Origin of the sequence: Gilliamella sp. CG16 (genome assembly GCF_046635785.1) — a bacterium.
GTDB classification, from domain to species: Bacteria; Pseudomonadota; Gammaproteobacteria; order Enterobacterales; family Orbaceae; genus Gilliamella; species Gilliamella apicola_I.
The window spans coordinates 346,028-403,698 of sequence record NZ_JBIDFL010000001.1; the positions used below are offsets into that span (position 1 = coordinate 346,028).

51 protein-coding genes, 1 other RNA gene and 1 pseudogene (2 of these 53 running past the window's edge) are annotated in these 57,671 nt (G+C 35.4%); 31 read left to right on the forward strand and 22 right to left on the reverse strand.

Going from position 1 to position 57,671, the window contains the following annotated elements; genetic code table 11:
- The 6 genes from nrdA to ACGH47_RS01580 all read left to right on the forward strand — a co-directional run.
- Nucleotides 1-1,523 carry the 3' portion of a class 1a ribonucleoside-diphosphate reductase subunit alpha gene (gene nrdA, locus ACGH47_RS01555; protein ID WP_411622475.1) on the forward strand. It extends 763 nt beyond the left edge of the window, so only the last 1,523 of its 2,286 coding nucleotides appear in the window; its start codon lies off the left edge, out of view; the stop codon is at nucleotides 1,521-1,523.
- Nucleotides 1,524-1,661: 138 nt separating this feature from the next.
- Entirely contained in the window at nucleotides 1,662-2,792 is a 1,131-nt protein-coding gene (gene nrdB, locus ACGH47_RS01560; RefSeq protein ID WP_065559020.1) for a class Ia ribonucleoside-diphosphate reductase subunit beta, read from the forward strand.
- A gap of 217 nt (nucleotides 2,793-3,009) precedes the next feature.
- Nucleotides 3,010-3,654: a hypothetical protein gene (locus ACGH47_RS01565; RefSeq protein ID WP_411622477.1), complete on the forward strand. Its 645-nt coding sequence runs from the start codon at nucleotides 3,010-3,012 to the stop codon at nucleotides 3,652-3,654.
- A gap of 290 nt (nucleotides 3,655-3,944) precedes the next feature.
- Nucleotides 3,945-4,385 carry a hypothetical protein gene (locus tag ACGH47_RS01570; RefSeq protein ID WP_267380838.1) on the forward strand — a complete coding sequence of 147 codons (441 nt, stop codon included), beginning with the start codon at nucleotides 3,945-3,947 and terminating at the stop codon, nucleotides 4,383-4,385.
- Nucleotides 4,386-4,454: 69 nt separating this feature from the next.
- Complete coding sequence (gene glnD / locus ACGH47_RS01575) at nucleotides 4,455-7,133, forward strand: bifunctional uridylyltransferase/uridylyl-removing protein GlnD (RefSeq protein ID WP_411622478.1); 2,679 nt, start codon at nucleotides 4,455-4,457, stop codon at nucleotides 7,131-7,133.
- A 24-nt stretch (nucleotides 7,134-7,157) separates the two neighbouring features.
- On the forward strand, nucleotides 7,158-8,081 hold the full coding sequence (locus ACGH47_RS01580) for an AEC family transporter (RefSeq protein ID WP_267349837.1): 924 nt from the start codon (nucleotides 7,158-7,160) through the stop codon (nucleotides 8,079-8,081).
- 39 nt (nucleotides 8,082-8,120) lie between these two features.
- On the opposite strand, the gene ACGH47_RS01585 is transcribed toward ACGH47_RS01580, so the two are convergent.
- From ACGH47_RS01585 to ACGH47_RS01595, 3 genes are all read right to left on the reverse strand, one after another.
- Nucleotides 8,121-8,963 carry an aldo/keto reductase gene (locus ACGH47_RS01585; RefSeq protein ID WP_411622479.1) on the reverse strand — a complete coding sequence of 281 codons (843 nt, stop codon included), beginning with the start codon at nucleotides 8,961-8,963 and terminating at the stop codon, nucleotides 8,121-8,123.
- Nucleotides 8,964-9,031: 68 nt separating this feature from the next.
- Nucleotides 9,032-9,721 (reverse strand): HD domain-containing protein, encoded by a 690-nt coding sequence (locus ACGH47_RS01590; RefSeq protein ID WP_411622481.1) that lies wholly within the window; start codon nucleotides 9,719-9,721, stop codon nucleotides 9,032-9,034.
- A 176-nt stretch (nucleotides 9,722-9,897) separates the two neighbouring features.
- Nucleotides 9,898-10,791, reverse strand: coding sequence for a DMT family transporter (locus tag ACGH47_RS01595; protein ID WP_411622482.1), 894 nt, complete (start codon nucleotides 10,789-10,791; stop codon nucleotides 9,898-9,900).
- A gap of 652 nt (nucleotides 10,792-11,443) precedes the next feature.
- Between ACGH47_RS01595 and ssrA the strand changes: the two genes are divergently transcribed.
- From ssrA to ACGH47_RS01610, 3 genes are all read left to right on the forward strand, one after another.
- Nucleotides 11,444-11,808, forward strand: a transfer-messenger RNA (tmRNA) gene (ssrA, locus tag ACGH47_RS01600).
- Between the two features lie 90 nt (nucleotides 11,809-11,898).
- Nucleotides 11,899-12,777: a helix-turn-helix transcriptional regulator gene (locus ACGH47_RS01605; RefSeq protein WP_411622483.1), complete on the forward strand. Its 879-nt coding sequence runs from the start codon at nucleotides 11,899-11,901 to the stop codon at nucleotides 12,775-12,777.
- 9 nt (nucleotides 12,778-12,786) lie between these two features.
- Complete coding sequence (locus ACGH47_RS01610; RefSeq protein ID WP_411622485.1) at nucleotides 12,787-13,650, forward strand: FRG domain-containing protein; 864 nt, start codon at nucleotides 12,787-12,789, stop codon at nucleotides 13,648-13,650.
- Between the two features lie 252 nt (nucleotides 13,651-13,902).
- Here the strand turns inward: ACGH47_RS01610 and mnmE are convergent, their stop codons facing one another.
- The 3 genes from mnmE to ACGH47_RS01625 all read right to left on the reverse strand — a co-directional run bounded on the left by mnmE (nucleotide 13,903) and on the right by ACGH47_RS01625 (nucleotide 16,552).
- Nucleotides 13,903-15,264 (reverse strand): tRNA uridine-5-carboxymethylaminomethyl(34) synthesis GTPase MnmE, encoded by a 1,362-nt coding sequence (gene mnmE, locus ACGH47_RS01615; protein ID WP_267352301.1) that lies wholly within the window; start codon nucleotides 15,262-15,264, stop codon nucleotides 13,903-13,905.
- Nucleotides 15,265-15,388: 124 nt separating this feature from the next.
- Nucleotides 15,389-15,976, reverse strand: coding sequence for a YdcF family protein (locus ACGH47_RS01620; RefSeq protein ID WP_267380845.1), 588 nt, complete (start codon nucleotides 15,974-15,976; stop codon nucleotides 15,389-15,391).
- Nucleotides 15,977-15,988: 12 nt separating this feature from the next.
- Nucleotides 15,989-16,552, reverse strand: coding sequence for a DNA-3-methyladenine glycosylase I (locus tag ACGH47_RS01625; protein WP_411589896.1), 564 nt, complete (start codon nucleotides 16,550-16,552; stop codon nucleotides 15,989-15,991).
- 234 nt (nucleotides 16,553-16,786) lie between these two features.
- Here ACGH47_RS01625 and ACGH47_RS01630 point away from each other — a divergent pair, with 234 nt between their 5' ends.
- Nucleotides 16,787-18,139, forward strand: a complete 1,353-nt coding sequence (locus ACGH47_RS01630; protein WP_267352304.1) for an MFS transporter — start codon at nucleotides 16,787-16,789, stop codon at nucleotides 18,137-18,139.
- A 68-nt stretch (nucleotides 18,140-18,207) separates the two neighbouring features.
- Here ACGH47_RS01630 and gorA read toward each other — a convergent pair whose 3' ends face one another.
- The 10 genes and pseudogenes from gorA to ribE form a co-directional block, all read right to left on the reverse strand.
- Nucleotides 18,208-19,560, reverse strand: coding sequence for a glutathione-disulfide reductase (gene gorA / locus ACGH47_RS01635; RefSeq protein ID WP_411622486.1), 1,353 nt, complete (start codon nucleotides 19,558-19,560; stop codon nucleotides 18,208-18,210).
- A 430-nt stretch (nucleotides 19,561-19,990) separates the two neighbouring features.
- Nucleotides 19,991-20,737, reverse strand: a complete 747-nt coding sequence (tatC, locus tag ACGH47_RS01640) for a twin-arginine translocase subunit TatC (protein ID WP_267352306.1) — start codon at nucleotides 20,735-20,737, stop codon at nucleotides 19,991-19,993.
- Nucleotides 20,737-21,072: pseudogene (gene tatB, locus ACGH47_RS01645) on the reverse strand (Sec-independent protein translocase protein TatB); the annotation flags it as partial. The gene tatC and the pseudogene tatB, both read right to left, overlap by 1 nt.
- A gap of 3 nt (nucleotides 21,073-21,075) precedes the next feature.
- The gene (gene tatA, locus ACGH47_RS01650; RefSeq protein ID WP_267352308.1) at nucleotides 21,076-21,297 is read right to left on the reverse strand and encodes a twin-arginine translocase TatA/TatE family subunit; all 222 of its coding nucleotides are present in this window, start codon (nucleotides 21,295-21,297) and stop codon (nucleotides 21,076-21,078) included.
- A 69-nt stretch (nucleotides 21,298-21,366) separates the two neighbouring features.
- Entirely contained in the window at nucleotides 21,367-22,908 is a 1,542-nt protein-coding gene (ubiB, locus tag ACGH47_RS01655) for a ubiquinone biosynthesis regulatory protein kinase UbiB (protein ID WP_411622487.1), read from the reverse strand.
- 13 nt (nucleotides 22,909-22,921) lie between these two features.
- Entirely contained in the window at nucleotides 22,922-23,698 is a 777-nt protein-coding gene (gene ubiE / locus ACGH47_RS01660) for a bifunctional demethylmenaquinone methyltransferase/2-methoxy-6-polyprenyl-1,4-benzoquinol methylase UbiE (protein WP_411622489.1), read from the reverse strand.
- Between the two features lie 61 nt (nucleotides 23,699-23,759).
- Complete coding sequence (gene nadR / locus ACGH47_RS01665) at nucleotides 23,760-24,695, reverse strand: multifunctional transcriptional regulator/nicotinamide-nucleotide adenylyltransferase/ribosylnicotinamide kinase NadR (RefSeq protein ID WP_411622490.1); 936 nt, start codon at nucleotides 24,693-24,695, stop codon at nucleotides 23,760-23,762.
- 161 nt (nucleotides 24,696-24,856) lie between these two features.
- Complete coding sequence (locus ACGH47_RS01670; RefSeq protein ID WP_411622492.1) at nucleotides 24,857-25,915, reverse strand: TrmH family RNA methyltransferase; 1,059 nt, start codon at nucleotides 25,913-25,915, stop codon at nucleotides 24,857-24,859.
- Nucleotides 25,916-25,936: 21 nt separating this feature from the next.
- Entirely contained in the window at nucleotides 25,937-26,356 is a 420-nt protein-coding gene (gene nusB, locus ACGH47_RS01675) for a transcription antitermination factor NusB (protein ID WP_065558858.1), read from the reverse strand.
- A 4-nt stretch (nucleotides 26,357-26,360) separates the two neighbouring features.
- Nucleotides 26,361-26,831, reverse strand: coding sequence for a 6,7-dimethyl-8-ribityllumazine synthase (gene ribE / locus ACGH47_RS01680; RefSeq protein WP_411622494.1), 471 nt, complete (start codon nucleotides 26,829-26,831; stop codon nucleotides 26,361-26,363).
- 384 nt (nucleotides 26,832-27,215) lie between these two features.
- On the opposite strand from ribE, the gene lpcA reads away from it, so the two are divergent.
- Together lpcA and ACGH47_RS01690 are read left to right on the forward strand one after the other, a co-directional pair.
- A complete protein-coding gene (gene lpcA / locus ACGH47_RS01685) occupies nucleotides 27,216-27,794 on the forward strand; it encodes a D-sedoheptulose 7-phosphate isomerase (RefSeq protein WP_411622495.1) in 579 nt (192 codons plus the stop codon).
- Nucleotides 27,795-28,574 carry a class II glutamine amidotransferase gene (locus ACGH47_RS01690; RefSeq protein ID WP_411622496.1) on the forward strand — a complete coding sequence of 260 codons (780 nt, stop codon included), beginning with the start codon at nucleotides 27,795-27,797 and terminating at the stop codon, nucleotides 28,572-28,574. It begins immediately after the preceding gene.
- A 427-nt stretch (nucleotides 28,575-29,001) separates the two neighbouring features.
- Here ACGH47_RS01690 and ACGH47_RS01695 read toward each other — a convergent pair whose 3' ends face one another.
- The 5 genes from ACGH47_RS01695 to pncB form a co-directional block, all read right to left on the reverse strand.
- A complete protein-coding gene (locus ACGH47_RS01695) occupies nucleotides 29,002-29,460 on the reverse strand; it encodes a methylglyoxal synthase (RefSeq protein WP_267352314.1) in 459 nt (152 codons plus the stop codon).
- 134 nt (nucleotides 29,461-29,594) lie between these two features.
- Complete coding sequence (locus tag ACGH47_RS01700; protein ID WP_267352315.1) at nucleotides 29,595-30,737, reverse strand: porin; 1,143 nt, start codon at nucleotides 30,735-30,737, stop codon at nucleotides 29,595-29,597.
- Nucleotides 30,738-31,030: 293 nt separating this feature from the next.
- Nucleotides 31,031-32,170, reverse strand: a complete 1,140-nt coding sequence (locus ACGH47_RS01705; protein WP_065558864.1) for a porin — start codon at nucleotides 32,168-32,170, stop codon at nucleotides 31,031-31,033.
- 287 nt (nucleotides 32,171-32,457) lie between these two features.
- Complete coding sequence (gene asnS / locus ACGH47_RS01710; protein WP_065558865.1) at nucleotides 32,458-33,861, reverse strand: asparagine--tRNA ligase; 1,404 nt, start codon at nucleotides 33,859-33,861, stop codon at nucleotides 32,458-32,460.
- Nucleotides 33,862-34,024: 163 nt separating this feature from the next.
- Entirely contained in the window at nucleotides 34,025-35,218 is a 1,194-nt protein-coding gene (pncB, locus tag ACGH47_RS01715) for a nicotinate phosphoribosyltransferase (RefSeq protein WP_411622497.1), read from the reverse strand.
- Between the two features lie 251 nt (nucleotides 35,219-35,469).
- Between pncB and pepN the strand changes: the two genes are divergently transcribed.
- Both pepN and ACGH47_RS01725 read left to right on the forward strand, forming a co-directional pair.
- On the forward strand, nucleotides 35,470-38,106 hold the full coding sequence (gene pepN / locus ACGH47_RS01720; RefSeq protein WP_411622499.1) for an aminopeptidase N: 2,637 nt from the start codon (nucleotides 35,470-35,472) through the stop codon (nucleotides 38,104-38,106).
- Between the two features lie 135 nt (nucleotides 38,107-38,241).
- A complete protein-coding gene (locus ACGH47_RS01725) occupies nucleotides 38,242-38,571 on the forward strand; it encodes a rhodanese-like domain-containing protein (RefSeq protein ID WP_411605098.1) in 330 nt (109 codons plus the stop codon).
- A 33-nt stretch (nucleotides 38,572-38,604) separates the two neighbouring features.
- Here ACGH47_RS01725 and ACGH47_RS01730 read toward each other — a convergent pair whose 3' ends face one another.
- Nucleotides 38,605-39,453, reverse strand: a complete 849-nt coding sequence (locus tag ACGH47_RS01730) for a MetQ/NlpA family ABC transporter substrate-binding protein (RefSeq protein WP_411622501.1) — start codon at nucleotides 39,451-39,453, stop codon at nucleotides 38,605-38,607.
- A 182-nt stretch (nucleotides 39,454-39,635) separates the two neighbouring features.
- Between ACGH47_RS01730 and ACGH47_RS01735 the strand changes: the two genes are divergently transcribed.
- From ACGH47_RS01735 to ACGH47_RS01815, 17 genes are all read left to right on the forward strand, one after another.
- On the forward strand, nucleotides 39,636-40,772 hold the full coding sequence (locus ACGH47_RS01735; RefSeq protein ID WP_411622503.1) for an amidohydrolase: 1,137 nt from the start codon (nucleotides 39,636-39,638) through the stop codon (nucleotides 40,770-40,772).
- A 13-nt stretch (nucleotides 40,773-40,785) separates the two neighbouring features.
- On the forward strand, nucleotides 40,786-41,829 hold the full coding sequence (locus ACGH47_RS01740; RefSeq protein WP_411589907.1) for a methionine ABC transporter ATP-binding protein: 1,044 nt from the start codon (nucleotides 40,786-40,788) through the stop codon (nucleotides 41,827-41,829).
- A complete protein-coding gene (locus ACGH47_RS01745) occupies nucleotides 41,830-42,528 on the forward strand; it encodes a methionine ABC transporter permease (RefSeq protein ID WP_267380858.1) in 699 nt (232 codons plus the stop codon).
- A 263-nt stretch (nucleotides 42,529-42,791) separates the two neighbouring features.
- The gene (mlaF, locus tag ACGH47_RS01750) at nucleotides 42,792-43,604 is read left to right on the forward strand and encodes a phospholipid ABC transporter ATP-binding protein MlaF (RefSeq protein WP_267352324.1); all 813 of its coding nucleotides are present in this window, start codon (nucleotides 42,792-42,794) and stop codon (nucleotides 43,602-43,604) included.
- A gap of 3 nt (nucleotides 43,605-43,607) precedes the next feature.
- Nucleotides 43,608-44,387: a lipid asymmetry maintenance ABC transporter permease subunit MlaE gene (gene mlaE / locus ACGH47_RS01755; RefSeq protein WP_065558871.1), complete on the forward strand. Its 780-nt coding sequence runs from the start codon at nucleotides 43,608-43,610 to the stop codon at nucleotides 44,385-44,387.
- A gap of 11 nt (nucleotides 44,388-44,398) precedes the next feature.
- On the forward strand, nucleotides 44,399-44,983 hold the full coding sequence (gene mlaD, locus ACGH47_RS01760) for an outer membrane lipid asymmetry maintenance protein MlaD (RefSeq protein WP_267352325.1): 585 nt from the start codon (nucleotides 44,399-44,401) through the stop codon (nucleotides 44,981-44,983).
- 12 nt (nucleotides 44,984-44,995) lie between these two features.
- Nucleotides 44,996-45,640 carry a phospholipid-binding protein MlaC gene (mlaC, locus tag ACGH47_RS01765; protein ID WP_267352326.1) on the forward strand — a complete coding sequence of 215 codons (645 nt, stop codon included), beginning with the start codon at nucleotides 44,996-44,998 and terminating at the stop codon, nucleotides 45,638-45,640.
- A 6-nt stretch (nucleotides 45,641-45,646) separates the two neighbouring features.
- Nucleotides 45,647-45,919, forward strand: a complete 273-nt coding sequence (locus ACGH47_RS01770) for an STAS domain-containing protein (protein WP_065558874.1) — start codon at nucleotides 45,647-45,649, stop codon at nucleotides 45,917-45,919.
- 86 nt (nucleotides 45,920-46,005) lie between these two features.
- The gene (locus ACGH47_RS01775) at nucleotides 46,006-46,263 is read left to right on the forward strand and encodes a BolA family protein (RefSeq protein WP_065558875.1); all 258 of its coding nucleotides are present in this window, start codon (nucleotides 46,006-46,008) and stop codon (nucleotides 46,261-46,263) included.
- 89 nt (nucleotides 46,264-46,352) lie between these two features.
- The gene (gene prlC, locus ACGH47_RS01780) at nucleotides 46,353-48,380 is read left to right on the forward strand and encodes an oligopeptidase A (RefSeq protein ID WP_411622505.1); all 2,028 of its coding nucleotides are present in this window, start codon (nucleotides 46,353-46,355) and stop codon (nucleotides 48,378-48,380) included.
- Nucleotides 48,367-49,104, forward strand: a complete 738-nt coding sequence (locus ACGH47_RS01785) for a class I SAM-dependent methyltransferase (RefSeq protein ID WP_411622507.1) — start codon at nucleotides 48,367-48,369, stop codon at nucleotides 49,102-49,104. The genes prlC and ACGH47_RS01785 overlap by 14 nt, the downstream gene beginning before the upstream one ends.
- Before the next feature lie 14 nt (nucleotides 49,105-49,118).
- Nucleotides 49,119-49,811: a 16S rRNA pseudouridine(516) synthase RsuA gene (gene rsuA, locus ACGH47_RS01790; protein ID WP_411622509.1), complete on the forward strand. Its 693-nt coding sequence runs from the start codon at nucleotides 49,119-49,121 to the stop codon at nucleotides 49,809-49,811.
- Nucleotides 49,812-49,934: 123 nt separating this feature from the next.
- Nucleotides 49,935-51,182, forward strand: coding sequence for a Bcr/CflA family multidrug efflux MFS transporter (locus ACGH47_RS01795; RefSeq protein ID WP_411622511.1), 1,248 nt, complete (start codon nucleotides 49,935-49,937; stop codon nucleotides 51,180-51,182).
- Nucleotides 51,179-51,700, forward strand: coding sequence for a gamma carbonic anhydrase family protein (locus tag ACGH47_RS01800; protein WP_411622512.1), 522 nt, complete (start codon nucleotides 51,179-51,181; stop codon nucleotides 51,698-51,700). The genes ACGH47_RS01795 and ACGH47_RS01800 overlap by 4 nt, the downstream gene beginning before the upstream one ends.
- 102 nt (nucleotides 51,701-51,802) lie before the next feature.
- Nucleotides 51,803-54,766 carry a DNA translocase FtsK 4TM domain-containing protein gene (locus tag ACGH47_RS01805; protein ID WP_411622514.1) on the forward strand — a complete coding sequence of 988 codons (2,964 nt, stop codon included), beginning with the start codon at nucleotides 51,803-51,805 and terminating at the stop codon, nucleotides 54,764-54,766.
- A 125-nt stretch (nucleotides 54,767-54,891) separates the two neighbouring features.
- On the forward strand, nucleotides 54,892-55,776 hold the full coding sequence (gene citG / locus ACGH47_RS01810; protein WP_411622516.1) for a triphosphoribosyl-dephospho-CoA synthase CitG: 885 nt from the start codon (nucleotides 54,892-54,894) through the stop codon (nucleotides 55,774-55,776).
- A 101-nt stretch (nucleotides 55,777-55,877) separates the two neighbouring features.
- Nucleotides 55,878-57,671, forward strand: the 5' portion of a protein-coding gene (locus ACGH47_RS01815) for an autotransporter outer membrane beta-barrel domain-containing protein (protein ID WP_411622518.1). The gene runs 651 nt beyond the window's last position; the window shows 1,794 of its 2,445 coding nt (coding positions 1-1,794); it begins with the start codon at nucleotides 55,878-55,880; the stop codon falls past the right edge of the window.

Here is a 57,671-nt window from a genome sequence, read left to right on the forward strand (position 1 = left end):
GGGTTAATGCGGGCAAAATTCGGGCGCTTGGTAGTTCAATTCGTGGTGGTGAAGCTTTCCACACCGGTTGTATCCCATTCTATAAATATTTTCAAACAGCGGTAAAATCCTGTTCACAAGGCGGTGTTCGTGGTGGTGCTGCAACGGTATTTTACCCGCTTTGGCATTTAGAAGTCGAAAGTCTATTGGTTTTACGTAACAATCGAGGTGTTGAAGAAAACCGTGTTCGACATTTGGATTATGGTGTTCAGATTAATAAATTAATGTATCAACGCTTAATCCAAAACGAAAACATTACCCTTTTTAGCCCGTCAGATGTTCCGGGTCTATACGAGGCGTTTTTTGCCGATCAAGCAAAATTCGATGCGCTGTATCATCAATATGAACAAGATGTAAACATTCGAAAACGTGTAGTAAAAGCGGTAGAACTCTTTGCCTTGTTAATGCAAGAACGTGCATCAACTGGACGTATTTATATTCAAAATGTTGACCACTGTAATACTCACAGTCCATTCAATGCTCAGCTTGCGCCTGTACATCAATCTAATTTATGTATGGAAATTGCGTTACCAACTAAACCGCTGAATAATGTCAACGATGAAAAGGGTGAAATAGCACTATGTACACTGTCCGCCTTTAATTTAGGTGAAATTCAATCGTTAGATGATTTTGAAGAGTTTGCCGATTTAACGGTTCGTGCCCTTGATTCACTGCTTGATTATCAGGATTACCCTGTTCCTGCTGCTCGCAATTCATCCATTAATCGCCGTACATTAGGCATTGGTGTCATTAACTATGCCTATTATTTAGCAAAACATGGGGTAAAATATTCAGACGGCAGCGCTAATAATTTAACCCACCGCACGTTTGAAGCGATGCAATATTATCTTTTAAAAGCATCAAATAACCTAGCGAAAGAAAAAGGTGCATGTAACTTATTTAACGAAACGACCTATTCACAAGGAATATTACCGATAGATACCTATAAAAAGGATCTTGATACCATTACAAAAGAGCCATTACATTATGATTGGGAAGCACTGCGTGAATCAATTAAAACTCATGGTCTACGTAATTCAACCTTATCGGCGTTAATGCCTTCTGAAACGTCTTCGCAAATATCTAATGCGACTAATGGTATCGAGCCACCTCGAGGGTATGTCAGCGTTAAAGCATCGAAAGATGGCATCTTAAAGCAGGTAGTACCTGACTATAAAGATTTAAAAAACTTCTATGAACTACTTTGGCAAATTCCTAATAACACGGGTTATTTACAATTAGTTGGTATTATGCAGAAATTTATCGATCAATCAGTTTCGGCTAACACCAATTATGATCCAACAAAATTCCCGAATGACAAAGTACCGATGAAACAGCTACTTGCTGATTTATTAACCGCATATAAATTTGGTGTCAAAACACTCTACTACCATAACACACGCGATGGGGCTGAAGATATTCAAGGGGATATTGCACTAACTGAAAGTGATGACGGTTGTGAAGGCGGGGCTTGTAAAATTTAATTGCCCTTTTAGACAAAAACAAAGCATCACTTTAAAAACATTCAATGGGGGATTTTGATCCCCCAATATTGCCCCTTTTCCGCTGTCGACAGGTAGTGGTAAAAGTAACTAAATTCAGTTAGGAGTACGATTATGAATATGAATTACAGTACCTTTTCGCATGTACATAACGATCAGCTTAAAGAACCCATGTTTCTTGGTCAACCAGTTAATGTGGCGCGTTATGACCAACAAAAATATGAAATGTTCGAAAAATTAATCGAAAAGCAACTTTCTTTTTTTTGGCGTCCGGAAGAAGTCGATATATCACAAGACCGCATTGACTATGCGGCACTACCCGAACATGAAAAACATATTTTCATCAGTAATTTAAAATACCAAACGTTACTGGATTCGATTCAAGGTCGTAGTCCAAACGTTGCTTTACTCCCTTTAATTTCAATTCCTGAACTTGAAACTTGGGTAGAAACGTGGTCGTTTTCAGAAACAATTCACTCTCGCTCTTACACACACATCATACGTAACATTGTCAATGATCCCTCTGTGGTATTTGATGACATTGTGACAAATAAAGAGATCCAAAAACGTGCGGGTGACATTGCGGGTTATTATGATGATCTGATTAGTTATGCAAGCTATTACAACTTATTGGGTGAAGGGAATCACACGGTTAACAATAAAACCATTACTATAAGCTTACGTGAATTGAAAAAGAAACTGTACCTTTGCTTAATGAGTGTTAATGCCCTTGAGGCCATTCGTTTTTATGTCAGCTTTGCTTGTTCATTTGCTTTCGCTGAACGAGAACTAATGGAAGGAAATGCAAAAATCATCAAACTCATTGCCCGTGATGAAGCCCTACACTTAACGGGAACTCAATTTATGATTAATACGCTTCGTAGTGGTGAAGATGATCCTGAAATGGCTGAAATCGCAAAAGAGTGTGAACAAGACTGCTATGACCTGTTTTTACAGGCAGCGAATCAAGAAAAAGAGTGGGCAGCATACTTATTTGAAGGTGGTTCAATGATTGGCTTAAATAAAGATATTTTATGTCAATATGTTGAATACATCACCAATATTCGTATGCAAGCGGTCGGATTGAAATTGCCTTACGAAGTAAAATCTAACCCGATTCCATGGATCAATAACTGGTTAGTATCCGACAATGTTCAAGTTGCTCCACAAGAAGCCGAAATGAGCTCTTATCTAGTCGGTCAAATTGATTCTGAAATCAATGAAGATGATTTGAGTGATTTTACTTTATAATTTACGCTGTCATTAAAACTTCCTATCCTGACTTGCACAGGTTTAGTACTAAAGCCTGTGCATGTTTTGTCTTTAGCGGTTAACCAAATCCAAGTAATTACAATCCAATTTCTTTTTTTAATTTATATTACATTTCTTAATGTTTGATTAATAATCTTTTTAATTGTATTATTTAACCGATATTAGTTAAATAAATCAAAAGGAAATAAGAAGTAAAATGAATAAATTCATGGTAAGTTTAATTGCTATTACGTTACTATCAGGTTGTAAAGTTGAATTAGCACCGACAGTAAACCTTAGCGACGTGCAAAGTGAAACAGCAAAAATCGTACAGTCAAAAATATTGATTGAAGTTTCATCATGTACTGACTTTAAAGATTCACGACAAGAATCATCCACGTTAATAAAAGCAAAAAATGAAATTCAAAAAATTTTTGCGGATGCAAAATATATTGAATGTTATCGAGAAAAAATGGATTCTAAAGCAGTATTTGAAATACCGATTATGGTAGGAGGAAAAACGGGTAATGGTGATATCCAAATACGCAATAACGAGTCAGGTGGTATGGTTGTTGAAATGTCAAAAAAATTAGAACAAAAGATCAGTAATCACCAAAATTCGACATTTCGCAAAATCAATACATCAATCAGTATTAACGTCAATAATGATTTGAATCAAGCACAACAAATTATTGGTTATGCTATCTATCTTGATAACAATGCGATTCCTGTATCTAAGTATGATTTAAAACCAGGTCAGCATACGATAAAATTATCTGATGTTTCGGTATCTGCAATATTAACTAAGGGTTCCGCTTTAGTTTATGAAAATGCTAATGATTCAATCGATACAAAAAATTAGCTATAACTAAAATAAAAGCCTATCAACGCTTTTATTTAGTTTATGATATTTAAAATGTAAGGTAAAAACTATCGAATTGCTATTTAGCTTGACGAAATTATGTTGTTTTTTTGGGGTATAAATCATAATAGATAACAGTAAATGTTTTCGTGTTAATTACTATCAATATTTGAAGCATAATTAAATAAAACTGTGTTATATTGTAGTTGCACTAACGTTTGAAACAGTACTATTCATCGATCTTGAAAAAACTTACTTCATTTTTACTTACATTAATTATAGGTTTTAATATGAAAAAACTTTTATTGAGTAGTCTTGTCGGTTTAGTTTTGGTTGGTTGTGGTGAAAAAAAAGTAACTGAAGAAATGCTTATTGGTGAGTGGGATTGCACATTTTCAGGGCAAGAGGCAAAATGGGAAAATGGTAAATTTTCTGACTATGCACCACTCAAACAAGATAAAGGGATGATTAGGTATTTTATGAAGGACAATACCTTATTTTTCAATTTTGGTACAGATACATCTTATCCATATAATTTAAAAGCTTATTATAATGATTCAATGGATATAAAATCCAATAATGGTGTTACATCAAAAACGCAAAAGACCATGAACTATTTATCACCAGACAAATTCAAAACAACGGAAGTAACTGAAATTCTTATCGATAATGCTCCAAACGCAAATCGAAAAATGAATGTAGAAATAAATTGTGACCGTATAAAAAATTAAAACAAAAGTTCAAGCAACAAACTAAACTGTTGCTTGACAGTCTGTGAAAATCAGGTGACGATATGATTATTGAATGGTCTTAATTTTATTCCCATGACGCAAGTGCATTTAATTTATCCTATTTCACCACTTGATTTTAGTGATGCTGAGATAAATATTAACTTTCTCAAACAACACCTTGACCAATTTCAACAATGGTCGATGAAGCAATTTAAACAAAATGCAGATATTGATGAATTAGTGCATCTACGCAGTCAATTTATCGATAAATTACTTGCACGATTATGGTGCTATTTTCAAATTCCCGATCAAACTTCATCAGCTTTAAAAAATAATCGTATTGCATTAATCGCTGTCGGGGGGTATGGGCGAGCAGAGCTGCACCCTTTGTCAGATATTGATATTTTGATATTAAGTGATTACCCGCTTAATCATGATATCGAAAAACAAATCGGCGAGTTAGTACGGCTGCTTTGGGATCTTCATTTGGATATAGGTCATAGTGTCAGAACGCTAAAAACGTGTTTGCAAGAAGCTAAAAACGATATTACTATCATGACCAATCTAATTGAATCAAGATGGGTTGCGGGTAATAATCCATTATTACAAACCCTTCGACAACACATTTTTAGTGATAAAATTTGGCCTTCTCCTGCTTTTTATCGTGCTAAAATTGCCGAACAACAAGCCCGGCATCAGCAATATCACAGTACAACTTATAATCTTGAACCTGATTTAAAAAATAGTCCGGGCGGTCTACGGGATATGCAAATTATTCAATGGATTGCGATTCGTCACTTTGGCGATGAATTTTTGCAAAAAATTGCTGATTTTCATTACCTCACTCCCGAAGAGGTAGACGAATTTAGAACTTGTCGTAAATTTTTATGGCGTATTCGTTTTGCCCTTCACAGTGTCATTACTCGCTATGACAACCGATTGCTTTTTGATCGTCAATTAAGTATCGCCAAGCTTTTAGGCTATCAAGGTCAAGGAAATGCACCTGTTGAACAAATGATGCATGATTACTACCGAATTGCACACAACGTTACTGAACTCAATCAAATGTTACTGCAATTATTTGATGAGTCTATTCTTGAAGTTAATCCAAGCAATAAACCCTATGCTATCGATGAGCACTTTCAAATCCGAGAAAAATTAATTGATGTAAAAGATGATAGTATCTTTAAAAAAGATCCAACAATGATACTGCAACTGTTTTACACCATTTTGCTCAATCCTCAAATCATCGGTCTCTATTCTAATACCATTCGTCAGTTACGCTCTGCAAGGCGAAAACTCACCACATTATTATGTGAACACCCTAAAGCCAGAACACTATTTATGTTAATCATTAAGCATCCGGATGCCATTGCAAAAGCAATTTTACCCATGCATCGTTATGGTATTTTAGCGGTCTATATACCTGGTTGGAAACATATCGCTGGTATGATGCAATTTGATCTATTTCATACCTATACAGTTGATGAACATACGGTACGATTATTAATAGAGCTTGATAGTTTAAAATCAGAACAAGGGAAACAAAAGCATCCTAATAGCTCAAACGTTTTTGCTAAATTATCCAAACCTGAACTGTTAATTATTACGGGTTTATTTCATGATATCGGTAAAGGTCGACATGGTGATCATTCTGAAATTGGTGCTAAATTAGTTGAAAAATTTTGTCAATTACATGAGCTTGAAACAAAAGATACTGATCTGATTATTTGGTTAGTACGCTATCATTTACTGATGTCAGTCACGGCACAAAATCGAGACTTACAAGATCCTGCTGTGATTCAAGAATTTGTTCAACAAGTTAAAAGTCGGCGTCGCCTTCAATATTTACTCTGCTTAACCGTTGCTGATGTGTGTGCGACGAACGAAACACTTTGGAACAGTTGGAAACAAAGCTTAATACGTCAACTGTATTTTAATGCCGAACACTTATTTGATATTGGAATACACCAAATACCGGAACAGCGGAGTATTGCTCGTCAACACAAGCAAGAAGCACTATCCATCTTAATCGCTCAAAATTATGATGAGCAACACATCAAAAACTTTTGGCTAAACTATCGGGTGGATTACTTTTTGCGCTACACTACCGAACAGATCGTGTGGCATGCTCAAAATTTGTTAAACCACGACTTAACGCAAACACTAGTTATGATCAATCCGACGCCGTATCATGGTGGTACAGAAATCGTTATTTACTCACCAGACCGACCTTATTTGTTTGCTACCGTCTGCAACAACTTAAGTATGCACAATTTAAATATACTTGAAGCGCTTATCATCACCAATAAACAAGGATTTGCGCTTGATACCTTTATTGTACTGGAACCTAACGGCAATACCGTTCAATCTGATCGCCATGAAGGTATAATAAATGCACTTGAAAAAACATTACAACAACCGACTTATAAAGGTGTTACGGTAAAACCACCTAAACAACGATTACGCTATTTTTCAGTGCCGACACAAATTAACTTTTTATCATCCTTTAACGAAAGTCAAACCTATATGGAATTGATTGCTTTAGACAGACCAGGACTTTTAGCTTGTGTTGGAGAAGTTTTTGCGAACTTAGAAATATCTTTAAGGAGTGCCAAAATTGCCACTATCGGCGAACATATCGAGGATCTGTTTATTTTGACCGACAAACATAACCATGCCCTTGATGATGATACTTGTCATAAACTAAAACAATCCATCATTGTTGCGCTCGATGCAATGAATTAATCACATAAATTAAAGATAATAACTATGCAATTTTTTACTATTTTGTTTCCTATTTTTTGTATTTTCGTGGTGGGATTTATTGCGCAGAAAAAATTACATTTTGATGTGGCAAACCTATCCAAAATGTCACTGTATGTGCTTTCACCCTTTTTGGCATTTAAAACATTTTATACACATACCTTAACAACAGAATACTTATTCTATATTTGCTATATTTTTGGTCTCTGTTTTGCTTTAGTCATCATTATTTCGATTTGGTCTATTTTGATGAAATACTCAAGCAAAGAACGCTGTGCAATGATTTTAAGCGCTTGCTTTATGAACAATGGTAATTATGGCACACCCGTATTGCTTGTCTTTTTTGGCACAATAGGATTTGATCTGGGCGTAATTATGATGGTGCTACAACAATTTGTCATGAGTACTGTTGGTATCTATTATGCGGCAAAAGGAAGTGCTCGTGATGATATCGTTACGCAAAAAGATGTCATTAACAAAGTTATTCGAATGCCTGTGGCGTATGGGGCGTTTTTAGGAATTCTTTTTCAACTTTGTAACATTCCCTTATCTAAATCGATTATGACGTCCATTGGGATGATTGGTGACGCATCCATCGTGGTTATTATGATTATATTAGGTATGCAATTAGCGAAAATAAAAATCACCCAACTGGATTATCCTAAATTATCTTTTGCACTCCTCACTCGGATGATTCTATCGCCAATTGTTGCTTGTGCCATGGTCTACTTCATGCCTATTGCACCGGTATATAAGCAAGTGCTAATAGTACTAGCTGCAATGCCAAGTGCGGCAAACACGACATTAATGTCGGTACAATTTGACACGCACCCTGAACTTGTATCAAGTGCCACTTTTTTCAGTACTTTAATCAGTTTAATTACCCTACCGATTGTTCTATCCTTAGTTGGGGCGCCCATTCCTTACTGATTCATGATCTCTCGATCAGAGAGATCTTATCTTTCACCATCAAAAACCATTTTTTTGATAAACGTTATCTGGATTCGGCCCTACGCGCAGATTTTGGTTAAGTCCATTAATGGCTTTTATTTCATCTAAAGTGAGTTCGAAATCAAAAATATTAGCATTCTGCACAATTCGATCCGGATGTGCTGATTTAGGGATCACAATGTAACCATTTTGAATATGCCAGCGTAATGTCACTTGTGATGCTGATTTCTGATATTTATTACCAATTTTAATAAGAAGCGGATCATTAATGACTTTGTTACGAGCCAACGGTGACCAAGCTTCAATAGCAATCTTTTGTTGTCGTAAATATTCCACTAATTCGATTTGAGTTAAATAAGGATGAATCTCGATTTGATTAAGCATGGGTTTAATGTTTGCTTTGGTTGAGAGTAATTCTAAATGCGAGATTTGAAAATTACAAACGCCGATTGCCCGCACACGCTTTTCTTCATACAGTTTTTCGAACGCCTTCCATGTATCAAAAAAAGTGTCACTTAATGGCCAGTGAACTAAAAAAAGATCGAGGTAATCAAGCTGTAAATCTTTTAGCGACTGATCAAAACCCGCTAATGTTTTATCATAACCTTGATTGCTATTATTGATTTTAGTGGTAATAAACAATTTATCACGTGCGACATGGCAATCTTTAAGAATTTGCCCGAGTTGCTTTTCGTTCTGGTAAAGCTGAGCGGTATCAAACGCTCGATATCCCGCATTAATAGCCGCATTTACTGCACATGATAATTCATCAAAATCAGTTAATTGATAAGTGCCAAAACCGAGTTGCTGCATTGCTACATGATGACTAAGCATTACTTTACTGTTGATCGAAATCGTCATGATAACCCCTTCTATTTTATTTAGATTATTGATCAATTATATCGATCATATCGATATTATCAATTAATTTAGAGTATTATCTCTTCTTCATCACCATCCCACTCTTTTTCGAATTGCTTCACAAACTCAACCAATATAGCGTGACGTTTTAATGCGATTTTTTTAGCAATTTGTGTATTCATCCTATCTTTGAGTAAAAAGAGTTTTTCATAAAAATGGTTTATCACTGTATTAGGTTGTTTATAGTTTTCTTCATTTAATGATGTTCTGGGTAATATAGTGGGATCATACATAATATTGTGCTTGTTACCCCCATAGTAAAACGTCCGAGCGATACCAATAGCACCAATGGCATCTAATCGATCTGCATCTTGTACAATTTGCCCTTCTAACGACAATTCTTTTTTTTGAGTAAGATTTTTTCGATATGACATATTTTCAATAATGTCAAAAATATGTTTAATTTCGCTTTGACTGATCGTTTGTTGAATTAAAAAATCGTGTAACTCACTCATGGCGTGATTCACATCTGATACCACTTTTTCATCGATAACATCATGAAGATAGGCACTTAAAATCACGATAAAGTCATTGGCTGTTGGCTCATGTTTTAAAATTTGTTTTGCCAATTTAACTACTCTTTCAATATGCGCCATATCATGACCAGAAAAATCGTCAGCAAGTTTTTGTTTAACAAAAGTTTGAACATTATTGATAATTTTTTGTTGATCGACCATTTTCTTTGATTCCTGACTCATTCGATTTATCACTTCCTTAATGTGGGACACTATTTTGAGATATGATTAACATTTAGGTCAAATTATGCTTGATGCCATTGATAAGCGAATAAACTAAGATGACCTAAAATTTTAGTTAACAAAAAAGAGGCGATTTTTTTCTACTTTTTTGATTTGATAGAATGATATAAATCAAACTATCTTTTTAATTTAACTTTTCGCTCGGATAATAACACACCACAGAGCGTAAATAATGTGCCAAACGCAGCAAGCCAAGTAAACGGCTCATTCAATATAATTACCGCACCAATAATCGTTAACACAGGGACCAGATAGAGATAAATGCTAATCTTTACAGCCCCCACTAATTTCACCGCATAATTCCAAGATGCAAAACAAATTGCAGATGCCCCTACGCCTAAAAACAGGATATTAAATAGATTGGTTGTATTGCTAAATCGGGCTAAATTTAGTTTAAAATCGAATAAATAAAGTGCTGGAAGCATGAGCAATAAACCATAAAAAAAGAATCGTCGGGTTAATAAAATCGTGTTATACCCTCGATGACTACTTTTTTTAGTTAAAATCGAATAACATGCCCAAAATAAACAGGCTAACATAGCGAGCAGATCACCAAGCGGATTCATGGCAAGCACATATTTGCCATTAAAGCAGATTAATCCAACGCCAATCGAGGCAAATAAACAACCAACGTAAAAACGCTTAGGTGGTGTTTCAGCCTTGAGAAAAAACATAGCTAATAGCGCAGTAAATATGGGGGCTAATGTTGTGATAATTCCTACATTTGAAGCAGTAGTATAGGTTAATGCAATATTTTCACATAAAAAATAACAGGTAATGCCACATAATCCAGCACATAAAAACATGAACTCTTGTTTTACTCCTTGCCAAACTAACAAACGAGGGCATAGAATCCAGAGCGTTACATAACCCAGTAAAAAACGAAAAAATAAAATCTCTATCGGTTTAAACTCAATTAATAATGTTTTGGTGGAAATAAACGTCGTTCCCCAAAAAAACACAGTCATTAATGCAATTAAATGCCCCTGTGTTCTTTTTGTTAATAACATAAAGACCTCAATCTTACAGCAATGTAGCCCTCTCTGAGTAAATTTTTACTCACTTTTCAAAGGCATTGATAAATATATTAGGAATAATACAAAAATTATGTCTAGTGCTTACTTGATTTTGTTAAAAATAATGCTATTTAAGAATATGCACTTATACTAACGCTATGCTCTTTTGTGTGCAAACAAATTAAAGTCGTTATAATGATAGGTAAATATAAAGAAGAAAGATGACAGATAAAAAAAATCCACCCGAAATTCGAGTGGAGGGCAAAAAATGAAAAAACGTAATCTGTTAATATAGACAAGCAAAAACCCAAAAAGTTCAATTTAATTTCAGATATTTTTGAGATTTTATTAAAATAATTTTTAATTATTTGATTTATTATTATTTATTTAATTAAATTTTTTTCAAAAAAGTAAAATTTTTTACTTTTTCAACATCCACTAATTAATCATGTCAGCTTTGTAACTCATCCGCTTTAACGCTATTAATAAAGTCACATTTACAAATGAAACTATTTAATGTTTCTAATAAGCGCAAAACTATCATAAAACAAACATTTGATTGCCAACCCCAAACGAAGCTAACTTGTATTCATGCTTGATTTCACCTATAATGCCCCGATATTGTACTAAGTTACTTATCACATTTGGGGCTGATTCTGGATTCGACGGGATTTGCGAAACCCAAGGTGCATGCCGAGGTGCGGTTGGCCTCGTAAATAAACCGCAAAAAAATAGTCGCAAACGACGAAAACTACGCACTAGCAGCTTAATAACCTGCATAGAGCCTTCTCTCCCTAGCCTCCGCTCGTAGGACGGGGATAAAGAGGAGTCAAACCCAAACGAGATCGTGTGGAAGCCTTGCTTGGGGCGGAAGCATTAAACTTAATCAAGCTAGTCTATCGGTAGCGTGTTTGTCCGCAGCAGGTAGGCGAAATATAAAGACAAACTACGCATGTAGTACCAAGGATGTAGAAATTTCGGACGCGGGTTCAACTCCCGCCAGCTCCACCACCGATTATAATTTCCTCCTATACTTGATGACTTGTATTTTGTATAATTTATGTTCATAATTATATATATTTAAATAATAATATTATTTTTATGGAAAAACTTAAAATATTAAGAAAACAATGTAACTTTACACAAAAAGATTTAGCTAATTTGTTGGGTGTAAAAACCAAAGATATCCAAAATTGGGAATTGAATAAAGCTCAACCTGAATTAAAAATATTACGAGATCTTGCTGATATTTTTAGTACAAGCGTTTACGATATTTTAAGTAATGAGTCAATTGCAACTACAGATTATAGTCCATGGAACTTCAACGAAACTATTGATTATTTTTGGGGGCATATAGGTATTCTTTTATATAATTCTAACATAATTAAATGGTATCCTATAACTAACTCTACATTTGATAGAGTTGAAACAATCTTAAGTAATGATAAACCAAGTAAAGAAAATGATATTTTCTCTTTAGACACATTAAATAATCGATTACTTCTAATCAATAAAAATATTGTAAAAAAAATTTCACTCCTCAGTGATGCTTCAGATTCCCCAAAAGATTGGGAGATTCCGTGGGATGGATATCAGGGGCTAGGCTCTGAAGAATTTTATAACTTGATAGATGAATACTTTTTTGACTATGAACATTTTTGTCAGAATACTTCAGAAGAGCTACAAAATAAGGTAGTAAATTTAATTGAAGAAAAAAGAATTACTGAGGATAATGTACTTGAGATTTTAAATCAGGTATATATTTATTATCATGATAATACTGTTGAAACGATTGACATAGTAAATGCTCAGGAATTATTTAATGATGTTAGGTTAATTGAATTTGAACTCAATAGATTTATTCAATTTTCTGATGACAATGGTGAAATACATTTTATTCCCTTGAATAGTGTGGGTTTAATTGATATTCCCCTGTACTTATATAAAATTGGTCGTAATGAAATATTTGAAAATAAATAAGGAAATAAAATGGATGAAACAGAAAATGTTGAAAATATTCATATAGAGAGTTTGGTTGAATTTATTGATCAAATATTGAAGATTGAAAATAAGAATCATCAAAATATATTCTATCGAGGTCACTCAAATGAAAATTATCTTTTAGAACCATCCTTATTTAGAAAAGATAATCAAAATCAGCCTAAATATTGTAGCCAAGAGCACATATTATATCGAGAACTTTATATGTCTGAATATAAAGAGTTTATCAATGATAAATATACATTAGATAAATTAGTTAGAATGCAACATTACTCTATGCCCACCAGATTACTCGATCTAACATCAAATCCATTAATAGCTCTCTATTTCGCTTGTAAATCTAGTATTGAAATAGACGAAAGAGTTGGCGAAGTAATTCTATTTTTTATAGATAACGAATATATTAAATATTATGACTCTGATACAGCAAGTTGTATTGCAAATTTAGCAAGACTATCCCATGATGAAAAAGAAACAATTAATTTTAATAGAGAAAAAGAACGTTTTAATCAGCAACCAAGTATAAAGAAACTGTTACATTTTATTAGAGAAGAAAAACCATTTTTTGAACCCAGAATTGATAAATATGATTTAGAAAACATTATTTGTATTAAAGGAATAAAAAATAATATTAGAATATCTTCTCAATCAGGTGTTTTCCTTTTATTTGGCTTAAATGCTACTTTAAATGAAAGTGGTAACGAAAATATTGAAATTCAAAGAATAAAAATTCATAATCGGAAAAAAATTTTACAAGAATTAGATTTAATCAATATTAATGAAAGTACAGTTTTTCCCGATATCGAGAGCTCTGCGAGATACATATCTCACAAAAATGGGACACCAGTCTAGACAAAGAATAAATAATCTTCTAATATGAATCACTAAAAAATTTTAGTTAACTTATTGATTTTTATATGTAGTTCTTATTGAACTTTTGTATAAATAGCCTTTAAAAATACATAATACAGGATTTGAATAAGTTTATTTTAAAAATAAATATTCTATGAATTTTGCAATAAATTTCTCAATCATATAATGATTATTATATGATTGAGAATTTAAGAAAGTCTTCTTAAGTTAATCCCCTCTAGACAATTTTTTCTACTTGCCAATACAAAACGAACTGAAGATACGACCTAATAAATCATCTGAAGTGAATTCACCAGTGATTTCGCTTAGCGCTTCTTGGGCAAGTCTGAGTTCTTCGGCAAGAAGTTCACCAGCATGGAAAGCCGTAAGTTGGTACTTACCATTGTTGAGGTGTTCTGACGCTTTTTCGAGTGCTTGCAGGTGTCGTCGACGTGCTAAAAAGCCGCCTTCAGTACTACTGGTAAAACCCATGGCTTGTTTTAAGTGATCACGAAGTAACGTTACCCCTTCCCCTGTTCGTGCAGAAAGTTGGATAAGTGAGTAACCATTGACTTGATTGTAACCTAATGCTTCACCAGTTAAATCTGCTTTGTTGCGTATGACTGTAACAGGCATATTTTTGGGTAGCCGTTCTATAAATTCTGGCCATAACTTTTCGGGATTGGTTTCGGTTGTGGTGGTGCTATCGACCATAAATAGTACCCTATCTGCTTGTTCAATTTCTTGCCAAGCTCGTTCAATACCAATGCGTTCAACTTCGTCACTGGCATCACGTAAACCCGCAGTATCAATAATATGTAGGGGCATACCATCGATATGAATATGTTCACGTAATACGTCACGCGTTGTGCCTGCAATATCGGTAACAATCGCCGCATCACGACCCGCCAGCGCATTCAGTAAGCTTGATTTACCGGCATTTGGACGACCAGCTATCACCACTTTCATCCCTTCTCGTAACAGTGAGCCTTGTTTTGCTTCTTGGCGAACTTCGTTTAAGCGAGTAATCACTTCATTAAGTTGTGCTTCTATTTTGCCATCTGATAAAAAGTCGATCTCTTCTTCAGGAAAGTCTATTGCGGCTTCGGTAAAAATGCGTAAATGAATTAATGATTCAACCAATTCATTAATTTTTTTCGAAAACACGCCTTGCAAAGATGAAATCGCTGATTTTGCAGCTTGCTCAGAACTTGCATCAATTAAATCGGCTATGGCTTCGGCTTGGGCTAAATCTAATTTATCATTCAAAAAAGCACGCTCTGAAAATTCACCCGGCTTTGCAATACGGACGTTAGCAATCTCTAATACCCGTTTTAAAAGCAAATCTAAAATGACAGGCCCACCATGCCCTTGTAATTCTAGTACATCTTCGCCCGTAAAAGAGTGAGGATTAGGAAAAAATAGCGCTATTCCTTCGTCTAAGGTTGTGCCGTCAGAAGCTAAAAAAGGAAGATACTCCGCATAGCGAGGTTTTGGTATTTTACCGAGTATCGCTTGCGCAACGGTTTGCGCCTGTGGCCCCGAAATTCGCAAAATGCCCACACCACCTCGACCGGGTGGCGTTGCTTGTGCAACAATGGTATCTGTTTTCATATATGTTTGTAGCTGATTTAAATTTGAATACCTAATAATAGCATGGACGCACGGCAAAAACAGTAGTGACTATGGGTTTTGCCGTTATTCATTGATTATTTAAGTGATAGAATCAGTCGGCTGATTATTCATCTTTCTTTGGATGATCGAATAACCAAGAATTTGCCAATGCTAGGGGTTCTCGGATTAATGCGACATATTTTTCTTCATTTCCCCACCCTAATGGTGCCGATAAACCTGATATTTCGTTAAAGCCTGAACGTTTAGCCAGCATTAGCGAACGCAGCATATGAAAATCATTAGTTACCACAACTGTCTTGCCTAACGGCAATACACGATTGGCATACACAAATTGTTGAGCTGTTCGCGTCGATTTATCTTCTTGGTATACCCGTTTTGGATCAATACCTTTATTAATTAGATATTGTGCCATCACACTTGCTTCGGTCGCCGACTCATTATTACCTTGTCCCCCACACACAACAACTTTCGTTCGTGGATTACGTTGTAAATAATCGTAGGCAACATCTAATCGTTGGGCTAAGGTGTAATGAGGAACAGCAGGATTACCTACAACAAGTGCACCTAATACAACTAAAGTGTCGGCATCTGGCGCTGGCTTTTGTTTAGAATAAAGATAAATAACGATGTTAGTGATAACAAAATAAGTCAAGATTAACGCTAAGCCATACTTAAATAATTTGGCGATCATTTCTTTTAACTCCTATTTTTTATAACAATGTTCAAAATGGTCATTGACTAATCCCATTGATTGCATAAAAGCGTAACAAATTGTTGACCCAACAAAAGAAAAGCCTCGTTTTTTTAATGCCTTTGATAGTTTATCAGATATATCGGTACTGACAGGCACTTCACTAAGGTCTTTGTAGTGGTTAATAATTGGTTTACCGTCGACAAAAGACCAAATAAATGTCGAAAAATCTTCATTATTACTTTTCATTGTTAGATAAGCTTGTGCATTTTTTATAATACTATTTAGTTTTAATCGATTTCGAATCAGTCCTTTGTTTTCGAGTAAACGTTCAACATCTTTTTGGGTTAATGTAATAATTTTTTCAGGGTTAAAATCAAAAAAACAGCGCCGATATTCTTCACGTTTTTTCAATACGGTGATCCAAGATAATCCCGCTTGTTGTCCTTCTAAGCAGATTTTTTCAAATAATTTTAGACTATCATACTGGGCAATTCCCCATTCGTTGTCGTGATAATTTATGTATAAAGGATCGTTTGAAACCCAGTCACAGCGTATTTTTGTTTTAGTCATCATCCCCAAATTCATCCTTAGTTAAAATAGTTTATTGATAGTACAACATAAAATAATTAAATGTTTTAATTATTATAAATCAAATGTTCAGTTTTACCGCATTCATTAAATTTTTTTATGATGAAATTAAATACAATTTTTTATGGCAGAATGTTATTTTTATAACAAGTTTTAGTTATAAAAGAGTCATTTTCTTTATTTTCTATTTTATATTAACCATACAATTAAGGTTTTTTCATGAGTCAATCTGAAATTAACGCAGAATGGCAGCCTGCTGCAAGGCCATTAAACAGTAAAGATTTAAAAACATTAGTTTTGTCTTCTTTGGGGGGAACGTTAGAATTTTATGATTTTGTCATCTATGCCCTGTATATCGATACGATTGTCAAACCTCTTTTTTTACCTCATACGTTATCACCTTTAACATTAGATCTTTTTGCATGGGGAATTTTTGCTGCTGGCTACTTGGTTCGCCCTGTTGGCGGTATCATTATGGCTCATTTTGGCGATAAAGTCGGTCGCAAAAAAATGTTCACACTTAGCGTGGCAATGATGGCTTTACCCACATTTATTATTGGTATTTTACCCACCTACGAAACCATTGGAATTTTTGCACCGTTGTTATTATTAGTGATGCGTATGTTGCAAGGAGCAGCCATTGGCGGTGAAATGCCGGGCGCTTGGGTTTTTATTGCTGAACACGTGCCAAAACAACGTTATGGCTTTGGTGTCGGAACCTTAACTTCGGGTATTACTGGGGGTATTTTACTTGGTTTTATTGTGACCATTATTATTGATCTTTGTTTTAGCCACCAAAATATTTTAGATTATGCTTGGCGGATCCCTTTTATTGTTGGTGGTATTTTTGGTGTCATTTCGGTTTATTTGCGTCGGTTTTTATCCGAAACCCCTATTTTCAAAGAATTAGCTGCCCGTAAGGCAATTGAAAAAAATATTCCTGTCATCTCTGTTTTAAAAAATCATAAAACGGCGTGTTTGATTGTAGCACTTTTAACTTGGTCATTATCCACTGCGATTATGGTAGGTATCTTAATAACGCCTGGTCGTATTGTTGGTGGGATGTATCATTTTGCTAATCTGGATTGGCGAATTGGTGGTTGTATTGCAGCATTAACCTTAACTATCGGTTGTGTTATTTCTGGTTGGTTAGAAGACAAACTGGGGACAACAAAAACAGTGATCATAACATGGGGTGGTTTGGCCGTGATGAGTATCTATTTTTATAGTACTTTGTCACCAACAATTTCACTTACTGAATTATATTTAACTTGGGCAATATTTGGTTTATTTATTGGCGCTGTCGCCATGACACCAATCATTGGTACAAGAACTTTTCCACCTGCGATTCGTTATTCGGGTTTATCGTTTTCTTATAATTTAGCCTACGCTTTATTTAGTGCCATTACACCGACTTTAACAATTTATCTTTTAAGCCCCGACCATTTACTGGGTCAATATAGTTATCTTGGTGCAGGTATTTATATCTCGTTTGTCGCGTTAATTGCAGTTGCGGTGGGTTTTTATCCGTTAGCAAAAAAAGGTTGGTCAAATAAACCCAATAATAAATAATTCTATCAATAAAAAAGCAGGATGTTTCCTGCTTTTTTATTCTATTTTAAATCCAGACAAATCGACATTTACCGCATGGTGACAAATTCTTCTGCAGCGGTTGGATGAATGGCTATGGTGTTATCAAAATCTTTTTTGGTTGCGCCCATTTTGAGTGCTACCGCAAAACCTTGTAATATTTCATCCATACCATAACCGATACCATGAATACCGATAATTTTTTCTTCATCACCAACACAGACTAATTTCATTCGACAAGGTTGGCGATGCTGTGTTACAGCTGTATACATCGCGGTAAAAGTTGATTTATAGACTTTAACGTTTTCTTGTCCATATTGCAAAATCGCTTCAGGTTCTGTTAATCCAACAGTACCAATTGCAGGATGCGTAAAGACAACAGTTGGAATATTGTTATAATCTAGATGTTCATCAGGTTTATTATTAAATAACCGTTCAGATAAACGACGTCCTGCAGCCACAGCAACAGGGGTTAGGGCTGTTGCGCCTGTATCATCGCCAACCGAGTAAACACCGGCAACATTAGTATTTTGGTACTTGTCTACAACAATAAATCCATTATCGTTAACCTTAATACCTGCCGCTGCTAAATTCATATTTTGTGTTGCAGGTTCACGACCAATTGCCCAAATTAGACAATCAACAGTATAACTTTCTCCATTTTCAAGGTTTAATGTTAACGAGTTATCACTATTTTTAGTCACTGATTTTGGTATCGCAAACGTGTGGAGTTGTTGACCTTCGCTGGCTATGACTTCCATTAAGGTTTCAATGATGAGTGGATCAAAACTGCGTAATGGTGTCGCTTGGCGTATAAATTGATGAGTTTGAGAACCTAATGAATGTAATACGCTGGCTATTTCACAAGCAATATACCCTGCTCCCACGACAGCTACACGTTTAGGTAAAGCTTTGAGCGCAAAAAAACCATCCGATGTAATACCATGTTCCGCACCAGGAATATTTGGTATACTCGGTTTTCCACCAACCGCTATTAATATGTGATCGGCGGTATATTGTTCGCCATTAACGTCAATAGTGTGAGAATCAACAAATTTAGCATAACCATAAATGACATCAACTTTATTATTAGTTAGTACACGGTCATAAGATTGATGTATTCGGTCGATGTAGGCGTTTCGGCTAGCCAGTAGTTTATCCCAACTAAATTGATTGATAGTCGTATCGAATCCATAATCAGGGCCATAATGATTGATTGCTTCAGCAATTTGAGCGCCATACCACATGATTTTTTTGGGCACACAACCCACGTTGACGCAAGTTCCACCTAAAGATTTTGCTTCGATGATTGCGCATTTTTTGCCATATGAGGCCGCTCGGTTTACCGATGCAATGCCACCACTACCACCACCGATTGCAATATAATCATAATGTTTTGTCATTAAATTTCCTTCGTGCTGATTACTAAAATTAGCTATTAGCTTTGCATAAAGTGAAAAATAAAAAAAGTATTTATTTTAAAATTTAACAATAGTTATTAACGATTAATAATTACAATTAGTAGATTTTTATTTAATAAATCATTTTTCTAATTGGTTAATTTTGACTAATAACTTAGGTGATTTTAACTCATTTTTTTAACAGCGTTGTTTCCAGTTATTGTGATAGGATTTTTAGTAATACATAAAAACATCAAAAATTAGGGACTATGTTAAAGCGTTCGTTTTTTGTCGGTATTGGTCGATGCTGCCCTTAGGATCGGTTTGTAGAAGGGACAAGTGTTCCCATTGTTGCCGTAATTTTATGCCAGTCTCAATATTTGTATTTTTGTGCTTTCTTTGCTTGCATCAAAGCCCGTATTTATTGTGTTTGTTATTCATTATTTTCGTCTTCATCATGTTTACGGGGTTGATAAAAACGGGCGAAAAAAGTCCCAATTTCGAAAAGTAAACAAATTGGTATCGCTAATAATATTTGTGAAAATACATCAGGTGGGGTTACAAACATAGCAACGGCAAACACAGCCACAATGATGTAAGGTCTTTTTTTCCGTAAACTTTTTGGTGTGGTCACGCCAGTCCAACAGAGTAGTATAATGGCGACAGGGACTTCAAAAGCAAATCCGAATACCACAAATAACGTCATAACAAAATCAAGATATTTGGTGATATCGGTATTGATTGCAACATCAATCGGTGCTGTGTGGATAAAAAAGTAAAATGCAAGTGGGAATACCACAAAATAAGCAAAAGCAATACCTATATAAAATAACACTGTGCTTGATATAATCAGTGGCACGACTAAACGTTTTTCATTTTGATATAACGCGGGTGCAACAAATCCCCACACTTGATAAAGTACATAGGGAATAGAAATAAATATCGCCACCACTGCCGTTAATTTAATGGGTGTAAAAAAAGGGGCTGCGATATCAGTTGCAATCATGCTACTACCTGTAGGTAATTGACTAATTAACGGATTAGCAACGATGTGATAAATATCATTAGAAAAGTAAAGTAGACAAATTAAAACCAATAAAATGCAGATAATACAACGTAAAAGTCGTGTTCTGAGTTCAACAAGGTGTCCAATTAAAGGTTGAGATGCGTCGTCTGTCATGGTTTGTCTTTATTTGGGTTTTCAATATCGGTTTGGGTTGCTGAATCAATCTCTTTTTGTAACGATTCTGTCACACGTTTTAAATCATCAATTGATTCTTGAATTTCAGGTGTTAAGTTGGTTAAACCACTTTGTTCTGCTTTTTTTAAACTATCTTGTAACTCTTGCAGTTTTAGCTCTTTGTTGAGTTCAAGTTGAACCGTTGCCGACATTCGTCGTAATACTTTAATCCAACCTGCAACGGTTTTAATTGCAATAGGCAAACGCTCTGGCCCTAATACAACCAGTCCAATAATTAAAACTAATAATAATTGACCAAAGCTGATATCGAACACAACCTACTCTTTTTTTGTCGTTTGTTCATCGTTAGAGGAGTCTACAGTTTCAACTTTATTAGGTTGTTCAGTTGATGTTTTTTTATCATCATCCTCATTCATTGCTTTTTTAAAGCCTTTAATTGATGCACCAAGATCCGAACCTAATGAGCGTAATTTTTTGGTTCCAAACAGTAATACAATAACTGCAATTAATATGAGTAATTGAGGCCAACTTGGCATCATGATAATTATCTCCGACGTCATTTGTGATTTGATTATACACTTAAATTATCAGATTCCCAAATAACTCATCTAATGAATAATTAGCATAGAGATAAATAATATAATGAGTATTCCTATTGCACTGTATAAAATTCGTTCTCGTTTTTTTCGACACGTTAGTTCGTGATTAATCTGTCTAATTTGATGATTCATCTGTTTTGTCATGCGTGCGTAATCATTAAGTTTTGCAGGCAGTTCGGGCAAGAGCGTTCGCCATTGTGGTAATGAAGCCCATGCTTGCTGAATAATTGTTTTAGCACTATATTTGTCTTCATACCATTTTTCTAAGAATGGTTTAGCGGTTTGCCATAAATCGAGTTCTGGATATAGTTGACGCCCCAAACCTTCAATATAAAATAGCGTTTTTTGCAACAAGATTAATTGTGGTTGAATTTCCATTTCAAATCGTCTGGCAACATCAAATAGTTTTAGTAAAATTTGTGAGAATGAGATTTCAGCCAACGGTTTTGCAAATGCAGGTTCACATACGTTGCGCATAGCCATTTCAAAAGCAATCGGATCGGTAGATTCAGGAACCCAACCCGATGCAATATAGGTTTCGGCTATTTTGCGATAATCTTGATTAAAAAAGGCAAGGAAATTTTCAGCAAGATAGTACTGATCATCTTCTGTTAAAATTCCAATAATAGCGCAATCAATTCCAATGTAACGGGGGTTTTGTGGCTCGGTAATGTCAACAAAAATATTGCCCGGATGCATATCAGCATGGAAAAAATTATCTTTGAAAACCTGCGTGAAAAAAGCTTGAACACCTCGTTCAGCTAGCAGCTTCATATCAATGTTGTGTTGTTTAAGTGTTTGGCTATCACCAATTGGCACACCTTTAATGCGTTCCTCAACTAAGATGTTTTCTCGACAGAGTTCTTGATAAATGTAAGGTATATATAATATGTTGCTATTAATAAAATTGTCACGTAAGCGTATGGTATTATAAGCTTCTTGTTTTAAGTCTAACTCTTTCATTAAGGTAAGTTCATAATCACGTACGATTTCAATTGCTCGTAACTTTGCACCGAACTTAATACGTTTAGTAAATTGTTTGGCAAGCCAATACATTAAGCCAATATCCGCTTTTATGACTGCTATAATGTTAGGACGCAATACTTTAATGACAATTTCAGCTTGGCTGCGTTTTAATATGGCTGTATGAACTTGTGCAATCGATGCCGATGCCAATGGTTGTTCATCAAAATCTGAAAAATAATGATCAATTGGCTGACCTAGTGCTTTTTCGATTAATTGTTTTGCCACCTTCCCGTCAAAAGGATCAACTTGGTCTTGTAATTTAGCTAAACTGTCTGCAATATCTTTAGAAAGCACATCTCGACGAGTTGATATCATTTGACCGAATTTTATCCATACTGGCCCAAGCTCTTGCAATGCTTGACGTAATCGCTCGCCAATTTCTTCATGTTTTGCTTTCGGCCTTATCCAAAATAAACATGATATTAAAATTGGTAACCACTTTGAAAATCGATTAGTTGGCAATAATTCATTTAATTGATATGCACGAAAAACGGTTAATATTTTATAGAGTCTGAAAAATGTCATTAGATTTCATCGCTTAAAATTTAAAACCAGTATGTAACGCCACAATACCACCTGTCATGTTGTGATATTTGACATCTACAAATCCTGCATCTTCCATCATTTTTTTCAATGTTTTTTGATCAGGATGCATCCGAATTGATTCGGCTAAATAACGGTAACTGTCAGCATCATTCGCAATAACTTTGCCCATTAACGGTAACATGGTAAATGAATAAAGATCATAAGCTTTATTTAAAATTGGGTATTGCGGTTTGGAAAATTCAAGAATTAATAAACGACCACCAGGTTTTAATACTCGCCACATGGATTGTAACGCTTTATTTTTGTCAGTCACATTACGTAGACCAAAAGAAATGGTAATACAGTCAAAAAAATTGTCCGCAAAAGGTAACTCTTCAGCGTTAGCTTGCACATATTCAATATTTTTGAATAATCCTTTGTCTCGAAGCTTTTCGCGTCCAACTTTTAACATGGATTCATTGATATCAGCGAGCACCACTAATCCCTCATCGCCGACTAATTGTGAGAATTTTGCAGTTAAATCTCCAGTGCCACCAGCAAGATCTAATACTTTTTGACCTTTACGCACACTGCTATATTCAATGGTAATTTTTTTCCAAATACGATGAATACCAAATGACATTAAATCATTCATTACATCATATTTGTCGGCAACGGAATGAAAGACATCCGCAACACGTTTTACTTTATCTTGTTTTAAAACTTGCGTAAAACCAAAATCTATTTTTTCTTGATTATCGTTATTTTGTTTGTCAGAAGATTGAGACATAAAATTTACCCATCACAAAGATTTAGGCTATTTTAGCATAAGCCAGAATAAAAGTGATGAACTAAATCAACAACCTTTCGACCATATTGGATACGGTTTCAAAATATTCTAATGATGCAAGATTTGGGCCAAAATCTTTTTCATGGATGACCAAATCAAAATGATAATTTTCTTTTAATGCGTTTAAAACTTGATGTTCTTTATCAAACACTTGCTGATAATAATGTGCTAACGTATCAAAATCGATTGAAGCAAACAGTAATTTATTAGCCTGTACTTCAGCACTCGATATCCGTTCAACATGTAACATTGCAATTTTAAGGTAATCAGCCTCACTCAAATAACGCTTATTATGTGAGTTTGTTAATTCCCGCTCGATATAATTAATATAGCCATTTGATACGTATTGCGTGTTATAAATATTAGCGAGCTGTATTGGAAGTTCTTTAAATATTCCTTGTCCTATAATCGCCACTTTTCTGACAAAAAAAGGCTTGGCAGCTTGTGCAATAAAAGACCAATTTTGGTAGGGGTTTTCGCGTATTTGAGTAGCACTAATATTTATAAAGTTGCGATCAGCATCAATAATAATTGCTGGGCAACCGAAATAAAGCTCATGATTTTTTATATCTTGAGGTTCACTGGTAAATATAACCGTTGGTTTGATTTTATATTCATTCAAAATAAGTTTGACACGATCACTCCAGTCTTTCCAGCCATTTGGATAAGACTGGATTCCAGCTTCATCTAAAACATGAATATGAATATTATGACGGTCTTTGAAGGTTTCTTTCAGCCATGTGAATCGATCACTGACTTTAGGTTGTTTTGATAAATGGCTTTTGTCAAACAGTTGTTGATCACGTGATGGTTCACAGCCAAGAAAAATATGTAATTCATTGACCTGACTCATCGCTTTTTCAATTAAATATATATGTCCACTATGTAGAGGATAAAACTTACCAAAAATTAAACCAACTTTATGTTTAGACTCCATACCACTTACCAATGCATTTAAAACTTGTTAACAATCTACAGAAAAAATATTCATTTTCTAACCAATTGATGCTATTTAACATATACTCTATTTTATCAAATCCCATTAACCTTTATAGGTATTAATGTTTTGAGCAAAAATAAAGTAATCATATTTTTTAATTATAATGTTGATAATAAGATACCTGTAGCAACAGAAATATTTAGTGCCGCCATATTATCATTACCGTGTAAATGTACAACTACATCTGCACATTCTACCAGTTTTCGATTAATTTGTTGAAAAATAACGATAGCGACTTTTTTATTGAATTTAATTTGGTGTAATTCACTCGATTTAATTGACTTAACCGGGCATGGTAATAAGGCAACAATCTGATAATCATGTTGTTTTAATCGTTCAAGCGAAGCAACAAAGTCATCACTCTTTATCGACTCAATCGCTTCGATTCCCCCTTCGGCAATACGCATTGCTGCGCCACTATTGAGTAAATTAGTCTGACGCAATATGACACCGTTTACACCATAAAATGCGGCACTTCGAATAATTCCACCTAAGTTATGGGGATTATTCACATCATCAATTGCTAAAACACAATCTTGGTTTTTGCCACTATTTTTTTCGAGGTAATCGACTAATGTAAGTGGTATACGTTTTTTAACAATTAAACAGATCCCACCATGATGCTCCGTTTGGGTTATTTTCGCAATTTGTTCAACCGATACGACATCGTAGCCTAAACGTTGATTGACTAACCAGCTAATTAAATCTTTAAACTGATAGGTCATATCTTGAGTAATAAATAATTTGACGATTGCTGAGCGTCGATGTTTGAAAACAGCTTTACAACTGTTTTCACTATAAACGAGGATTTCTTCTTTACGTTGTCGATATTCATCATAACCATAAGTAGGCGTTTGCTCATTATCACGAACTTTTTTCTGCCATGGGGAATCATGCTCGACAAATTGACCATACTTAAAATTTGATTCTAAATTACGATTCAGTTTTTCTGTCCCGGGTTTATTGGTTTTAGGTTTAAATACTTCAATACGGTCATTTACTGATTGTCTAATTTTGGTTTTAGACTGAAATGAATCTTTTTTAAAATTGTCTTTACGACCCGTCATTTTCTGCTGAGTTGAGCGAGAACGTTTCTGAGGTTCACTGTTCTTCGCATAAAAAATGGTTGGTTTATTTTTTTCAGAATTGTTGTTCATTTCAATCTCACTTTTGGTCAGTTATCGTGTACGAATGGTTGGAGCTATTTTATCTAATACACCGTTAACAAATTTGTGGCTATCAGCAGCACCAAACGTTTTTGTTAGATCGATTGCTTCATTAATCACGACTTTGTACGGTACATCTTGGCGTTTGGTTAATTCATATAGCGCAATTCGCAATATTGCTAATTCAATTAGACCTAGCTCTTCAACTGTACGTTCAGTGAGGTATGGCGCCATTTTATCATCTAACTCTGCTGTATTTTTACCCACCCCATTTAAGAGTTCTCGAAAATACTTGGAGTCAACGCCTTTCATATCTTGTTCTGCAATAAAACTGGTCTCAACATCGGCAAGATCATTTCGGGAAACTTGCCAAGAGTATATTGCTTGTACCGCACACTCTCTTGCTCGACGACGAGGATTGACTGATGCCACTAACTTACTCCTTAATTGCTTTAATAACGTTTAGCATTTCAAGCGCAGTTAATGCTGCTTCAGCACCTTTGTTACCCGCTTTTGTGCCTGCACGTTCAATAGCTTGTTCTATAGATTCAGTTGTTAAAATACCAAATCCAACTGGGATCGAATAATCTAGGCTTGCACTTAATAAACCAGAACTTGATTCGCCAGCAACAAAATCAAAATGCGCCGTACTACCTCGGATCACGGTTCCTAATGCAACTATTGCATCATATTTTTTGGATTGTGCTGCAACTTTTGCCGCTAGTGGGATCTCATAAGCACCAGGTACCCAAATGACTGTAATGTTTTTATCATCGACTTGCCCAATACGTTTTAATGCATCGGTAGCGCCATTAACAAGACTATCATTTATAAAATGATTAAAACGTGCCACAATAATGGCAACTTTTGCTTTTAGTGCGATAACTTTAGCTTCAATAGTTTGCATACTAATTCCTTATCAATTGATTTTTAAATGCAATTTCACTATCTTTATTCGTGAAAAAATAACTGCCAAATTGTATCACAAACTGCAGACTTCTCCTATTAGCAAATAGCGCTACGAGCAAGATCTTTACATCAAATATCTAAAAATAAGACTGTACTATTTTTAAAAATAATTTAATTAAGCTCTTATTGTAGATAATCAATTTAGAATAATTGATGTTTTAAGACTGATCACTCATTTTAGTTTTTATTTTCAAGACGATGTTTTAATTGACCAGTCATGAAAAATAAAAAAATGAATGAGAATTAAATTTATTTTTTAGTACTTGCAAGCTATTTTGAAAGAATTACAATGGTGGCTAAATTTTTTATGAGGGTAAGATTAATGTATATTGATAATATTCGAAATGAGTTAAATGAAGCAGCTGATGTGTTAAATAAATTTATTTCAGATGATAAAAATTTAGAACATATTCAGCAAGCCGCTATATTATTGGCTGATTCGTTCAAACATGGTGGTAAAGTGCTATCATGTGGGAATGGCGGTTCTCACTGTGATGCTATGCATTTTGCAGAAGAGTTAACAGGACGTTATCGCAACAATCGCCCTGCTTATCCTGCAATAGCGATATCTGATGTTAGTCATATTTCGTGTGTAGGTAATGATTTTGGGTTTGATTCGATTTTTTCTCGGTATATCGAGGGTGTAGGTCAAAAAGGTGATATACTACTAGGTATTTCTACCTCAGGTAACTCTGCTAATGTGCTAAAAGCAATTGAAGCAGCAAAACAAAAAGGGATGAAAGTGATTACGTTAACCGGTAAAGATGGCGGTAAAATGCATGGTCTTGCTGATGTGGATATTCGAGTTCCCCATTTTGGTTATGCTGATCGTGTTCAAGAAATTCATATTAAAGTGATTCACATTTTAATCATGCTAATCGAAAAAGAGATGAGCAAGTAAATGTGCGAATTATTGGGCATGAGTGCGAATGTGCCAACAGATATCTGTTTTAGTTTCACCAGTTTAGTCAAACGTGGTGGTGATAAGGGTCCGCATAAAGATGGGTGGGGTATTACTTTTTATGAAGGTAAGGGGTGCCGTACATTTAAAGATCCTGAACCTTGCAGTTATTCGCCTATTGCCAAACTTGTTCAACAGTATCCAATAAAGTCAAAAGCAGTCATAGCCCACATTCGCCAAGCAAATCGAGGAGGCGTAGCACTTGAAAATACGCATCCTTTTACGCGTGAGTTATGGGGAAAAAATTGGACTTTTGCCCATAACGGGCAGCTAACAGGTTATGAAGATCTTGATATGGGGATATTTGAACCTGTAGGTCTGACTGATAGTGAATATGCATTTTGTTATCTCATTAATCAACTTCACAAGAAATATCCGCAAAAACCCAGTAATGATCTGGAAGTATTCAGCTATATTAAGCAATGCGCTGACAAACTAAGCCAACTTGGGGTATTTAATATGTTACTCTCTGACGGTCAATATGTTTTTGCTTATTGTTCAACTGACTTACATTGGATAACACGTAAAGCACCTTTTGGAAAAGCAAAACTTCTTGACGAAGATGTTGAAATTGATTTTCAAAAACACACTACGCCTAATGATATCGTCACAATCATTTCAACGTTGCCATTAACTTCTAATGAAACATGGTACAAGCTGAATACTGGAGAAGCGATTTTATTTAATAAAGGGGAACTTAATCCGTTTTCTTCATTTTAACTCGCAATATTGAAACTTCATTTTAAATTAATACTGTAGAAAGCCGACAACTGTCAATTCGATTAGTATTAAAATTATTAAAGTTGCATATCAAAATCCGATTTTTATATCGAGCAACTTATATAAATAAACGGCGATAGGTATAAGCCAACAAACTTCGCCATAGCCAATTCGAATTAATTCAATCCCACGCAATAGTTTTACTTTTAAATTACTCTGATTTGTTGTTCAACATTCTCTTACAGGCTTGGCAATAAAAATACCTCATTTAAACAATGCAATTAAAAGTGGTACTACCGATAATGTTTTTGTAATACCAAAAATCAGAATCCCAAAAGACATTAACAATAAAGCCGACATATTAGACCCTGTTTCTGTGGCAATATTTGCCCTTTCTGTTATGTAGTATTTGGGATTATATTGGCAATTATTTTAATCTTTCAGCTAAATAACCTTGATAGTCAGGAATTTCAATTTCTATTTCTTGCGTAAAAATGGAGGATTGAATCAGTGCATTAGCGGTTGCTTGATTAGTCGCAACCGGAATATTCCAGACCGTTGATAAACGGAGTAAAGCTTTGACATCAGGATCGTGTGGTACCGCATTGAGCGGATCCCAAAAAAAGATAAGAATATCAATTTTTCCTTCGGCAATTAATGCGCCTATTTGTTGATCGCCACCCATAGGGCCGCTAAGCATAGGTGTAATATTTAGACCTGTTTCTTGTTTAATTAATGTTCCCGTAGTTCCTGTACCACATAAATGATGATGAGAAAGCTCTTCTCGATTTTTTTTACACCAATTTAATAATGACTCTTTTAAGTGATCATGTGCGACTAAAGCAATATTTTTTTTGGCAGCTAACTGACGAGTGGTATAACGCATAATGTTGTCCTAATCTATTATTATTGCTGATGTTTTTAACAGAGTATCAATTAAAATTCAAGTTTTATTTGATTAAATTAGGGACAATAAAAAAGGCACCGAAGTGCCTTTCAAAAATATCAAATTGCAATTAATTAGAATTGATAGATTAAACCAAGTGCAACAGTATCTTTTGTTGTCGCTTTAATTTCTGATTTGCTAAATGTGCTGCTATCATATAATGCACGACGTGCACCGATATCATCTTTATCTAACAAGTTGATTTTATAATCTACAATAGCTTGTAAGTTTTTGTTGAATGCATAAGTTAAACCAACATCAACATATTTAACAAGGTCATTACCTTTAAGCCCTGCATCGCTAGAATAGCTAGAAGCATCTTTAACTTTGTGTTGGATATAAGCAACAGATGGAGTTAAACGACCAATATCGAAGTCGATTCCGTATTGAGCAACAATTTCAATACCTTTGGTTTTTAAGTCATCTGCATTGTGATTAGATGATGCATTATCCCAACCATATTTTTGTTTACCTTGAATATATAGCGCAGCTAAATAAACATTGTCATTGTCGTATTTGATACCTGCTGACCATGCTTTAGCATTTTTGTGACCACTAGTTTGAGTGTAACCAGCACCAACAGATAAACCAGTATCAAGCACATCCCAATCGATAACAGAACCCCATGCTTCCGCACTATCATGACCGTTGTTACGATTCACTGCATTGAAATGGCTAGTTGAGCTGTTATCACCGTTATCAGCATATTGAACAGCAAAGCGTAAACCATCAACTAAACCAAATAGATCAGTATTACGATAAGTTGCTACAGCTTTAGTACGTGCAGATAATGCATAAAGATCATTATTTGAAGCATCACCACCAAATTCTGGTAAAACGTCTGTATAAGAAGTTAAAGTTTTTAGCACACCGTCATTACGACCATAATCGAATGAACCAAAATCACCAAAATTCAAACCAGCAAATGCATAACGAGTTTCGTTGTCAGCATTTTTACCAGTTTTAGCTTCGTATTCCCAACGTCCGTAACCAGATAACCAGTCAGTAACTTGAGTTTGACCTGACATACCTAAACGTGCAGTCGTTTTATCACCTTCGCCTGTTTGGTTGTTTCTGTCAGTAATATAGTTTAATGCATAAACTCGACCATAAAAATCGACTTTATTGCCGTCTTTATTCCACACTTCAATAGAAGCGTTTGCAGTACCTGCAATTAAAAGAGCAGGAATAGCGATTGCTAATAGATTACGTTTCATTTTGTTACCCTCATAGGTATTTATATTTTTAAAGATGCAAATTACTTTGCTCTCGGTTAATAAATAACTGCAAAATTAAGCAATTATATTATTACTGTGATATCTTGTATTAGATATAAGATTTCTGCTTACATTGCAGATAAACAATGCAAATAAGTAAATTTCTACGAAATTTAGTTTATTTTAGTACCTACAATAAATTTTTTTAAGCATAAAATGTTTTTTTGGGCGGGAATAAATTCAAAAGGCGATAAAAAAGACACCTAAGTGTCTTTTTTATAATTTAAGAAGAATTAGAATTGGTAGATTAAACCAACACCTAACACATCTTTTGTACCTGGAGTATTCGCTTTCTTATGACCACGATTATTAGTCGTATTCATCGCTGCACCAATGTCTTTATGGTCAAGTAGATTAAATTTATATTCTACGATAGCGCTGAAATTTTTGTTAAGATCATAAGTTGCACCTAAAGATACGTATTTAGCCATAGGTGAGCTATGAGATCCTGAACGGTAATGCGCTTTATTATCACCATCATATCCACTTGTTAGTTTATGTTGAACATAAGCTAAAGATGGAGTTAAACGACCAACATCTAATTCAATGCCATATTGAGCAACTAATTCGATACCTTTAACTTTTTCATCTGCAATATGACCTTTATGATCGATATAACGATTTTTTAACTTGCTTTGGAAATAGTTAGCAGCTAAATATAAATTATAGTTATCGTATTTAATACCAGTAGCCCAAGTATTGTGACGTTGATCACTTGAAGTTGATTGAGCATAACCAATACCTGCAGTTAAGCCTGTGTCAAAAATGTTCCATTGAACGTTTGTACCCCAAGCTTCTCTTGATTCACCACGAATATTATCTTTAGTAAGTGAGTTATCACCATTATCAGCATATTGTACTGCAAAGCTGATATCATCATTTAAACCAAAGAAGTTATTGTTACGGTAAGTTGCTACAGCTTTAGTACGAGCAGAAAGCACGTTCCAATTGTTGTTTGCAGCGTCACCACCAAATTCTGGTAATACGTCAGTATATGCAGTAATTGCTTTTAATACGCCATCATTACGACCATAATCAAATGAACCGAAGTCACCAAAATTTAATCCAGCAAATGCATAACGAACTTCACTATGACCAGGTTTTTGATCATCTTTTCCAGATTTAGCTTCATATTCCCAACGACCATAACCAGATAACCAATCTGTGATTTGGGTTTGACCTGACATACCTAAACGAGCAGAAGTATCATCGCCTTCACCTGCTTGACCACGATCAGTGATGTGGTTAGCTGCTTTTACACGACCGTAAAAGTCTACTTTATTACCATCTTTGTTCCAAACTTCAATAGATGCATTTGCGCTAGCTGCAACTAAAAGTGCAGGAATAGCGATTGCTAATAGATTACGTTTCATTTCTTACCCTCATGGTTATTTATTAAAAGACACTAACTAAAAAGTTTAGTGCCTATTTATGTACAATGATTATTCATCCAAAAATAATATTACTATTATTTTCTTCCACTTTTTACAGTAGTGTAAATTATGTATAAAAATTTTTTAAAAGCAAGTGAACTTTTCGTTAATTTTGATGTCTAACCCCAAAAACTAAACCGTTTGATTATAATTTATACATATTTGCTAATTATCACTAATTTGCGTTTTATCATAAACATCCAAAAATGTTTGTTTATTTATACCAGTTAAAAATTTGCATTTCGTGGCGTTCTTGGGAATGGAATAACATCCCTTACGTTTTGTACGCCAGTGACATAAACAATTAAGCGCTCAAATCCAAGACCGAATCCAGAATGAGGAACAGTACCATATCGACGTAAATCACGGTACCACCAATAATCTTCTTTTTTAAGCCCCATTTCGTCCATGCGCTTATCTAACATATCTAAACGCTCTTCACGTTGCGATCCGCCAATGATTTCGCCAATGCCTGGCGCTAACACATCCATTGCAGCAACCGTTTTACCATCGTCGTTCATACGCATATAAAATGCTTTAATATCTTTTGGATAATTTTTAACAACGACAGGCGCTTTAAAATGCTGTTCAGCTAAATAACGTTCATGCTCTGACGCTAAATCGATTCCCCAACTCACTGGATTTTCAAATTTGGCATCACAGTTTTGTAAAATAGTAATGGCGTCGGTGTAATCAACTTGAGCAAAATCGGCATTAATAAAGTTTTCTAAACGATTGATTGCTTCTTTATCAATATGCTGAGCAAAAAATTGCATATCATCAGCACGTTTTTCAAGCACGGTTTTAAAGACATACTTCAACATATCTTCTGCAAGTTTTGCATTATCATTTAAATCAGCAAACGCAACTTCAGGTTCCATCATCCAAAATTCAGCTAAATGGCGTGTTGTATTGGAATTTTCAGCTCTAAAAGTTGGCCCAAAAGTATAAACTTTAGACAATGCACAAGCGTACGTTTCTGCATTTAATTGCCCTGACACCGTTAAAAAAGCTTCTTTTCCGAAAAAATCTTTATCAAAATCGACTTTCCCCTTGTCTGTTTTAGGTAGATTTAACATATCAAGAGTGGAGACTCGGAACATTTCACCTGCACCTTCAGTATCTGATGCGGTAATAATTGGCGTAGAAAGCCAAAAAAAGCCTCGTTCATCAAAAAATTGGTGAATAGCTTGCGCTAATGTATGACGTACACGAGTAATCGCGCCAACAATGTTGGTTCTTGCTCTTAAATGAGCAACTTCTCGTAAATATTCAATTGAATGACGTTTAGCAGCCATTGGGTAAGTTTCAGGATCATCAACAAATCCATAAACCTCAACTTGTGTTGCTTGTAGCTCGTATTTTTGTCCTTGTCCCGGAGATTCAACAACTTTACCCGTTACTTTAACCGAACAACCTGCCGTTAACCGTAAAATATCTTGTTCATAATTTGGTAGATCTTTTTCTATAACAGCTTGAATGGGATCAAAGCATGAACCATCATAAACAGCTAGAAATGAAATACCGGCTTTCGAATCACGGCGCGTTCTTACCCAGCCTTGAACAGAAATAGTGCTACCAACAGCAATTTTGCCTTGTAACACATCAACAATAGGAGCAACTGAATTCATTTTAATTATCCATCTCTATATTAATTAAGTTAAATAGTATTAAAAATAATACAAGTATATTCTAAATGCCACTTAGTTACCTAACTTTAGTCTCAGTTGGCATTAAATTAAATTTTTAAATAAAACATTTATAATTTGATTCACGTTTTTTATAAAAATAAGTTTAATGATTAACGTTAAACGTTCTTTTTAATTCATTAATAAAAGCTAAATCTTGCGATATTGTTTTACCTGGACTGTCTGACAATTTTGCAACAGACTGATTATTGCATTGCGTCAATTTCAATACGATATTTAAGGCTTTGGTATTTGCTTCAGTAGACGGAATATCACACGCTAAAAAGCCCCCGATACCAAAAGACAATTTTACTCGATGGTGAAAATGTTGATAAATCTTTATCGCTTTGTCAAAAGTTAAACTATCGGAAAATACTAACATTTTTGTTTTAGGATCAATCCCTAATTGTTGGTAATGGGCAATCGCCTTTTCACCCCATTCAATCGAATCACCGGAATCATGGCGTAATCCTTGATAGTGATTAGCAAAGTAAGTATCAAAATCACGCAAAAATGCGTCCATGGTAATACAGTCTGTTAGGGCTACCCCCAAATCTTGAGGATATTCATCTAACCAAACCTTAAGCGCTGTTTTTTGGCAATCTTGCAAAGTTGGGGTTAATCGCTGATGAGCTTGAAACCATTCATGTGCTTGAGTACCAACAGGGGTAAGCCCTAGTCGATAAGCCAGTAAATAATTACTGGTACTATGAAAATTATCAAAATGGTTTTTTAGGTAATCGACAACAGCAGATTGAACAGCAAATGAGTAACGCCTTCGGGTTCCAAAATCCATTAAATTAAAGCCCGACATATCCATATTTGCAGTTTGCTCGTTAAATCTTGTTAATTTATTTTTGAGTTGGGCTATAGCTTCCGACACGCCAATATTAGGAGAACGATCTCTATGTGCTATTTCGCTAATAACTGCCAGTAATGGGACTTCCCATAAAATTACATCCAGCCACTTTCCTTCAATTCTTATATCAAGTCTTCCTTCTCGATTAGTTATCGTCAATAATTGACTATTAAAACGCCAATTCTTGAGCCAGTTTAAATAATCAGATTTAAAAAAGGAGATGCCAGATAGATAATGAAATTCATCATCGGAAAGCGTTAATGATTCCATTAATTTGACTTGATGTTTTATTTCATCAGCATATTGACCTAATAAATCATCACTTCTACAACGAAACTCCGCAACGACAGTGGTATCTGGGTAATGATGAAAAACGGCTTGCTGCATATGCAACTTATAAGCATCAGTATCTAAGATTGATGTAATTATAGCTGGTAACATGTCTTTTTGTTGTTAATACTCTAAAAAAATTCTAGAGATTATAGCAGAATAATATTGAAGATATAGATTAAATATATAATAACCTATCTTCATTAGGCTATAATATTAATAACAAACCAGATTAAATAGTATAACTTAACTATACTCAAAAGAATTAATTAAACATCACCAATAACGATAAGTGCAGTTGTGAAAATCATGCAATATTTATCGAATTTTAATTATTTATAAAAATAAAAGGCACAATAACTATGACAACGAATAATACCAAAACACAACCAACTGCAAAGTATCGACTGGACTATAAAGCACCCGATTTTACCATTACAGATATCGATCTTGATTTTAACTTATCCGCACAAATCACAACAGTCACGGCTCGAAGCCATATTATACAAAAAAATGCTAAAGCCTCAGACTTAGTTTTAGATGGAGAAGACTTAACATTAATCGCTATCAATATCGATGAACAGCCTTGGCAGGATTATCACATTACCAACTCAGGCATTATTATTCATAATGTTCCATCAGATGAATTTACACTAACCATCGTCAATGAAATAAAACCGATTGATAACACTGCGCTAGAAGGATTGTATGTTTCTGGAGAAGCACTTTGTACACAATGTGAAGCTGAAGGATTTCGTCATATCACATACTATTTAGATAGACCCGATGTTTTAGCGCGTTTTTCAACTCGTATTACCGCCAATAAACAACAATACCCATATCTGCTTTCTAATGGTAACCGCATTGCACAAGGAGAACTTTCAGACGGTCGTCATTGGGTACAATGGCAAGATCCATTTCCTAAACCCGCCTACTTGTTTGCATTGGTTGCTGGAGATTTTGATATTCTTAAAGATCAGTTTATAACTCGTTCAAACCGTAAAGTTGATCTGGAGATTTATGTTGATAAAGGCAATTTAGATCGTTCACATTGGGCAATGACCAGTTTAAAAAATGCTATGCGCTGGGATGAAACACGTTTTGGATTAGAATATGACTTAGATATTTTTATGATTGTTGCCGTTGACTTTTTTAATATGGGCGCAATGGAAAACAAAGGTCTGAATATTTTCAACTCAAAATATGTTCTTGCCAAACCAGAAACGGCTACTGATGATGATTATTTAGGTATCGAAAGTGTTATTGGTCACGAATACTTTCATAATTGGACAGGCAATCGTGTTACTTGTCGTGATTGGTTTCAACTTAGCTTAAAAGAAGGTTTGACGGTTTTTCGTGATCAAGAATTCAGCGCGGATATGGGCTCTAGGGCCGTTAAGCGAATTGATGATGTTAAAATCTTACGTAGTGTCCAATTTGCTGAAGATGCAAGTCCGATGTCTCATCCTATTCGTCCTGATCAAGTCATAGAAATGAATAATTTCTATACGGTAACTGTGTACGAAAAAGGGGCTGAAGTGATACGAATGATGCATACCTTGCTAGGCGAAGATAAGTTTCAAGCTGGCATGAAACGCTATTTTGAACGTCATGACGGAAGTGCAGCAACTTGCGATGACTTTGTCGCTGCGATGCAAGATGCTTCAGGCATTGATTTAACACAATTCAAATTATGGTACAGCCAATCAGGTACACCAGAATTAACCATTACAGATAGCTATGATGAAAAAAGCAAACACTATTATTTAACTATCGAACAAAACACGCCTGCAACCTTAGATCAAGCTGAAAAGAAAGCTTTGCATATACCTGTTGATATTGAATTATATCAACATAACGGCGAAATCATTAAACTTGAGCATAACCAACTGCCAATTCATCACGTTTTAAATTTAACACAAGCAAAACAACAATTTGTTTTCGATAACGTGAATGAAAAACCGATTATTTCATTATTACGTGATTTTTCTGCACCGGTAAAAATGACCTATGATTATCAAGATAGTGATTTGATTTTTTTGATGCAACATGCAACCAATGCGTTTAGTCGTTATGATGCTGCGCAAATGCTATTAATTAAATATATTCGGGAAAATGTTAAAAATTATCAAGATAATCGACAACTAAGCCTTCCTGACACCATTATCGATGCATTTAGAGCAATATTATTATCCGAATCAACAGATCCCTCTCTCATTGCCCAAATCATCACTTTACCTTCGGAAAATGAACTAGCCAATTTATTTAGTGTCGTTGACCCAATAGCCATCTATCAAGTCCGCCTGTTTTTATTAACGTGTTTTGGTAATGCACTTTATGATGAATTAACCGCAGTTTACCGTCACAATAAAATCGAAAATTATCGGATTAAACATGAAGATATTGCTAAACGCTCATTAAAAAATGCCTGTTTGATGCTTTTAGCCCATGCCGATGAGAAATCACAAGCAAATCATCTGGTTCATCAACAATATTATCAAGCAGACAATATGACAGATACCATCGCTGCATTAACAGTTGCTGTTAAAGCTCAGCTTGATTGTCATCAAGAACTTTTAGCCGATTTTGATAATAAATGGCATCAAGACGGATTAGTGATGGATAAGTGGTTAGCTTTGAATGCATCGAGTCCAGAAAAAAATGCACTTTCAACGGTGAAAAAACTTTTAACTCATCGATCCTTTTCGCTCAGTAATCCCAATCGGATTCGCGCTTTAATCGGTGCTTTTGTTAATAATAATCCTGTAGCTTTCCATGCAACTGATGGGAGTGGATATCAATTTTTAGTCGAAATATTAATGGAATTAAATCAAAAAAATCCGCAGGTTGCGGCAAGATTGATCGATCCATTAATCAGATTAAAACGTTATGACCAACAACGTCAACAACAAATGCGTCAAGCACTTGAAACCTTATTAAAACTGGATCATTTATCAAAAGATTTATATGAAAAAATTAGCAAAGCTTTAGCTGCATAATACTCAACACATCATCCTTTTCCTCGAACGGGATGATGTTAAAATTATTTGAAACTTGATATGTTTTTGCTTTATATTCAGACACAAATAAAACATCAAACTTTTTAACATTACTTAACAGTATTAGAAATCATGATCAACATAAAATCTATTACACCGACAGAACTTGCAGAAAAATTAAATCAGAAACATCCTCTGTTTTTACTTGATGTACGAGAATCTAATGAAGTAGCAATATGCCACCTTGAAAATTCCGTCCATATTCCAATGAATCTTATCCCACTTTGTTTAGATAAAATACCCGATGAAATCGACATTGTACTTTACTGTCACCACGGAGTTCGGAGCCTTAATGTTGCCAATTATTTAGCTGAAAATGGTTTTGATACTGATTATCTTTATAATCTTAGTGGTGGGATTGATGCTTGGGCATTAACCGTTGATACGCAAATGCCAAGATATTAAATGCCCGCCTTCACAACGGGCACATTTTGGATTTTATCCTTGTGGCATCACCCAATAACCATTTTGATTGTGAGCTTGCATATAATCCTTAAATTGTTGGGATTGATAAATACGTTTAACATCCTGCGCCCATTGACTGTTTTCATTACCTTCATTCACCACAACCATAATTTCTAAATCGGGGACAATGGTTTCCAAAAGCAATGCTTTGCTCGAATCAATGTTGGCCGAATAAACAATACTCCCCGGAATGACAGCAAAATCAAGCTCATTAAGAACTCTAGGAATATTTGCCGAATCCATTTCAATAATATCGATGCCCTCTAAGTTTTCAGCGATATCATTTTTACTCGCTAAAATAGGATTCGTATTTTCTTTCAATTTAATCCATCCTGCTTTTTCAAGTAAATTATAAGACCGTGCAGCATTTGAAGCATCTTGAGGAATCGCCACTTTAGCTCCAGAAAAAACCTTATCTAATGATTGATATTTATTAGAGAAAATCGCCGCAGGTACCGATGGCACATGCACAACTGGCTTTAAATTAGCTTTGCGTTGGGCATTAAATACATTCATATAAGCAGTATGCTGTGCAACGGTTAAATCAATGCTTCCTTCACTCAATGCCACATCTGATTCTAATAAATGTGGGAAATTAACCAGTTTAACTTTATATCCTTCTGATTCAAGAATAGGTTTTACCGCATCTCTAAAAAGATCATTATACGGGCCGGGTGATACCCCCATACTAATCTCTTTTTTGGTTTGATTATTAGCTTGTTTTGAGGAATTATCACAAGCGCTCATTAAACATGCAGAACTAAATAAAACCACAATAGCAATATGTTGTAAGAATTTATGTTTGATAAAACCATTTTTCATTTGAGTTACCCTTTATCGGCTATCGACATTTGTTTTACTCTAGCACAGAAATAATGGTTTATTTATTCCAAGTTATTCTATCTTATAACTTTTTGGAATAAGATATAAAAAACGATTATTAGGTTGAAAAATTAAGCTGTGCTAACGTTAAAAACATCTCATAATCATTTTTTGGATATATTATGCATCAGCCCATTGCACAAACTATTCATCAACTTTTTGTTACATTACATCAAAATCCTGAGCTTTCAAATCAGGAGTTCAATACCACTAAAATATTGAAAACGTATTTAGAAAAAGCAAACATTAAAATTTTAGAATTAGGTGCTAAAACGGGGGTCATTGCCGAAATAGGAACAGGTTCACCTATTCTGGCTTTACGAGCTGATATTGATGCGTTATCCATCCATGAACAAACAAATTGTGATTATCGTTCCCAAAATAAAAATGTTATGCACGCTTGTGGGCATGATGTACATGCATCAATTTTAATGGGAGCGGCTTATCTTTTAAAAGAACACGAAAAAGATTTAACAGGGACCATTCGTTTACTATTCCAACCTGCGGAAGAAAACTTTAGTGGAGCTCTACAGTTTATCAAAATTGGGGCATTAAAAGGGATAGATGCCATACTCGGTTTACACAACAACCCTAATTTAACCATTAATCAAATGGCATCACGATCTGGCCCTTTTTCAGCTAATGTTGATCGCATTGAAATTACCATAACCGGTGTTGGAGCACATGCAGCAAGACCTGAATCGGGTATTGATCCTATTGTTATTGGTGCACAAATTGTAAACACCATACAAACTATTTCAAGTCGTTCTGTAAGTGGTCTTGATGCTGTAATTGTCAGCATTACTAAATTTGAAGGTGGAAATACTTGGAATGTGATACCTGAAAAGGTTGAAATGGAAGGCACGGTAAGGACCCTTACACCGCAAATCAGAGCTAAAGTCAAACAACAGTTAAGATCTATTATTGAACATATTGCTATTGCAATGGGCGCAAAAGCTGAATTAAAATGGTTCGAAGGCCCTCCATCAATCATAAATGTAGAAAAATGGGTCGAGCTTGCAAAAAATATTGCGAGACAAGAGGGTTATGAAATCATTGATTTTCAACCTCAATTAGGCGGTGAAGATTTTGCCCATTATTTACATCATGTACCGGGCGCATTTATTAACCTTGGTTCTCAAAGCCCTTATGCACTTCACCACCCTAAATTTCAAATTAATCCTGACATGATAATACCTGCAGCAAACTATTTAGCTAAACTTGCCAAACAAGCGCTTATCCAAATAGACCAAAGTTAATAGGGACGCAAGAATGATTAGATTTGAAAATGTATCCAAGCAATATGAGCGAAACGGCATCACCACTCAAGCCTTAGACAAGATCAACTTAACCATTGATAAAGGGGATATTTTTGGCATCATTGGTTATAGTGGTGCAGGCAAAAGCACTTTAGTTCGTTTAATTAATTACCTTGAAAAACCGACACAAGGTCAAGTGATCGTACAAAATCAAATTTTAAATCAACTATCCAGTTCTGATTTACGCCAAGTTAGGCGAAAGATCGGCATGATATTTCAGCACTTTAATTTACTTGAATCAAAAACCGTTTATGAAAATATTGCTATTCCTTTAATTCTAATCAAAAAAGATAAACATACAATTAAACAAAAAGTAAATGAATTATTAGAATTTGTTGGATTAAGTGACAAAGCAGATAGTTATCCTAAAGAGCTGTCTGGCGGACAAAAACAGCGAATCGGCATAGCTAGAGCGTTAGCTAACGATCCGGATATTTTACTTTGTGATGAAGCAACTTCAGCGCTTGATCCTCAAACTACACGAGCAATCTTAGATTTAATCAAAAAAATCAATGAAAAATATAAAATAACGGTAGTTTTAATCACGCACGAAATGCATGTTATTGAACAAATTTGTCATAAGGTAGCCGTAATGGAAAAAGGTAAAATTATTGAACAAGGCAACGTGCTGGATGTATTTGGACACCCACAACACCAAACAACTCGAAATTTTGTCAATTCAGTCATTAGTAATCAAATCCCAAAGGGTGTTGTTGAAAATTTGTTAGAGCTAGAAGGCAAAAAAGACAATATTAAACTATTTAAACTTGAATTTTTAGGTCGCTCAGCTTCAGAGCCTGTTATCAACTCACTCATTTTAAAACAAATTGTTGTCGTTAATATTCTATTTGCTCATATGTCTGAAATTGAAAAAACGGTTTTAGGCAGTATGTTTATTCAGTTAAAAGGTAACGATAGCAATATCCAAGAAGCCGTACAATTCCTTCGAGAACATGGCGTACAAGTTACTGAAATAAACCACTGGGAGGAAAACTAAATGCAAATTTTCACCAATATCCTTGAATATTTCAAAGCTAATATTTCAACCACCGTGACAGTTGAGCAATTTATCCAAGCGAGTTATGAAACATTTTATATGGTGTTTTTCGCTTTAATATTGGGTTCATTAATTGGTATTTCACTCGGTGTTTGTTTAGTGACAACTCGCCCAGGAGGATTGCTTGAAAATAATCGAATATATCGGATTATGAATCCTATTATTAATTTAGTTCGTTCGCTACCTTTTATTATTTTACTAGTGGCAATTGTCCCTTTTACTAAATTTATTGTGGGTAGTTCGATTGGTACAACAGCAGCTATCGTGCCTTTAACATTTTATGTCGCCCCTTACATTGCTCGCTTAGTTGAAAATTCTTTACTTGAAGTAAACAGTGGCATTATTGAAGCCGCTGAATCAATGGGGGCAACACCAATCCAGATCATTTGGTACTTTATATTACCTGAAGCATTTAGTTCATTGATTTTAACCCTAACCACTGCCACTATCGGCTTAATTGGAGCGACAGCAATGGCAGGTGCAGTTGGCGCAGGCGGAATTGGTGATTTAGCCATTTCATATGGTTATCAACGTTTTGATACCACAGTTACCTATATTTGCGTGGTCATTTTAGTTATTGTGATTCAATTGGTGCAAAGCACAGGTAATTTTTTAGCTCGCAAAGCAAGGCATGAATAAATCAGAATATGTGATTATTATTTGAACCGATTAGAAACGCAGCTTAATGCCAGACTAAAAAATGATTTAACACGCTAAAAACCTCATTTAGTTTTTTTGACTATTACAAATCAAGATTCAGTGATTTTTAATTAAAAAATGCTTTTTACCTTAAGCATTACCATAATATAAGGATTGACAATATGTTTTATCGATTTCTTTATTTGCCATTATCAAGTAAAATAACGTTAATTTTAATTAATTAAGGTAGTGTAGGAATCATAGTGACTGACTCATTACAGCAAAATTTGGTTGAAATTCATGATATGTCATTTTATCGAGGAACAAGACCAATTTATAAAAATATGAGCTTGAATGTCCCAAAAGGCAAAGTGACAGCGATTATGGGGCCTTCAGGTATTGGTAAAACCACGCTACTGCGTCTAATCGGTGGTCAATTAAAACCTCAATCAGGAAAAATATTATTCGATGGTGAAGATATTCCAAGTATGTCTCGCGCCCGACTCTATGAAGTTAGAAAACGCATGAGCATGCTATTCCAATCTGGCGCACTATTTACCGATCTTTCTGTTTTCGATAATGTTGCCTACCCGATTCGTGAACACCTTGATTTACCTGAGCCTGTATTACACAATTTAGTATTGATGAAACTCCAGTCTGTTGGACTTCGAGGCGCCGCCCGTATGATGCCGTCAGAATTATCCGGAGGTATGGCAAGGCGAGCTGCGCTAGCCAGAGCCATTGCCCTTGACCCTGATTTAATTATGTTTGATGAACCTTTTGCCGGTCAAGACCCAATCTCAATGGGCGTCATTGTTAAATTAATCTCAGAAATCAATCAATCGCTTGGATTAACCTGTATTGTTGTCAGTCATGATGTGAATGAAGTCCTTAGTATTGCGGACTATGCTTACATCGTTGCTGAACAACACATTATTGCAGGCGGAACATCACAGCAATTACGCGAAAATGACGACTTGCGTGTAAAACAATTTCTTGAAGGCTTAGCTGATGGACCAGTCCCTTTTCATTATCCCGCTGATGACTATAAATTAGACCTAAGCCGAGGTATATAACATATGTTTAATTTACTTGAAAGATTGGGAAAATGGTTAATTAATCTTATTGCTTTAATGGGGCGTTCAGGGATGATGCTTTTTGGAGCACTCATTGGACGTCCACAATTTGCGAAACAGTTCCCATTACTGGTCAAACAATTTTATTTTGTTGGCGTACAATCTTTAACGATTATTATTGTATCCGGACTTTTTATTGGTATGGTGCTTGCACTACAAGGTTATTTTATCTTAACCACATTTGGTGCTGAGGCAAGTTTAGGTATGATGGTTGCGCTCGCTTTATTGCGTGAACTAGGCCCTGTTGTTGCTGGATTATTATTTGCTGGACGTGCCGGCTCGGCGTTAACAGCTGAAATTGGTCTCATGAAAGCTACCGAACAACTATCAAGCATGGAAATGATGGCAGTCGATCCATTACGGCGTATTATTGCACCCCGTTTCTGGGCTGGATTTTTCTCTATGCCGTTTTTAACGGCTATTTTTGTCGCGGTTGGTATTTTAGGTGGTGTATTAGTTGGCGTTGATTGGAAAGGTATTGATGCAGGATTTTTTTGGTCTTCCATTCAAAGTAATGTTGACTGGTGGCATGATTTAGGCAACTGTTTTGTAAAAAGTTTTGCCTTTGCAATTGCCAGTACTTGGATTGCACTTTTTAATGGTTACGATTGCGTACCAACATCTGAAGGAATTAGTCGAGCAACTACCAATACAGTTGTTTATTCATCATTAGTTATTTTGGGGTTAGATTTTATTTTAACCGCATTAATGTTTAGTCATTGAGGTCATTAAACATGAGTCGTAAAGTCGAAATTACAGTTGGATTATTCATGGTACTAGTCATTTGCTCAGTACTATTTTTATGTTTTCGCGTTACCGATCCTACATCTTTTACTAGCCATAATTCATATCGAGTATACGCCGTATTTGACAATATTGGCGGATTAAAAGTTAGATCACCAATTAAAATTGGTGGGGTGGTAATTGGGCGAATAACCAATATTAGCTTAACATCATCAGGAAGTGATATTTATAAACCGTATGTAACAATGGATATCGATAGTCAGTACAATAAAATTCCAAGCTCCAGCTCACTATCAATCAAAACCTCAGGAATTTTAGGTGAACAATTTATTGATATCAATTTGGGGTTAGATCAATCGACCGAATTCGCCATTGACGCATTAGATGCTCCTGATGCCACTAATACAACGGCTCAAAAAAATGACAAACCACCTTATTTTCAAGAAGGATTTGTTGTTAGCAATACTAAACCAGCAATGGTGTTAGAAGATTTAATTGGTCAGTTTCTTTATAGTATGGGTGATTCATCAAATAAAGAAAAGAAACAAAATACGCAAGATACAAATGAACAGTAAGGAGTTGTCATTATGTTAACCAAATTTAAGCAAACTATTTTTTTAATTTTCGCTTTAGCAGTTAGTATGTCAGCTTTTGCTGATAATAATCCTTATGATGAAATGCAAGTGGCCGCTGACAAAATTTTTAGTACCATGAAAGCACAACAATCAGCAATTAAATCAAATCCTAATTTGCTCAAAGATATTGTGAGATCTGACCTATTGCCTTATGTACAAGTCAAATATGCGGGTGCGCTAATTCTAGGCAACGCCTATAAAGATGCGACCGATGCGCAACGTACAGCCTATTTTAATGCTTTTGAAAACTATCTCGTTCAAGCTTTTGCACAAGCACTATCTATGTATAATGGGCAATCTTACCAAGTTGAAAAAGCAAAAGATTTAACTGGAAAAACATTAATTTCTATTCGAGTATTATTAAATCAACCAGACAAAGGTCAACAACCATTACGTATTGATTTTCAATGGCGAAAGAACTCGGTGACGGGTGAATGGAAAGCTTACGATTTAATTGCCGAAGGGGTAAGTATGATTACTACCAAGCAAAATGAATGGTCAACTATTTTAAGACAAAATGGTATTGATGCATTAACGAAGCAATTAAATGACCTTTCCAATCGTAAAATAGACCCGAATCAAAAACCTAAAGGTTAACTTAACATGTCACGAATCACAACCGAAAAGCAACAAGATATATTATATCTAAAGGGTGAGCTTGATGCTCACTCCTTAAGTGATATATGGTCAATACAAAATACACTATTAAAAGAGGTGAAAAAAATTGATGTGGCACAGCTGATTCGTGTTGACTCTTCGGGACTTGCCACACTTGTCTATTTTTGTAATAAATATAATGTTACTTTAGACAGTGTGAATCCTCAGTTACTTACTTTAATTGCGCTTTATGATTTACAACCAGTGATACTAAAATAAGTTACGCTCATCTTTAATCAAAAGACAAATTAAGATAATATGAATAATATTCAACATAAAATCACAAAAAATAATGAGTTTTAATAATGGACAAACAGCAAATAATAGATAAATTAAAAAGTTCACTTAATCTTGAGGAAGTGCATGTCATGACTAATGATGGTAGTCATTTTCAGGTCATTGCTATTGGTGAATTATTTGCAGATCTAAGCAGAGTTAAAAAGCAACAAGTTATTTATGCTCCTCTCGCAGAATTTATTAATGATAACCGTATTCATGCCTTATCAATTAAAACTTATACTCCAACAGAATGGCAACGTGAGCGGAAATTAATGGGATTATAGTGCCCTCTTCATCAAAACTAAATGAATGGCTATTTCCATAACCTGATGTTCTATAAAACAACAATATCATTGTACAAAGGTATCGCAACATGACAAACCCATTACTAAAAACTACACCACTTCCTTTATTTTCTCAAATCAAGCCTGAACATGTTTTACCTGCAATTCAAGAGGCTTTGAAAAATTGTCGTCATACGATTGAAACCGTATTAACTAAAAATAGTCAATACACTTGGGATAATTTAATCCAACCCATTGATGAAATGGACGAAAAATTTAGTCGAGCATGGTCTCCAGTAAGCCATCTTAATTCTGTAAAAAATAGCCCTGAACTGAGAGAAGCCTATGAAGCTTGTTTGCCATTATTATCAGAATACAGCACATGGGTTGGACAGCATAAACCGCTTTATCAAGCCTATAAACAGATTAAAGAAAGTGAAGAGTATACCAAACTGACTAAAGCGCAAAAAAAGGTGATCGATAATGCATTACGTGACTTTGAGTTATCCGGAATCGGATTACCGGAAGATGAACAAAAGCGCTATGGTGAAATCGTTGCTAAACTTTCGGAACTCTCCTCTAAATATAGTAACAATGTTTTAGATGCGACCATGGGGTGGACAAAATTAATCACAAATTTAGATGACCTTACAGGCATGCCAGAAAGTGCATTAGCAGCAGCTAAAGAGCAAGCCAAAGCCAAAGGTCAAGAAGGCTGGTTACTCACCCTTGATATCCCAAGTTATTTACCTATTATGACTTACTGTGATAATCGTGATCTGCGTTTTGAGCTTTATCAAGCTTATAATACAAGAGCATCAGACCAAGGACCCAACGCGGGTAAATGGGATAATACTGAAATAATAAAACAAATTTTATCATTGCGTGATGAGCTAGCACATTTATTAGGCTTTGAGACTTATGCCGATAAATCCTTGGCAACAAAAATGGCTGAATCTACACAGCAAGTCATCGAATTTTTAACTGATTTAGCAAGTAAGGCAAAACCGCAAGGCGAAAAAGAACTCGCCGATTTAAAACGTTATGCTTACGAATTTTTTGGCGCTAGTGATATTAAACCTTGGGACATAGCTTATTACAGTGAAAAACAAAAACAATATCTTTATACCATCAATGATGAAGAGTTGCGCCCTTATTTCCCAGAGCAAACTGTTATAAATGGTCTATTTGAAGTTGTTCATCGTGTATTTGGCATTACGGCAAAACAACGACAAGGCGTCGAAGTTTGGGATCCTGAAGTTAAATTTTATGACCTCTATAATACAGATGGTGAATTAAAAGGTAGCTTTTACCTTGACTTATATGCTCGTGAACATAAACGAGGAGGCGCATGGATGGATGATTGTATTGGTCGTATGCGTTTTGCGGATGGTCACGTGCAAAAACCAGTTGCTTATTTAACCTGCAATTTTAACCGCCCTATTGGCGATAAACCTGCACTATTTACACATAATGAAGTCACAACGCTATTTCATGAGTTTGGACATGGACTTCATCATATGCTGACTGAAATTGATGTCTCTTCAGTTGCAGGAATCAATGGTGTGCCATGGGATGCAGTTGAATTACCAAGCCAATTTTTAGAAAACTGGTGCTGGGAACCCGAAGCTTTAGCGTTTATTTCTGGACATTATGAAACAGGTGAACCTTTACCTGCTGAAATGCTTGAAAAAATGTTAGATGCTAAAAATTATCAAGCAGCGCTATTTATTTTACGTCAGTTAGAGTTTGGGCTGTTTGATTTTAAACTTCACAGTCAAAAAGATCCTGATATTTTAGAAACATTAAAGCAAGTTCGAGAATTAGTCGCTGTGGTTCCAACTGTTGAATGGGGACGATTCCCTCACGCCTTTAGCCATATTTTTACAGGGGGCTATGCCGCAGGTTATTACAGCTATCTCTGGGCTGAAGTATTATCAGCAGACGCCTTTTCTCGCTTTGAAGAAGAAGGCATTTTTAATACAAAAACGGGAAATGCTTTCCTCGACAAAATTTTATCGCAAGGTGGAAGCGATGAACCTATGACACTGTTCAAAAACTTCCGAGGTCGCGAACCCCAACTAGAGGCTTTACTACGTCATTATGGTATCCACTAGTTCTCATTGCGCTCAGCTAAGCCAATTAGCTGAGCAGTGGTTGTCCACACATAAAGATCTTCCGTTTGTCCTACTTAATCAACATGATCAGCTAGCGTTACAAAAAACAGATGAGCCTAAATTAGGTGCCATCTCTGTTGATTTTACCTCTGGCGCCATGGCGCATCGCCGTCAATTTGGCGGAGGACGCGGTGAAGCGATAGCAAAAGCTGTTGGGGTAAAAGGTGATTACTTACCTACCGTCGTGGATGCAACGGCTGGGCTTGGACGTGATGCATTCGTATTAGCGGCTGTAGGTTGTCATGTCACCATGTTTGAAAGACATCCTGTCGTTGCGGCTTTGTTAGATGATGGTCTACAACGTGCCTATCAAGATCCCAATATAGGTAGTTGGCTTCAGCAGCATTTACATCTTATCTATCATTCGAGTATTACTGGACTTGATTCCTATCCAGATAAGCCAGATGTTGTCTATCTTGACCCGATGTTTCCACATCGTCAAAAAAGTGCGCTAGTCAAAAAAGAAATGCGTATTTTTCAACAATTGGTGGGGAGTGATAGTGATGCTGATAGTCTACTTGAACCGGCAAGGTGCTTAGCTAAAAAACGGGTTGTCGTAAAAAGACCGGATTCTGCACCTTTTCTCGCCAATGAAAAACCAACCGCAGAAATTAAAACCAAAAATCACCGATTTGATATATATACCCCTGTCAGTGCACTATAGGAATGATAAATATTATGCGATTAGATAAATTTCTCGCTCACCATTTAGGCATTAGCCGTACAATCGTCAATAAGGAATTAAAAGCGAAAAAAGTTACCGTGGATGGTGAAATCATAAAATCAGGAGCTTATCAACTTAGTCCAGAACAACTTGTCGAATACGATGGTTATGAAATCATACCCATCACACAAAACCGCTACTTTATGTTGAATAAACCTCAAGGCTATGTCTGCTCGACGGATAATCCTGATCATCCAACAATTCTCTATTTTATTGATGAACCCATGTCTGAAAAACTTCATGCAGCGGGACGATTGGATCTTGATACGACTGGACTTGTGTTATTAACCGATGACGGTCAGTGGTCACATCGCATTACGTCACCTAAACACCATTGCGAAAAAGTTTATCAAGTGACGGTTGAACACCCATTAACCGATAATTTAATTGAAATATTTCACAATGGCATTCAGTTAAAAAATGAAAAAACACTGACAAAACCCGCTAAACTCACAATCATCAATGAATATCATGCGGAATTAACTATTAGCGAAGGACGTTATCATCAAGTTAAACGGATGTTTGCGGCGGTAAACAATCATGTTACTGCATTGCATCGCAAACAAATTGGCAATATTATTCTCGATGTTCCTGAAGGCGAATATCGTCCGCTTACGGAAGATGAGATTAAATCATTTTGTAAATAGCCAATATAAAGCCGTCATTAATAAGTGAATTTAATGATCAAGCTAATTTAATCGAGCCATTATTATCAAAAAATGAAAAGTTAATAATTAATGAAAGCCAACAATCCATGAAGGAATCGCTACGTGCAGCCCTATGACAAACCAATAGAGATCAACATCTCGAAAAAAGCACTTATTTTTATTCTTGGATTATTATCTATGTTAATGCCACTATCCATAGATATGTACTTACCAAGTATGCCAACCATCGCCGAAAATTTTCATGTTTCTGATGCAACAGTACAACTCACCATTAGTTGTTATTTATTGGGATTTTCATTTGGTCAACTCATTTTTGGTCCTTTAACTGATAGTTATGGGCGCCGTTATGTCTTAATTTTTGGGTTAATTATTTTCATATTAGCTTCTATAAGTTGTGGTATTGCGGCCAACATTCATCAATTGATTACGGCTCGATTTTTTCATGGTATAGCGGCTGCTGCAACAGCTATCGTTGTGAACGCATTAATGAAAGACATTTATCGTGATCGTGATGAGTTTTCTAAAATGATGTCTTTTGTTATGTTAATCTCAAATGTCGCTCCGCTACTTGCACCGATTATTGGCGGATTTGTATTATATTGGTTTAATTGGCAAGCCAATTTTTTTGCCCTTGGATTAATTGCATTGTTGTGTTTGGTATTCGTTTTTACGGCTATTCCAGAAACATTAAGTCAATCTAAACGAGATAAATTTAGTTTAACGCGTATTCTCAGTAATTTCATAACGTTATTTCGGCATACACAAGTATTGTCTTATATGATGATCGGGGCATTTTCAGGGGCTGGATTATTCTCATTTCTTAGTTTAGGGCCATTTGTCTATATGAACTTGCATGGTGTCGAATCAATCCATTTTGGTTATTATTTTGCACTCAATATTACCGTAATGATTATAATGAATACGATTAATAGCCGTTTTGTTCGCCGTGTCGGTTCAATCAAAATGATGCAATTTGGGCTTTTAATTCAATTTATCATGGCTATCGCACTTACAGTGGTAACTATAACCAATTTAGGGTTTATCTATTTAGTTATCTGTGTAGCGGGTTATATTGGTTGTATATCAATCATTGGCGGAAATAGCATGGCGGTGGTGTTGGATTTCTATTCTCATATTGCAGGCACGGCATCTTCGCTGGCAGGCACGCTTCGATTTGCGGTAGCGGGGGCTATTGGTGTAATACTTTCTACGTTAGTCGCTGCTCATCCCCAGACAACCGTTAATCATAACATGAGCGAATGGCTCATGGTTGGTTCAATGGTAATCAGTAACTTTATTGCGGTCAGTTTATTTTTGCGTATAAAATCTTTCAGAAGGAATGAACAATGATCTATCAATTGGGTGATTTAAAACCACAAATTCATCAACGCTGTTTTATAGCTAATTCGGCGGATATCATTGGCAATGTAGTTTTAGAAGAAGGTGTTTCAATTTGGTTTAATGCCGTTTTACGAGGTGATATCGCACCTATTTTCATTTGTAAAAATAGCAATATACAAGATAATTCAACGATACATATTGAAACGAATATTCCGTGTATCGTAGGTGAAAATGTCACCGTTGGCCATAATGTTATTCTTCATAGCTGTACCATTGACAATAACGTTCTAATTGGCATGGGCAGTACCATATTGAATGGTGCTAAAATTGCCAAAAACTGTTTAGTCGGTGCTAATTCCCTTGTTACGCATAGCTTACCCTATGAAGAAGGTTGCTTAATTCTTGGCTCCCCAGCTAAAATCGTACGTAAATTAACGCAAGCAGAAATCGCAGCCAATATTGAAAATGCACAACATTATGTTCAAAATGGCGAAAGATTCAATAAAACGCTCAATCTTGTCGATTAATCGTAGCCCAATAAATTGTGATTTAAACATATTCACTCTGTGAGAGATTGCAATTTATGGTAAAATACCAACCATTTACTGCGATATTTTTAAGGTACATGTTTGAAAAAGCAAAAAATCACAGGAAAACAGATAATAATTGAACTTATTCTATTAGCGTTAATAGGATTATCCGTTTGCTTGTTTTTATCACTATCGACTTATAACTCATCGGATCCGGGTTGGTCACGTACGGCTTGGCATTATCCTGTCAGTAATTTTGGTGGTTTAATTGGTGCCTATGCTTCCGATATTTTGTTCCAATTTCTAGGCTATATTGCATTTAGTTTACCTGTCATTATTGCATTAATTTGTGTACAGTTAGTTGGTTATTTTTATCGACATGCTAACGAACCGATTAATTATTTCAGTGTCTCTTTTCGGATAATTGGTATTTTAGCCTTTGTTTTTAGTAGTACGGGTTTTTTTGCATTAAATATTAGTGATCCAAGCGAATTTGAAGCTGGTGGTTATCTTGGTTCAATCGTCATAGAAAATCTTTTACCTATGATGAATAACTTTGTTCTTTCTTTGATTCTTCTTGCTGTTTGTTTTGCTTGTGTAACTTTATTAACGGGGCTATCTTGGCTTTACATAATTGAAAAACTTGGTGCTTTTGTTATGGTTTTGCTTACACCAGTAAAATGGTTATTGCTATCCCGTCGTGTCAATCACGTTAATCAAATCGATACTGAACCCAAAAATCAAAAATTATCTCAAGACCAAGAACCTCAAATAACACTGTCAATTAATTCAAATAGTAGTCAATTAGATACTATGGATGATTTTCAAACAAATATAGGCAGTAAAAATAGTGAGCCGTCATTAGAAACAAGCATTAATAAAACGTCTGATAATTCAACAACCTCTTTAGCGGCTAACGATAATGAACAACTCATCAAAACAGCAGCAGAGCTACTACAAACATTAGAAACATCAAAACAAACGCAATCATCCAAAAAAACATCGAGCAAAGAGAATAGCAATGAACTTAATCAAAGTGATATCTTAGCTCGTATGGAATTGATTTTGAAAAACATCAATGAACAACAAAATCAAGACCAGATAATTCAAGCTGACGGTCAAGACTTTCAAGCTAAAAAGCTTGAAATAACAGAGCCTTTTGAAGAAGATAAATACACGATCACCGATGCACCGTTCAAACCGTTATTTACCTTAACGCATAATGCGCACGAAGCTAATCCTGATAGTCCAATCGTTGCAACACAAGATGAACTAACGAGAGAAATATCATATTTCAAAGAAATAAATACACCTTATAACACAAAAGTTGAAACTCAGCATAATTTTGAGGTTGAAAACCAAGTAACACAACCACCTGAAGATGTCGATATAGACATTCTTAAACAAGAAAACCCAATTATAGATGACATTTATCCAGAAGAGGTAAGGCTAGAGGAGACTCAAGTGCAAACTTTTGCTTTACGTGAAAATGACAACGAAGAGGAAGAGAATGATGAGGGTGAAAGTTTGATTCACCCATTATTAAGACGTGATGATAAACCATTACCAAAACCAACCACACCACTGCCGTCATTAAACTTGCTTACTGCACCACCAACAGCACGCATTGAAGTGGATCATGCAGCCTTAAATGCGATGTCAGAATTGATTGAAAAAAGCCTTTCTGACTATCGAGTCAAAGCGAAAGTTGTCGATTACATGCCTGGCCCAGTTATTACTCGCTTTGAAATTGAGCTTGCACCGGGTATCAAAGCTGCTCGTATTTCTACGCTAGATCGGGATTTGGCACGTTCGCTTTCAATGCCATCTGTACGTGTTGTAGAAGTCATTCCTGGCAAACCTTATGTTGGCATAGAGTTACCGAATAAAAATCGACAAACAGTCTATTTTAGAGAAGTCTTAGACAGCCCACAATTTAGAAATGCCCAATCGCCACTTACGATCGTGTTAGGTAAAGATATCTCAGGGCAATCTGTAGTTGCCGATTTAGCTAAAATGCCACATTTATTGGTTGCCGGTACCACGGGGTCGGGTAAATCCGTTGGTGTCAATGCCATGATTTTAAGCATTTTATATAAATCATCGCCAGAAGATGTCCGGTTTATTATGATTGACCCTAAAATGCTAGAACTGTCAATTTACGAAGGGATCCCGCATCTATTAACACAAGTAGTGACCGATATGAAAGACGCCGCTAACGCCCTTAATTGGTGTGTTAATGAGATGGAAAAGCGTTACCGACTTATGTCAGTTTTAGGTGTACGCAATATTGCTGGTTATAATGAAAAAATTAAACAAGCAGAAGAAATGGGTAGACCGATTCCCGATCCACTTTGGAAACCAACCGACAGTATGGATCTCAATATGCCGACATTGGAAAAATTACCTTATATTGTTGTCATGGTTGATGAATTTGCCGATCTTATCATGGCGGTGGGTAAAAAAGTCGAAGAATTAATTGCAAGGCTTGCTCAAAAAGCACGGGCTGCGGGTATTCACCTTGTATTAGCAACGCAGCGTCCATCCGTAGATGTAATTACAGGTTTAATCAAAGCCAACATCCCTACGCGTATTGCTTTTACAGTTTCGAGTAAAATAGACTCACGCACTATTTTGGATCAAATGGGGGCAGAATCGTTACTTGGTATGGGGGATATGCTATATCTTGCGCCTAATAGTTCAATTCCGATACGTGTTCATGGTGCATTTGTCCGTGATGAAGAAGTCCATGCGGTCGTTCAAGATTGGAAAGCGCGTGGTACGCCAAAATACATTGAAAATGTCACCGTAGCCACTGATGACGGCGAAAGCGGTAGTTCAGATAGTCTTGACGAAGAACTGGATCCCCTATTCGATCAGGTTGTGGAATTTGTTGTTGAAACTCGCCGAGCCTCAATTTCAAGCGTTCAGCGAAAATTTAGAATTGGTTACAACCGAGCAGCAAGAATTGTGGAGCAAATGGAAGTCGAAGGCATTATCAGTGCGCCAAGCCACAATGGAAATCGTGAAGTACTTGCTACATCATCGCATAATGATTACTAGTTCTTCAATTACCAATCTATTTAAAAATAGATTGGTAATGTGCCAGTTTAATTCATTCAGTTACCTTTTCTAACAATTTCAAAAAGACAAGCAAGTTTGACATTTCATATAGGTATTAATCAATAATGAACGATTATTCAAAGCAAGTGGCATTCATAGAATCAAAACTGATTAAAGATCAGCAATCTTTACCAGTACAATTTGCCATTAAATCTCTAATCAGAGAGATATGCTTATCGCCCAAACCAGGGCTGGTTGATATGAATAATAACGGTGCGCACCGTGATATGAATTTTCAAACTTTTATTGCCAGTATTGAGGCAATATCATGTTGGTTTGAACCATTCTATCAGTATGGAATAGATTCAGATAATAAAGATCCTCATCTTTTTTTAACTGATATAAGACCTATTGGGATACAGTGTGAACAAGCGATGTACCATGCTACACATCAAATTAATACCCATAAAGGTGGGATTTTTGCTTTTGGTTTGTTACTTGGCGCTATCGGTAGATTAACGAAACAACAACGACAAATCAATATTCAAAGTATCAGCCACGAAGTGTCGACAATTTGCCAAGGCATTGTTGAGCATGAGCTTAAACAAAATCATCAAATAAAATCCGTGGGTGAAAAGCTATTTAAACTACACAACCTATCTGGCGCACGAGGAGAAGCAGAATCAGGTTATGCTACAGCAATAAATATCTCACTCCCTATTTACAAACAGATGCAACATAATGGTTATAATGAAGAAGATTCCTTATTACAAGCATTGCTATACTTGCTTGCCTATAATCAGGATACCAATTTGGTATCAAGAGGTGGGCTTGAGGGGTTAAACTTTGTCAAACAACAGGCTAAGCAGATTATTTTGCAAGGTGGCATTACACACCCAGATGGCATTCAGCTATTAACTCAACTTGATGATAAGTTGATTGAACGCAATTTAAGTCCTGGTGGTTCTGCTGATCTTATTGCAATAACCTGGTTTTTGTCTCAATACTAGCAAAAATGATATTCATCAAAAAAAATTAAAAATAATATTGATTATCATTACTAATAATATATTATTTCACCCCCAAAGTATTAAATTAACTTAAAAAAACAATGAAATTGAAATCAATATCTTTATTAGTAATCAGTGCTTTTAGCGCCAATTGTGTACAAGCTTACAATCATGATGTGACTACAGACATCATTTTACCTTTCAACCAAATCGATGAACGTTATTTTTTAACAAATAGCAGCACTACACCAGTGAATATTATTGCAGAAAATGGTTTAACGATTAAAGATGATGCATCTTTCCATTTGGGTTTTAGTGGCAAAACAGCTACCGAATCCGCCTCAAATGCACAAGGTGACATTAACATGTTCATCAAAGGCAATTTTCAAATCTATAATGACACGTGGATTGGTAAATTTGATACCAAATTCTTTACCCAATATTTAGGATTACACAGTGATTTTCCTTTTGATCCTATAGAGCACGATATTAACGTTCATGTTTCGGGTGATATTAATGTTGAGTTAGGTGCAGATAAACAACGAGGTGGTTTGATGATTTTAGCCGGTAACGTAATGCGCACCGGCCCAAATTCTACAGGAAAAACAACGGTTATTGTTGACGGTGATACGAAAATTCGTAGTGGCGATAATCATCTAGCTGGCACCGCCTCTGCCCCTGCAAGACTGACCACCCGTACCTTTAATTTAACGGGCGGAGACATTGAAATCATTGGTGCAAAAACAGTATTAGAAACGACAAATAAGGATTCAAATCGTTCTTCTGTTTTAATAGGTAAAACAGGCAAAATGATTGTCATGCGAGAGGGAACGGTTGATGTCAGCCGTGGGGGTAATTTCGATGTTGTAGATCAAGGAATCTTGAGTGCCAGCCGAGGTAATGGTTTTATAAAACTCGCACCAAATGGACAAGTAAATGTTGGTAAAAATGCGACAATCGAATCTTCTAAGGGTTCACTGTCAATTAGCGATCAAACCAATAAAACATCTCAACTCAATATTGATGGTATCGTTAGCTTTGGTATTTCTGATACCAAACAGGTCAATGTGATACGCGGTGATAACATCAATCTTTCATCTAATGCCAAATTTTCAGTAACAGATGACTTTATCAAAAATGGATTGAAATATACGACAACCGATGTAAATGCGACAGTTTTAGCCGCAAATAATAAATTAACTATACACTCTATTCAAGACGGTCAACTAAAACCACTTGTTCAAAATATTTATGGGGACTTGAACTTTAAGCAATCGGGAAATGAACTTGTATTTGTCAATGCGAGCAATGTCACCAATTTCGATGATGTAAAAAATGCACAAAATGCAGCTAAACGCCAAATCTCACGTTATTATCAACAATCAGGTATTTCTTCAAAAAATGTCGCAAAACGATTGACCAATAATTTGGTAAAAGTCGCTTATGAATCAATGTATAACACAAATAATAATGAAATGATAAGTAAAACTAATTCCAAAGCTGGGAAATTAAATTGGCAAATACTCAGCAATATGGCACGTGGTAATTTAGCCATTGAATCAAAAGGAACGACACTATTTTTTAATCAAAATATCGCTGGGCTTTATAATAATAATCATGGTTTACATTTAACTGAAATCGCAATGAATTCACTGAATGATACCAAAGCCATTTTAGATAAACGAGTTCACCAATTTCATCTAAACCAAGGTGAAGAAAATAATTTATGGGTTAACCTGACTCACCATTATGAAAATACCGATAATAATCAGGGCATTTCTGGATATAAATACACTTCTAATGGGTTTATGCTCGGGTTCGATAAAGAAGTTATCGATAATCTTTTAGTGGGTAGTGCCATTGGTTATTCCACTGGTAAATATAAGGATAAAGCG

What these genes read in the sequence shown, in the direction of transcription:
- nrdB (WP_065559020.1), top strand. Translation starts at nt 1,662, where the DNA reads ATGAATTACAGTACCTTTTCGCATGTACATAACGATCAGCTTAAAGAA.
- ACGH47_RS01565 (WP_411622477.1), top strand. Translation starts at nt 3,010, where the DNA reads ATGAATAAATTCATGGTAAGTTTAATTGCTATTACGTTACTATCAGGT.
- ACGH47_RS01570 (WP_267380838.1), top strand. Translation starts at nt 3,945, where the DNA reads ATGAAAAAACTTTTATTGAGTAGTCTTGTCGGTTTAGTTTTGGTTGGT.
- ACGH47_RS01580 (WP_267349837.1), top strand. Translation starts at nt 7,158, where the DNA reads ATGCAATTTTTTACTATTTTGTTTCCTATTTTTTGTATTTTCGTGGTG.
- ACGH47_RS01585 (WP_411622479.1), bottom strand. Translation starts at nt 8,963, where the DNA reads ATGACGATTTCGATCAACAGTAAAGTAATGCTTAGTCATCATGTAGCA.
- ACGH47_RS01590 (WP_411622481.1), bottom strand. Translation starts at nt 9,721, where the DNA reads ATGAGTCAGGAATCAAAGAAAATGGTCGATCAACAAAAAATTATCAAT.
- ACGH47_RS01595 (WP_411622482.1), bottom strand. Translation starts at nt 10,791, where the DNA reads ATGTTATTAACAAAAAGAACACAGGGGCATTTAATTGCATTAATGACT.
- ACGH47_RS01605 (WP_411622483.1), top strand. Translation starts at nt 11,899, where the DNA reads ATGGAAAAACTTAAAATATTAAGAAAACAATGTAACTTTACACAAAAA.
- ACGH47_RS01610 (WP_411622485.1), top strand. Translation starts at nt 12,787, where the DNA reads ATGGATGAAACAGAAAATGTTGAAAATATTCATATAGAGAGTTTGGTT.
- mnmE (WP_267352301.1), bottom strand. Translation starts at nt 15,264, where the DNA reads ATGAAAACAGATACCATTGTTGCACAAGCAACGCCACCCGGTCGAGGT.
- ACGH47_RS01620 (WP_267380845.1), bottom strand. Translation starts at nt 15,976, where the DNA reads ATGATCGCCAAATTATTTAAGTATGGCTTAGCGTTAATCTTGACTTAT.
- ACGH47_RS01625 (WP_411589896.1), bottom strand. Translation starts at nt 16,552, where the DNA reads ATGATGACTAAAACAAAAATACGCTGTGACTGGGTTTCAAACGATCCT.
- ACGH47_RS01630 (WP_267352304.1), top strand. Translation starts at nt 16,787, where the DNA reads ATGAGTCAATCTGAAATTAACGCAGAATGGCAGCCTGCTGCAAGGCCA.
- gorA (WP_411622486.1), bottom strand. Translation starts at nt 19,560, where the DNA reads ATGACAAAACATTATGATTATATTGCAATCGGTGGTGGTAGTGGTGGC.
- tatC (WP_267352306.1), bottom strand. Translation starts at nt 20,737, where the DNA reads ATGACAGACGACGCATCTCAACCTTTAATTGGACACCTTGTTGAACTC.
- tatA (WP_267352308.1), bottom strand. Translation starts at nt 21,297, where the DNA reads ATGATGCCAAGTTGGCCTCAATTACTCATATTAATTGCAGTTATTGTA.
- ubiB (WP_411622487.1), bottom strand. Translation starts at nt 22,908, where the DNA reads ATGACATTTTTCAGACTCTATAAAATATTAACCGTTTTTCGTGCATAT.
- ubiE (WP_411622489.1), bottom strand. Translation starts at nt 23,698, where the DNA reads ATGTCTCAATCTTCTGACAAACAAAATAACGATAATCAAGAAAAAATA.
- nadR (WP_411622490.1), bottom strand. Translation starts at nt 24,695, where the DNA reads ATGGAGTCTAAACATAAAGTTGGTTTAATTTTTGGTAAGTTTTATCCT.
- ACGH47_RS01670 (WP_411622492.1), bottom strand. Translation starts at nt 25,915, where the DNA reads ATGAACAACAATTCTGAAAAAAATAAACCAACCATTTTTTATGCGAAG.
- ribE (WP_411622494.1), bottom strand. Translation starts at nt 26,831, where the DNA reads ATGCAAACTATTGAAGCTAAAGTTATCGCACTAAAAGCAAAAGTTGCC.
- lpcA (WP_411622495.1), top strand. Translation starts at nt 27,216, where the DNA reads ATGTATATTGATAATATTCGAAATGAGTTAAATGAAGCAGCTGATGTG.
- ACGH47_RS01690 (WP_411622496.1), top strand. Translation starts at nt 27,795, where the DNA reads ATGTGCGAATTATTGGGCATGAGTGCGAATGTGCCAACAGATATCTGT.
- ACGH47_RS01695 (WP_267352314.1), bottom strand. Translation starts at nt 29,460, where the DNA reads ATGCGTTATACCACTCGTCAGTTAGCTGCCAAAAAAAATATTGCTTTA.
- ACGH47_RS01700 (WP_267352315.1), bottom strand. Translation starts at nt 30,737, where the DNA reads ATGAAACGTAATCTATTAGCAATCGCTATTCCTGCTCTTTTAATTGCA.
- ACGH47_RS01705 (WP_065558864.1), bottom strand. Translation starts at nt 32,170, where the DNA reads ATGAAACGTAATCTATTAGCAATCGCTATTCCTGCACTTTTAGTTGCA.
- asnS (WP_065558865.1), bottom strand. Translation starts at nt 33,861, where the DNA reads ATGAATTCAGTTGCTCCTATTGTTGATGTGTTACAAGGCAAAATTGCT.
- pncB (WP_411622497.1), bottom strand. Translation starts at nt 35,218, where the DNA reads ATGTTACCAGCTATAATTACATCAATCTTAGATACTGATGCTTATAAG.
- pepN (WP_411622499.1), top strand. Translation starts at nt 35,470, where the DNA reads ATGACAACGAATAATACCAAAACACAACCAACTGCAAAGTATCGACTG.
- ACGH47_RS01730 (WP_411622501.1), bottom strand. Translation starts at nt 39,453, where the DNA reads ATGAAAAATGGTTTTATCAAACATAAATTCTTACAACATATTGCTATT.
- ACGH47_RS01735 (WP_411622503.1), top strand. Translation starts at nt 39,636, where the DNA reads ATGCATCAGCCCATTGCACAAACTATTCATCAACTTTTTGTTACATTA.
- ACGH47_RS01740 (WP_411589907.1), top strand. Translation starts at nt 40,786, where the DNA reads ATGATTAGATTTGAAAATGTATCCAAGCAATATGAGCGAAACGGCATC.
- ACGH47_RS01745 (WP_267380858.1), top strand. Translation starts at nt 41,830, where the DNA reads ATGCAAATTTTCACCAATATCCTTGAATATTTCAAAGCTAATATTTCA.
- mlaE (WP_065558871.1), top strand. Translation starts at nt 43,608, where the DNA reads ATGTTTAATTTACTTGAAAGATTGGGAAAATGGTTAATTAATCTTATT.
- mlaD (WP_267352325.1), top strand. Translation starts at nt 44,399, where the DNA reads ATGAGTCGTAAAGTCGAAATTACAGTTGGATTATTCATGGTACTAGTC.
- mlaC (WP_267352326.1), top strand. Translation starts at nt 44,996, where the DNA reads ATGTTAACCAAATTTAAGCAAACTATTTTTTTAATTTTCGCTTTAGCA.
- ACGH47_RS01770 (WP_065558874.1), top strand. Translation starts at nt 45,647, where the DNA reads ATGTCACGAATCACAACCGAAAAGCAACAAGATATATTATATCTAAAG.
- ACGH47_RS01775 (WP_065558875.1), top strand. Translation starts at nt 46,006, where the DNA reads ATGGACAAACAGCAAATAATAGATAAATTAAAAAGTTCACTTAATCTT.
- prlC (WP_411622505.1), top strand. Translation starts at nt 46,353, where the DNA reads ATGACAAACCCATTACTAAAAACTACACCACTTCCTTTATTTTCTCAA.
- ACGH47_RS01785 (WP_411622507.1), top strand. Translation starts at nt 48,367, where the DNA reads ATGGTATCCACTAGTTCTCATTGCGCTCAGCTAAGCCAATTAGCTGAG.
- rsuA (WP_411622509.1), top strand. Translation starts at nt 49,119, where the DNA reads ATGCGATTAGATAAATTTCTCGCTCACCATTTAGGCATTAGCCGTACA.
- ACGH47_RS01800 (WP_411622512.1), top strand. Translation starts at nt 51,179, where the DNA reads ATGATCTATCAATTGGGTGATTTAAAACCACAAATTCATCAACGCTGT.
- citG (WP_411622516.1), top strand. Translation starts at nt 54,892, where the DNA reads ATGAACGATTATTCAAAGCAAGTGGCATTCATAGAATCAAAACTGATT.